Below are 44,009 nucleotides of genomic sequence, written 5' to 3'. Positions count from 1 at the left end.
GCCTGCTGGACCGCGGCTCGCGCGGCATCGGTGGCTGGCTGGGCTCGGCGCTGATGGCGCTGCTGCTCGCCGCCGCGGGCTGGGCGTTGTTCGATTGGGCGCTGCTGCGCGCCGTCTGGAGCGGCGGCCCCGCCACCTGCGCCGCCGCGGCGGGCGCCTGCTGGGCCGCGGTGGGCGAGAACCTGCCGCTGCTGCTGTTCGGCGCCATGGCGCAGGCCGACCGCGCCCAGGCGCTGGCGGCCTGCGCCGCCCTGCTGGCCGGCGTGGCGGTGGCGCTGGGCCTGGGCCGGCTCGCGCCGCGAGCGCGTCTGGCATGGGTCGCGCTGATGCTGGTCGTCACCGTGATCGCGCTGGCCGGTTGGCCCTGGGGCGGCGCGGCCATCGGTCCGCTGCGTTGGGGCGGCCTGCTGGTGACGCTGATCCTGGCGATCGCGGCGCTGCTGGCGGCGTTGCCGCTGGCCTTCGGCCTGGCGCTGCTGCGCCGTTCCGGCAGCCCCGGCGGATCGCTCGCGGCCGCCGCATTGATCGAGGCCGTGCGCGGCGTGCCGCTGGTGACGCAATTGCTGTTCGCATCCTTCGTGCTGCCGTTGCTGCTGGGCGGCGGCGTGTCCAAGTTCGGCATGGCGCTGGCGGCGCTGACGCTGCATACCGCCTGCCTGCTGGCGGAGGTGCTGCGCGGCGCGCTGCAGGCGATTCCGCCCGGCCAGATGATGGCGGCGCGCGCGCTCGGCATGCGCCCGGCCGTGGCCTACTGGACGGTGATCTGGCCGCAGGCGCGCCGCATCGCCGCGCCGGCGGCGCTGGGCGTGTTCGTGGGCGCGGTCAAGGACACCTCGCTGGTCAGCATCATCGGCGTATTCGACGTGCTGGGCGCGGCCAAGGCGGTGGTGGCGGGCACCGACTGGCGGCCGTACCACGTCGAGGTCTACCTGGCGGTGGCGCTGCTGTACTTCACGGCCAGCCTGGCGCTGTCGCGCGTGGCGCGGCGCATGGAAGGACCGGCGGCGGCCTGAGCCGCGCGGCGGGCTGGCGGCCTAGTGGCCGCGCGCGCCCAGCCGCTCCAGCCAGGCCGGACGCGGCGCGGCGTCCAGCCAGTTCTTCACGATCAGGCCCAGCTCGGTATCACCCGAGATGCGCAGCCGGCGCTGGAAGAACAGCGTGTCGGCGTCGGTCTCGGCGCGCATCAGCGCCAGCAGGTCGGCGACCTTGGCGCCCAGTTCCAGCTCGCAGGCCTGGCCGTTCCAGAGCGGCCGGAACGCGCCGCCGCGCACCATGAAACTGCTACGCACGCCCAGGTCCTCGACGGTGATGGCGAAGCTGCGCCCGTCCAGTTCCGCCGGCGGACTGAGCCAGTCCAGGCGCCGGGCCAGCTCGAGCCCGGCCACGAAATGCAGCGACACCAGGGGCGCCGGCAGGCGCCGGCCCACGCGCGCGACCAACCCCGGCACGGTGAATCCGGCGCGGCTCATGGCGCCTCCTGCCAGGCGATGCCCGATTGCCCGTGGAAGTAGCCGTTGCAGCGGCCGATGCCCACCGGCGGATTCACGCTTTCCGGGACGCGGCCGCCGCGCACCGCGTCGAGCGCGGCGATGGCCTCCAGCGTGCCGGACGATTGCGGGCTGACGCGCAACACGTCGGCGCCCATGTCCGCCAGATAGCCCGCCTGGTCGAGCAGGTCGAGACAGGCCGCCGACTGCACCTGGATGCCATTGATCGCGAGGAACTCGCGCGATTCGCGGGTGCGCATGTCCAGACCGTCTGGATGCTCGATGCAGCGAAAGCCGCAATCATCCTTCTTCAGGCGGAAATGGCGCGCCGTGAAGCAGCGCGCCGAGAACGCCAGGGCCATGCGGCCCCACACCATGATCTCGGCCTCCAGCCCCGCCGGCCGCTCGGCCAGCAGCCGCGCCAGCGTGTTGACGTGCATTTCCAGCGGCGCCACGAAGCGCGTCGCGCCGCGCGCGGCCAGCCATTCCAGCGTGCCGCCGTGGTAGGCGTTCATGTGCGGTCCGGCCACGAACGGCCGCCCGCCCAGGTGCCGCAGCGCGCCGGCCTCGCCGGCCTCCACCTGGAAGTCCTGCTGCTCGCACAGGCGCCGCAGGGCCGAGGCCTCGGCGCCGGTCTCGATCAGCGTGCGGCCGGACAGCACCACTTCCTTGCCCGTTGCCGCGAGGTCGCGCGCCAGGTCGAGCCAGTCGTCGGCGCGCAGCTCGTGGCGCCGGCTACAGACGGTTTCGCCGATATAGAGGATGTCGGCCGGACTGTCGGCCAGCGCCGCGTAGAACGCCAGCGTGTGCTGGCGCGGCCAGTAGTACAGCAGCGGTCCGACCGAGATGCGGAAAGCCTTGGGTTTCATTTCCATGGACGTTCAAATGCGCCTTGCGTGACTTGGGAACCCTCGGCATGGCGCGCCAGCGTGGCGTTCCATTCGGGACGGGGGGAATAGCGGTTGGGGTCGACGTGGGCGCTGTCGAGCGCGGCGCGCAGCGTGGACACCACCTGCGTCACGTAGGCCGGGCTGCGCTGGCGCCCTTCGATCTTGATCGCGGACACGCCCATCTCGGCCAGCCTGGGCAACAGGCCGATGGCGTTCAGGCTGGTGGGTTCCTCCAGCGCGTGGTCGGCGACGCCGTCGACTTCGAAGCGGCCCTTGCACAGCGTCGGATAGGCGGCCGCCTCGCCCGGTCCATAGCGGTCGATCAGGATGCCGTTCAGGCGCGCGTCCAGGCGGCCGTCTTCCTCGACCCAGCGCACCGCGCTGGCGGGCGAACAGACGCCCTTGTTGTTGGGCGAATCGCCGGTGGCGTACGACGACAGCAGGCAGCGGCCCTCGGCCATGACGCACAGGCTGCCGAAGCCGAACACCTCGACCTCGACGCTGACGTTGGCGCAGATGCGGGCGATCTCGGCCAGGGTCAGCACGCGCGGCAGCACCACCCGGCGGATGCCGAATTGCTCCTTCATCAGTTCGATGGCGTCGGTGTGGGTGGCCGAGCCCTGCACCGACAGGTGCAGGCGCAGGTCGGGATAGCGGTCGCGGGCATAGCCCAGCAGGCCGGCATCGGCCATGATGACCGCGTCGGCGCCGAGCGCGTGCGCGGCATCGACCGCCTCGCGCCATTCGTGGCCGCGGCCCGCCTGCACGAAGGTGTTGATGGCGAACAGCACCTGGCGGTTCTTGCTGTGCGCCAGCTCGACGCCGGCGCGGATGTCGCTTTCGGTGAAGTTGAGCCCGGCGAAGTTGCGGGCGTTGGTGGCGTTCTTCAGGCCCAGGTAGACGGTGTCGGCGCCAGCCTCGATCGCCGCCTTCAGCGCGGCCAGGCTGCCTGCCGGCGCCACGAGTTCTAGGGGAGAGGTTCGGGTTTGCATGCCGGCCAGTCTAGGGGCCGGCACGGCCGCGGGCCTTGTCGCAGATCAAACCGCGCGGCGGCGGCGCCGCGCACGCGCGATGTCAGACCGGATCGTCGCCGTGCAGGCCGTGCTCGACGGCGTAGACCGCCACCTGCACCCGGCTGGTCAGGTTGAGTTTCTTCAGCACGTTCTGCACGTGGATCTTGACCGTGCTTTCGCTGACGTCGAGCTCGCGCGCGATGACCTTGTTGCTGGCGCCGCGCGCCAGGCATTGCACGATCTGGCGCTCGCGCGCCGTGAGGCGATGGCGCTCGGCCTGCCCCGCCGGCGCCTGCGCGGCCAGGCTGGCCTGGCCGCGGAACTGCTCGACCAGCTTGGCCGTCATGCTCTCGGCGATCACCGGCTCGCCGCCGGCGGCGCGGCGGATGGCGGTGGTCAGCGCCTCGGCGTCGATGTTCTTGAGCAGATAGCCGCGGGCGCCGTCGCGCAGCGCCTGGCCAAGCTCGTCGGCTTCTTCCGACACGGTCAGGATGATGACGGCGCAGGACGGCAGGTCCTGGGTCAGCAGCTGCAGCGTCTCCAGGCCCGACAGGCCGGGCATGTTCAGGTCCAGCAGCACCACGTCGGGCTTGAGTTCCTTGGCGCGCTTGAGGCCCTCGACGCCGTCGCCGGCCTCGGCCACCACCTCGAAATCGGGCTGGCGCTGCAGCAGCAGCCGCATCCCCGAGCGGAACAGGGTGTGGTCGTCGACGAGCAGGATACGGATGGGCATGGTCTTGAAGGGCTCAGGCGGCCTGGCGTTCGGCGCCGGGCAGCGTCAGCGCGATGCGCGTGCCGCCGCCGGGTCGGGATTTCATTGTAATCGTGGCATGCATGCGGGCGGCGCGTTCGCGCATGATGTGCAGGCCCACGTGGGCCTCGCCGCGCTGCGACACCTCGGCCGGGTCGTAGCCCTGGCCGTTGTCGGCGATCAGCAGGTTGAAATCGCGGTCGTTGCGCACCACGATGTCGACCCGGTCGGCCTCGGAATGCTTGCGCACGTTGGACAGCGCTTCCTGCAGGATGAACAGCACCTGCAGCTGCTGCTCGGGCGCCAGCGGCGCGCCCACGCCCTGGCTGAAGGCCAGGTCGGTGCGCATGCCGGTCTGGCGGCGGAAGCGTTCGACGATGTCGCCAATGGAGCCCTTCAGGTCGCCCTGGCCCAGCTTGGCGCGGAAGTTGGTCAGCAGCTCGCGCACGTCCTTGTAGCTTTCGTCGACCCCGGTGCGCAGCAGCGGCAGGATCTCCTCGACTTCAGCCTGGTCGCCGCGCTTGACGGCCGCGTCCAGCAGCTGCAGCTGCAGGTTCAGGAAGTTCAGCCCCTGGGCCAGGCTGTCGTGCAGCCCCTGGGCCACCAGGCCGCGCTCCTGCACCACCGCCAGCTGGCGCGCCTGGGCGCTCAGGCGGCGGTTGTCCAGCGCCACGCCCAGGTGCTGCCCCAGGGTCTCCAGCAACTGCGAGTCGGACGGCGCTAGCCGCCGCTGGCTGCGGAAATGCAGCGAGTACGAGCCCAGCACCTCGTCGCGCGTGACGATGCGGAACACCGCCACGCTGGCGAAGCCGTCCTGCTGGCAGTTCAGGTCCAGCTGCGGCGGCGCCTGGCGGAAATCCTGGATCACGATGACGCCGGCCTGGCGCGTGGCCACGCCGCAATAGCAGTCGTCGACCCGCATGCAGTGCTCGGATTCGACCAGTTCGTCGGACAGCCCCAGCGACACCACCAGGTTGAGCTTTTCGTTGTCCGGGTCCAGCGCGCGGATGCTGCCGCCCTCGGCGTCGAACTGCAGCATGACGCGGCGCAGGAAGCCCTGGCACATGGCCTCGATGTCGTTGGGCTGGTTCAGGAACGCCGCCATGTCGTAGAGGGCGCCGATGTCGCGGTTCTGCGCCGCCAGCTGGGCGGTCTTTTCGCCCACGCGCTGCTCCAGGCCGGTGTACAGGCTCTGCAATTCGTCGGCCATGCGGTTGAAGCCGCGTGACAGCACGCCGAATTCGTCCTCGCTCTCGACCGGCAGGCGGGTGCTGAACTCGCGCGCCGCCATGCGCTGCAGGCCGTCGCGCAGGCGCAGCACGGGCGCGATGATCCACAAGTACAGCAGATAGATCATGGCCAGGGTGCCGGCGCTGGCGATGGCCGCCAGCACGCCCTGCGACAGCCGCAGCGAGGTCGTCTTGCCGGCGTTGTCCTGTTCGATCATGCGCACCAGCTCGTCGGCGCGGGCGACGAAATCGGGCAGCGTCTGCAGGTACTCTGCCGCGTCTTCGCGGGCGATGGCGCGCATTGCCGCCGGCCGCATGATGTCGCGCCAGTACTCGGCCACGCCGTGCCAATGCTGGCGGATGGTCGGGTCGTTGGGAATGAACAGCGGCCGCGCCGGGTTGCCGCGCTCCAGGCGGGCGATGGTGTCGTCCATCAGCCGCACCTGTTCCTCGGTGCGCACCTGGCGCCCGGCCTGCGGCCGCATCAGCTCGACCGCGACGCGGTTGGCGCGCATGCGCAGGCTGCCGGTGTCGTTGATGGCCGCGCCCGCGCCTTCCAGCTGCCACGACAGCCACAGCGTCAGGCCGATCATGCCCAGCACCACGATCAGCGCGATCAGCGAACTGGCGACAATGCGCGTCGACAGCCGGTGCCGCGGCGACGGCAGGCCCTGGGCGTCGGGGGAATGGTCGGGCGTGGTCATGAAATGGGCTGGCGGATGGGCGGGGTCGGGACGGTCGCGAGGCGAGCATGGCGCCGCGCGGTCCACAGCCTCAAGTGTAGTTCAGCCCCGCCCCACCGTGCGCGCGATGAAGTCCGCCACCGCCGCCGGATCGTTCAGCGGCAGGCAGGGCAAGCCGGTATCGAGCGCCGCGTCGGTCACGACGGCCAGGAAGCTGCCGTCCTCGGCGTGCAGCGGCGGCTTGCCCAGCGCCGGGCGGTAGACCTCGATGCGGGGGATGGCGGCCTGCTTGAAGCCCTCGACCAGCACCAGGTCGGCCGGCGCCAGGCGGGCCACCTGCTCGGCCAGCGGCGGCTCGGGCGCGCCGCGCAGCTCGTGCACGATGGCGTAGCGGAACGGCGACGCCACCATCACCTCCTGCGCCCCGGCCTGGCGAAAGCGCGCGCTGTCCTTGCCGGGCGGCTCCATCTCGAAGTCGTGGTGGCTGTGCTTGATGACGCTGACCTTCAGGCCGCGCGCGCCCAGCAGCGGCAGCATGGCCTCGATCAGGGTGGTCTTGCCGCTGCCTGAGCGGCCGGCGATGCCGAAAACGGGGGTCATGCTGGCTCCGTGAACAAGGGACAGACGATGGGCAGGAACGCGTCCGCCCGGGCCGAGTATGCCAGCAAAGCGCCCGCCACCAGGTCGAAGTACCAGCCATGCAGGGTCAGGTCGCCGGCCTGCAGGCGCCGCTGCACGCACGGCAGGGCTTCCAGGTTGCGCAGCGAGATCAGGATGGAGGCCTGCTCGCAGGCCTGCCGGTGTTCCGCCAGGGACGCCGCCGGCATCTGGCTCAGCACCTGCTGGCGGGCCGGCTCGGCGATATCCATCCAGCGGTTCAGGTAGTCGGGCTCGCCGTCGGCGCGCGCCGGCCGCTCCATCAGCGCGCGGATGCCGCCGCACTGGGCATGGCCCAGCACGATGATGCGGCTGACCTTGAGTTGCTCGACCGCGAACTGGATCGCCGCCAGCACGCCGTGGTGGCCCTGGTCGCGGTCGGGCGGCGGCACCAGGTTGGCGACGTTGCGCACGGTGAAGATGTCGCCCGGGTCGCAGCCCAGCAGCATGGCCGGATCGACCCGCGAATCGCAGCAGCCCACCAGCAGCGTGCTGGGGTGCTGGCCGTCGCGCAGGTTGCGGTACAGCGACGGCGCCTCTTCGTAGTATTGGTGCTGGAAGCGCTGGAAGCCGTCCACCAGCCGTTCTAGATCGCGCATGGTTCAACCTCCGGTCTGCGACATGAAGCGCACGATGCGCTCGGGCCGGGTGGTGAACTCGTGGCGCTCCGGCTTGGCGGCGATGCCGGCGCGGATGGCCCGTTCCAGCTCGGCGTCGCTGGCGCCGTCGCGCAGCAGCCGGCCCAGCGGCACCTGGTCTTCCTGGCCCAGGCACAGGTACAGGGTGCCGTCCACGCCCAGCCGCACGCGGTTGCAGGCGGCGCAGAAGTGGCGCGACATGGGGGTGATGACGCCCAGCGCCGGCGCGCCGCTGCCCGTGCCCCAGTAGCGCGCCGGACCCGCGCCCTGCCCCGCCAGCGCCGGCACCAGGCCGGCGTCGGCCGCCAGCCGCGCGCCCAGCGCGCCCAGGTCGGCATGGGCATAGCGGCGGCCGCAATCGCCCACCGGCATCGGCTCGATCAGGCGCAGGATGAAGCCCTGCGCCACGGCGTAGTCCAGCAGCCGGCGCACGTCGGCCTCGGGCGTGGCGGCGTGCACCACGCTGTTGAGCTTGATCGGCGCGAAACCGGCGTCGCGCGCGGCGCGCAGGCCGGCCAGCACCGCATCGAGGCAATCGCGGCCGGTGATGCGGCCGAACTCGGCCGCGTCCAGCGTGTCCAGGCTGATGTTGAGACGGTCCACGCCGGCCGCGCGCAACGCGGCGGCATGGCGCGCCAGCTGGGTGCCGTTGGTCGACAGCGACAGGTCGTCCACCCCTGGCAGCGCGGCAATCGCCGCCGCCAGGTCGGCCACGCCGCGGCGCAGCAGCGGTTCGCCGCCAGTCAGCCGCACGCGGCGCACGCCCAGGCCGGCGAACAGGCCCGCCAGTCGCGCCATCTCGTCGTGGCGCAGCCAGTTGGACGGTTCCTCGAAGCCCTTGAAGCCCTTGGGCATGCAATAGCCGCAGCGCAGGTCGCAGCGGTCGGTGACCGACACCCGCAGATAGTCGATGCGGCGGCCGAAGCCGTCGATCAGCCCCCGCCGCGCGGCGGGCGCCAGGGTGGCGACCGCGGCCGCCGGGGCCATCGCCAGGGCGGGCGCGGGTGTCATGACGGGCTCCCGAACACCCGGTCGTCCTCGGCGCCGCCCAGGTCGATGCCGCGCACGTCGGCGCGATCCACCAGCAGCCTGGCGTACTGGCGCCAGGCGGTGTCGCGGCTGGCGGCGGCCAGGGCCGAGGCGATCGATTCATGCACCTGCTCGAACGGCAGCAGGCGTCCTTCGATGCGCCGCGTCACCCGCACGATGTGCAGCCCGTGACGGGTTTCCAGCACCTGCGGCAGCAGGCCGCCGGCCGGCAGGGCGAACACGGCCTTCTCGAATTCCGGCACGGTGTCGCCGCGCCCCAGCTGCCCCAGGTTGCCGCCCACCGTCGCCGACGGGCAGTTCGACTGCCGCCGCGCGACCTCGGCGAAACCGGACGGATCGGCCAGCAGGTCGGCCAGCACCGCGCCGGCGTGGGCCCGCAGCATGTCCAGGTTCACCCCGGGGGTGACCTGGAACAGGATGTGATCGGCCTCGATCAGCTCGCCCACGATGAAGCGCTGCGGATTGGCCTGGTAATAGCGCCGGCAGGCCGCCTCGTCGGCCTCGGGCGCCGGCGCGTGGCGTTCCAGCAGGATGCCGATGGCGTCGTCTTCCGAGGCGAGGTCCAACCCCTGCCGCGCCGCCTCGTCCCGCAGCACCCGGCGCAGCACCAGCGCGGTGGTGGCGGCGCGCATCGGGTTGGGCGCGTCCGCGTGCAGCGGCAGTTCTTGCTCCATGTCGGCGTCGGTCAGTTCGACGCCATTGATCGTCACAGGCATGTCGGCCTCCTCGGGTCAGCGCGGACGCACCAGTTGCCAGGCGCGGCCCAGGTAGCCGACCGAGGCGAAGCCGCTCCAGACGTGCACCAGGCGCGTGAACGGGAAGATCACGAACAGCGTCAGGCCCATGAACAGGTGCGCCTTGAACAGCGGCGGCACCTCGGCCACGAAGTCAGCGGCGCCACTGCGGAAGGTGACGATGTGCTGCGCCCAGTGCATCAGGCGCACCATCATCTCGCCGTCCATGTGGCCGGCCGACAGCGCGATGGTCGACAGGCCCAGCAGCAGCGTCACCAGAATCCACGCCAGCAACAGCTTGTCGCCGGGCCGGGTGGCCTTGCGGATGCGCGGGTCGCTCAGGCGGCGGTGGATCAGGATCAGGAGGCCGATCAGGCACAGCCCGCCCATGACGCCGCCGGCCACCATGGCCACCGTCTGCTTGAGCGTGTGCGACACGCCCAGCGTGTCCCACACCACCACCGGGGTCAACAGGCCCGCCAGGTGGCCGAAGAACAGCCCCAGGATGCCGACGTGGAACAGGATGTTGCCCAGCCGCAGCTGGCCGCGATGCAGCAATTGCGAGCTGTCGGTCTTCCAGGTGTACTGCTCGCGCTCGAAGCGCGCCAGGCTGCCCAGCAGGAACACCGTCAGGGCGATGTAGGGATAGATGCCGAAGAAGAACTGGTTCAGGGAATTCATGATGCGTGTCCTGGAAATTAGCGGGTGACCGGCGCCCGGGGATAGAAGCGCACGGCCTGCGCGCCGTCGCCCGAGAACGGGCGCAGCAGCGGTTCGACGCCGTCGGCGCCGGTGCCGAAGGTCTCCATGGCTTCGTCCATGTCGCGCACCGGCGGCGCGGTCTGCTCGCGCGGCGTGACCCGCGACAGGCCGCGCAGCACGACGAAGACGCTGGCGTACGGGCTCTCGTTGCGCGCCAGGCGCGCGCCGATGGCGGCCAGCACGTGGATGGCGTCGTCCAGCAGGTCCTGCGCCACGGCCGGGTCGATCACGCCCAGGAACTCCAGGAACAGCGGCACGTGGTCCGGCAGTTCCGACACCACCGGTTCGAAGCCGTGCTGGCGGTAGGTCTCCAGCAGGTCGACCATGGCCTGGCCACGGTCGCGGCTTTCGCCGTGCACGTGCTCGAACAGGTGCAGCGAATGGGCGCGGTTGCGGTCGAAGGTGGCGACGTAGGTCTCCTGCAGCGCGATCAGGTCCTGGCTGGCCAGGTGGCCGATCAGCGGTTGCAGGGTTTCCTCGGCTTCCGGATAGGCGGCCAGCGCGCCCTCGACCTCGGTCAGGGCGTCCAGCAGTTCCTGTTCGGGGTAGCAGAGCAGCGCGGAAAGCAGGCGATAAAGGCTCATGGTGTTCTCCCGTCTCAGGCCGCGGCCTTCTTGCGCGACTTCGGCATGTCGATGAAGATCTCGCTGCCCTGCGGCTTGCGGCCGAACAGCGTGCCTTCCGAGACGCCGCCCGAGCAGCCGTTGCCGAAGGTGAAGCCGCAGCTGCCCTTCTCGTTGAAGCTGTCCTCGACGATCTCCTTGTGGCTGCTGGGCACCACGAAGCGGTCCTCGTAGTCGGCAATCGCCATGATGCGGTACATGTCCTGCACGGTCGCTTCCGACAGGCCGACCTGATCCAGCAAGGCCGTATCGCGCTCGCCGTGCACGGTCTCGGCGCGCTTGTAGGCGCGCATCGCCAGCATCCGTTCGAGCGCCTGCAACACGGGGGCTTCCTTGCCCGCCGTCAGCAGGTTGGCCAGATAGCGCACCGGGATGCGCAGGCTGGCCACGTCCGGGATCATGGCGCTGGTGCCGAGCGTGCGCTGCGGCATCTTGCCAGCCTCGGCCGCGGTCTGGATCGGCGACAGCGGCGGGATGTACCAGACCATCGGCAGCGTGCGGTATTCCGGATGCAGCGGGAAGGCGACGCGCCACTCCACCGCCATCTTGTAGACCGGCGACTGGCGCGCGGCTTCCAGCCACGATTCCGGGATGCCCTGCTCGCGCGCGGCGGCGATCACCTCGGGCGCATGCGGGTCCAGGAACAGGTCCAGCTGCGACTCGTACAGATCCTGTTCGTTGCCGACGGCGGCGGCGCGCTCGATCTGGTCGGCGTCGTACAGCATCACGCCCAGGTAGCGGATGCGGCCGACGCAGGTCTCCGAGCACACGGTCGGCTGGCCGGCCTCGATGCGCGGATAGCAGAAGGTGCACTTCTCGGCCTTGCCGCTGTGCCAGTTGTAGTAGATCTTCTTGTACGGGCAGCCCGAGATGCACATGCGCCAGCCGCGGCACTTGTCCTGATCGACCAGCACAATGCCGTCGTCCTCGCGCTTGTAGATCGAGCCCGACGGGCAGCTGGCGACACAGGCCGGGTTCAGGCAGTGTTCGCACAGGCGCGGCAGGTACATCATGAAGGTATTCTCGAAGGTCGAGTACATCTCCTTCTGCACGCCCTCGAACAAGGCGTCGCGGCTGCGCGCGGCGAATTCGCCGCCCAGGTCGTCCTCCCAGTTCGGGCCCCAGACGATCTTGTCCATCTTCTTGCCGGTCAGCACCGACACCGGGCGCGCGGTGGGCGGCGTCTGCGACAGCGGCGCGTTCTTCAGGTGCTCGTAATCGAAGGTGAACGGCTCGTAGTAGTCGTCGATCTGCGGCAGGTTCGGGTTGGCGAACAGGTTGGCCAGGATGCGCAGCTTGCCGCCCTGGCGCGGTTCCAGCTTGCCCGCCGCCGTGCGGCGCCAGCCGCCCTTCCACTTCTCCTGGTTCTCCCATTCCTTGGGATAGCCGATGCCGGGCTTGGTCTCGACGTTGTTGAACCAGGCGTACTCGACGCCGTCGCGGCTGGTCCAGACGTTCTTGCAGGTGACCGAGCAAGTGTGGCAGCCGATGCACTTGTCCAGATTCAGCACCATGCCGATTTGGGCGCGTATCCTCATGATTGCTTCTCTTCCTGTTGCGTTTGGGCGGCGGGATCCTCGACCAGCGGGCCTTCCAGCCAGTCCACCTTCTTCATCTTGCGCAGCACCACGAATTCGTCGCGGTTGGCGCCCACGGTGCCGTAATAGTTGAAGCCGTAGGCCTGCTGCGCGTAGCCGCCGATCATGTGGGTCGGCTTGAGCACGGTGCGCGTCACCGAGTTGTGGATGCCGCCGCGCTTGCCGCTGGTCTCCGCGCCCGGCACGTTCACGATCTTTTCCTGGGCGTGGTACATCAGGCACATGCCGACCGGCACGCGCTGGCTCACCACCACCCGCGCGGTCAGCGTGCCGTTGACGTTGAACACCTCGACCCAGTCGTTGTCGACCAGCCCGGCCTGCTTGGCCTCGGCCTCGGAGATCCACACGTGGGGACCGCCGCGGCTCAAGGTCAGCATGCGCAGGTTGTCGGAATAGGTGCTGTGGATGCCCCACTTCTGGTGCGGCGTCAGCCAGTTCAGCACCAGCTCCTTTTCGCCATTGGGATAGCGGCCCAGCATCGGCGCCACGGTCTTGGTGTCGATCGCCGGCTTGTAGACGCACGAGCCCTCGCCGAAGTCCAGCATCCAGCGGTGGTCCTGGTAGAACTGCTGGCGGCCGGTCAGGGTGCGCCACGGGATCAGCTCGTGCACGTTGGTGTAGCCGGCGTTGTAGCTGACCTCTTCGCTTTCCAGGCCCGACCAGGTCGGCGCCGAGATGATCTTGCGCGGTTGCGCCTGGATGTCGCGGAAGCGGATCTTGTCGTGCTCGCGGCCCACCGCCAGGTGGGTGTGGTCGCGGCCGGTGATCTTGCCCAGCGCTTCCCAGGCCTTGACCGACACGTGGCCATTGGTCTCGGGCGCGAAGGTCAGGATCATTTCGGCGGCGTCGATGGCGCTGTCCAGCCGCGGCCGGCCCTGGCTCACGCCGGCTTCGGCCACGCGCTCGTTGATGCCGGCCAGCTCGCCCACTTCATGCTCGGTGTTCCAGTTGATGCCCTTGCCGCCGTTGCCCAGCTTGTCCAGCAGCGGACCGACCGAGGTGAACTTGCGGTAGATGTCGTTGTAGTCGCGCTCGACCACGGTCATGTTGGGCGCGGTCTTGCCCGGCACCAGGTCGCATTCGCCCAGCTTCCAGTCCTTGGGTTCGAAGGCCTGCCCCAGTTCCCCCGGGGTGTCATGCATCAGCGGCGTCAGCACCAGGTCGCGGCGCTTGCCCAGGTAGGGGCCGCCGATCTCGCTGAACTTCTTGGCCAGCAGCTTGTAGATCTCCCAGTCGGTCTTGCTTTCCCAGAGCGGCTGCACGGCTTCGCTCAGCGGGTGGATGAAGGGGTGCATGTCGGACGTGTTGAGGTCGTCCTTCTCGTACCAGGTGGCCGTCGGCAGCACGATGTCGCCGTACAGGCAGGTGGTGCTCATGCGGAAGTCCAGCACCGTCAGCAGGTCGAGCTTGCCCTCGGCCGCGTCTTCCTGGTAGGTGACCTCGACCGGCTTGATGGCGTCGGCCTCGTCGCCGAACACGGCGTTCTGCGTGCCCAGCAGGTACTTCAGGAAATACTCGTGGCCCTTGCCGCTGGAGCCCAGGATGTTGGAGCGCCACACGAACATGTTGCGCGGGAAGTTGGCGGGATCGTCGGGGTCTTCGCAGGACATGCGCAGTTCGCCGGACTTGAGTTGTTCGACGGCGTGGGCCACCGGGTCCTTGCCGGCGGCTTCGGCCTGCGCGGTCAGGTCCAGCGGATTGGTGCGCAGCTGCGGCGCCGACGGCAGCCAGCCCATGCGCTCGGCGCGGGCGTTCAGGTCGATCATGCTGAGGTCGCCATAGCGGCCGCGGTCGGCGGTCGGCCCCAGCACTTCCTGCACGTTCAGCTTTTCATGGCGCCACTGGCTGGTATGGGCGTAGAAGAACGAGGTGCCGTTCATCTGGCGCGGCGGGCGCACCCAGTCGGACGCGAACGCCAGCGGCGCCCAGCCGAACTGCGGGCGCAGCTTTTCCTGGCCCACATAGTGGGCCCAGCCGCCGCCGCTCTTGCCGACGCAGCCGCACATCATCAGCATGTTGATGATGCCGCGGTAGATCATGTCCATGTGGTACCAGTGGTTCAGGCCGGCGCCGACGATGACCATCGACTTGCCCTCGGTATCGTGGGCGTTCTGGGCGAACTCGCGCGCCACCTGGATCACCTGCGCGCGCGGCACGCCGGTGTGCTTTTCCTGCCAGGCCGGGGTGTAGGGCACGTCGTCGTCATAGGACGTGGCCACGTTGCCGCCGCCCAGGCCGCGATCCAGGCCGTAGTTGGCCATCTGCAGGTCGTACACCGTGGCCGCCAGGGCCTCGCTGCCATCGGCCAGGCGGATGCGGCGCACCGGCACATTGCGCACCAGCAGTTCGTCGTGCTCGGCGCCGAAGTACGGGAAACCCACGCCGACCACGGCGTCGGCGCCGTCCGCCAGGCTCAGGCGCGGCTCGATGGCGCGGCCGCTGCCGCCGTCGCGCGCTTCCAGGTTCCAGCGGCCGACCTTCTCGCCGCCGTTGACCGCGCCCTCGCCCCAGCGAAAGCCGATGCTGCCGTTGGGCGCCACCAGGTCGCCGCTGGTTTCGTCGAACACCAGCGTCTTCCAGTCGGGGTTGTTCTGCTCGCCCAGCGCGCCGTCCAGCTGCGAGGCGCGCAGGAAGTGATCGGGCGCATGGAAGCCGTCGCGCTCCTTGAGCAGCACCAGCATCGGCATGTCGGTGTAACGGCGCACGTAGTCACGGAAATAGGCCGAGGCGCCCGACAGGTGGAATTCCTTGAGGATGACGTGGCCCATGGCCATCGCCAGCGCGGCGTCGGTGCCCTGCTTGGGCGCCAGCCAGATGTCGCCGAACTTGACCATTTCGCCGAAGTCGCTGGACACCGCCACCGTCTTGGTGCCCTTGTAGCGGACCTCGGTGTAGAAGTGGGCGTCAGGCGTGCGGGTCTGGGGCACGTTCGAGCCCCACACCATCAGGTAGGTCGAGTTGTACCAGTCGGCCGATTCCGGCACGTCGGTCTGCTCGCCCCAGATCTGCGGACTGGCCGGCGGCAGGTCGCAATACCAGTCATAGAAGCTCAGGCAGGCGCCGCCCAGCAGGCTCAGGTAGCGGGCGCCGGCGGCATAGCTGACCATCGACATGGCGGGAATCGGCGAAAAGCCGATGACGCGGTCGGGGCCGAACTTCTTGATCGTCAGGGCGTTGGCCGCGGCGATCATTTCCATCGCCGTGTCCCAGTCCGTGCGCACGAAGCCGCCCAGGCCGCGCACCGACTTGTAGCGCTTGGCGCGGGCCGGGTCCTGGCTGATCCATTCCCAGGCCGCGATCGGGTCCATGGTCTTGCGCGCCTCGCGCCACATTTCCATCAGGCGGCCGCGCATCATCGGGTATTTCACGCGCTGCGCCGAATAGACGTACCAGCTGTAGGACGCGCCACGGGGACAGCCGCGCGGCTCATGGTTGGGCAGGTCCGGCCGCGTGCGCGGGTAGTCGGTCTGCTGGGTCTCCCAGGTGATCAGGCCGTTCTTGACGTAGACCTTCCACGAGCACGAGCCGGTGCAGTTGACCCCATGGGTCGAGCGCACCACCTTGTCGTGCTGCCAGCGGGCGCGATAGGCGTTTTCCCACTTGCGGTCCTCGTTGACCACTTCGCCGTGACCGTCCGCGTAGGTGGATTTCACCCGCGACATGAACTTCAACCGGTCCAGAAAATGACTCATTGCGTTTCTCCAAGAGCGCCGGCCCGGCCGGCGCGTACTGCAATCTGTGCTGTCAGAACCACTTTAGGCGTCGCCCGCCCGGCCGACCATTCGCCGGTGGCACAGGGCGGGCGCGGCAGAGTGACTAGTCACCCCGGCCAACCCCGCCCTCAGCAGGGCACGGGCGCGTTGCGGCGCGCGTAGAACCACCACGTGATCAGCACGCAAGTGGCGTAAAAGCCGATGAAGCAATACAGGGCCGCCTGGGCGCTGCCGGTCAGCTCCAGCGAGGTGCCGAAGCTGCGCGGGATGAAAAAGCCGCCATAGGCGCCGATCGCGCCGGAAAAGCCCAGCACCGCGGCCGATTCGCGCGCCGCGTCGGTCAGCGCCTGCTTCTGCGCGGCCTCGCCCTTGCCTTGCGCGGCCTGGGTGCGCTCGCGCAGGAAGATCACCGGGATCATGCGGAAGGTCGAGCCGTTGCCCACGCCGGTCAGCGCGAACAGCACGATGAACATGGCCAGGAAGCCGTTGAAGTCGCCGCCCTGCCCGTTCAGCGGCAGGAACATCACCACGCCCAGCACCGCGGCAATCATGCCGATGAAGGTGAACAGCGTGACGCGCGCCCCGCCCAGCTTGTCCGAGACCCAGCCGCCCACCGGCCGCGTCAGCGAGCCGACCAGCGGGCCCAGGAAGGCGTAGGTGGTCGGGTCGACCTGCGGGAACAGCGTCTTGGTCAGCATGGCGAAGCCGGCCGAGAAACCGATGAACGAGCCGAAGGTGCCCACGTACAGCCAGCACATCAGCCAGTTGTGCTTGCGCTTGAAGATCACCGCCTGGTCGGCGAACGAGGCGCGCGCGTCGGCAATGTCGTTCATGCCGAACCACGCGGCCAGCGAGGCCAGCGCGATGGGGATGACCCAGATGAAGCCGGCATTCTGCAGCCACAGGCTGCGCTGCACGTCACCCGCCGTGACGGTCTGCGGCTCGCCGCCGAGGGCGCCGAACACGCCCATCGAGATCACCACCGGCACCACGAACTGCACCAGCGACACGCCCAGGTTGCCGATGCCGGCGTTCAGGCCGGTGGCCAGGCCCTTCTTGTCCTTGGGAAAGAAGAAGCTGATGTTGGCCATGCTGGAGCTGAAGTTGCCGCCGCCCAGGCCGCACAGCAGCGCCAGGATCAGCAGCGTCGGGAACGAGGTGGTCGGGTCGCGCAGCGCGAAGCCCATGCCCAGCGCCGGGATCAGCAGCGAGGCGGTCGAGATCGCGGTCCACTTGCGGCCGCCGAACACCGGCACCAGGAACGAATAGAAGATGCGCAGCGTGGCGCCCGACAGCGCCGGCAGCGCGGTCAGCCAGAACAGCTGGTTCTTGGACAGCATGAAGCCGGCGCGGTCGAGATTGACCACCACCACGCTCCACAGCATCCAGATGCTGAACGCCAGCATCAGCGCGGGAATGGAAATCCACAGATTGCGGTTGGCGATGCGGGCGCCGGTCTGTTTCCAGAAGCCGGGGTTTTCCGGCTCCCAGCGCGCCAGGACATGGGAAGACATAGGTTTTCTCCGGTGAGGTCGGGGGTTAGGGCCTGTTCACACTGAAAGGAGCCTCGCACAGGCCGGTAATCGGCCGCCAGGCTAGGCGCGGTCGCCGCCGCGTGGCTGTGCCACGCAAGGTGAGCGCAACGACGCCTGGCGGCCGATTACCGGCCTGCCCGAAGGGTGAGTACCCAAATGAGCGCCTCTCGTCGTTGCGAATGCTCGTCGGGGGCCTGCCACGTCTGCGCTTCGCGCCTTGATAGTCACTCATTTGGGTGCTCATGCGAGGCTCCTTTCAGTGTGAACAGGCCCTGAGCGGCTTGCCGCCGCGCGGTGGCGGCGCTTTCGGGCCGGAAACTGAAGTGCATGAAGATGAGCGAGACGCAGACCGTGCCGTACAGCAGCATGAAGGCGCTGGAACGCACGCCGGTCAGGTCGAGCAGCACGCCGAACAGGATCGGCAGGATGAAGCCGCCCAGGCCGCCGGCCAGGCCGACGATGCCCGAGACCGCGCCGATGTTCTGGCCGAACTCATCCGAGATGAACTTGAAGACCGAGGCCTTGCCGATGGCCATGGCGATGCCGACAATGAACAGCAGGATGGTGAAGCTGGTCGGGCCCAGGGCGATGTCGAACTGGCGCGGGCCGCCGGTGGTCAGGACGGTGAAGTGCGTCTGCGGATAGCTGAGGATGAAGAACGCCACCCAGCACACCCACATCACCCACCAGGTGGTCTTGTAGGCGCCGTAGCGGTCCGAGATCCAGCCGCCCACGGCGCGCAGCACGCCGCCCGGCAGCGAGAAGCACGCGGCCAGCAGCGCCGCCAGCTTCATGTCGAAGCCGTATTCGCCGATGTAGTACTTGGTCATCCAGAGCGCCAGCGCCACGTAGCCGCCGAACACCACCGAGTAGTACTGGCAATAGCGCCACACGCGCGGGTCCTTCAGCATCGCCATCTGCTCGCGCAGCGAGGCGCCGCCGGCCACCCGGTGCGACGGATCCGAGGCCGAGAACAGCCAGAACAGGATCGCCGTCACCAGCAGGGCCACCGCGTAGACCTGCGGCACGATCACCCAGGCGCCGCCGGCGGCGGCGATCAGCGCCGGCGCCACGAACTTGGTGATGGCCGAGCCCGAATTGCCGGCGCCGAACACGCCCATGGCCAGGCCCTGCTTGTTGCGCGGAAACCAGCGCGCCACATAGGGCGTGCCGACCGAGAACGAACCGCCGGTCAGGCCCACGAACAGCGCCAGCACCAGGAACTGCCAATACTCGGTGGCGTAGGACAGCAGCCAGATCGGCACCACCGCCAGCAGCATCAGCACGAAGAACACCGGGCGGCCGCCGTAGCGGTCGGTCCAGATGCCCAGCGGCACCCGCACCAGGGAGCCGGTCAGCACCGGCATGGCGGCCAGCAGGCCGAATTCGGTCTCGGACAGGCCGAGCTGCGTCTTGATGGGAATGCCCAGCACCGCGAAGATCATCCATACCGCGAAACAGATGGTGAAGGCGAAGGTGCTGGATACCAGGACCCGCATGGGCGCGCTGGCCGAGGGGTGGGTTGATGCCATGGTGGTTCTCGCTTTTTTTGCACACGGAATACGACAGCCCCAAGCCTAGGCATCCTCGCCCCCCGCCACCATTCGCCGGCCGACCAAATCCCCCCTGCCGATGTGACTAGTCACCCCGGAAAAGCCGCCGCGTTTGCGCGCGATCAAGCGCGCGCGGTGGGCGACATCCGCCGGACGGCGTTAATATGTATTTCAAATACATATTCAAGGCCGGTACGCTGGCCGCCCCGTGCAAAGGCCCCCATGTCCACCCTGCTCACCCTGGAAGAACCCGCCGCCGACGGCGCCGCGCGGCCGAACTGGCGCGCCTTCACCGAAATGGGCTTCCGCCCGTTGTATCTGGCCGGCTGTTCCTGGGCGCTGGCGTCCGTGCTGCTGTGGGTGTTCGCGCCGGCCCGGCTGGCTGGCGTGCTGACCGCCATGCCCTGGCACGCGCACGAGATGCTGTGGGGCTTCGTGGCCACCATCGCGGTCGGCTTCCTGCTGACGGCGGGCGCCAACTGGACCGGCCGCAATCCGCTGCGCGGCGCGCCGCTGGCGGCGCTGTGCGCGGTCTGGCTGGTGGCGCGCGGCGCCTACCTGGCGCCCGGCATGACGGCGTTCACCCTCGCGGCCGCGGCCGACCTGCTGTTCTTCCTGTGGGCCGCCGCCGCGCTGGCGCGCGCCGTCTGGATCACGCGCAACCGCCGCAACTACGGCGTGCCCCTGCTGCTGCTGGCACTGGCCGCGGCGCATGCGCTGTACCTGCGCGCCGCCCTGGCCGGCGATTACGTGGCGCTGATGCGCTACTTCAACACCGGCCTCCTGGCCATGGCGGTGCTGACGCTGCTGATCGCGCGCCGCGTGCTGCCGTTCTTCGCCAAGCGCGCCGTGCAGGGCCTGGAGATTCCGCCCCACACCCGCAGCGGCCATTGGCAACTGGGCGCCGGCGTGATGGCGATTGCCTGCCTGCTGGCCGGCGCGCCTCGCGCCGCCGCGCTGCTGCTCGCGGTCACCGGCGTCCTGGCGCTGGCGCAGTGGCTGGCCTGGAAGCCCTGGGCCGCGCGCCGCGTGCCGCTGCTGTGGATCCTGTACGTGGGTTATCTGGGCCTGGGCATCGGCCTGCTGGCGGGCGCGGCGCAACTGGCCGGCTACGTGGCGCGGCCAGCCTGGCCGGCGCACGTCATCGGCGTGGCCGGTTTCTCGGTGCTGATCATCGGCATGGCCACGCGCACGGCGATGGGCCACCTGGGCCGGCCGCTGCGCGCCGACCGCAGCATGGTGCTGAGCTACGCCCTGGTGATCCTGGCGGCGCTGCTGCGCCTGGCCGCCCTGATGCCAACCGGCGCCGCGGCGGGGTTGCTGCACGCCTCGGCCTGCGCCTGGGCGCTGGGGTTCGGCCTGTATCTGTGGCGCTTCTTCCCGTGGATGATCCGGCCGCGCGCGGACGCCGCGGCCAAGCCGGCCGCGCCGCTGATGAAGATCGTGCCCGCCGGGCCGCGCCGGGCGCCCTGAGATCCGGGCGGCCCCGGCCTCAGCCGCGCGCTTCGCGCCGGCGGGTCGCTTCCAGCTGCTTCTTCATGGCCTTGAGCCAGGCCTTGAGCTGCTGCATGTCGACGAACTGCGACAGCTCGAACTCCAGCTCGCCGATGTAGTCCTGCACATCGGCGATTTCCGCCTCCAGGTCTTCCATCAGGTCGGCCGGGTCGATCGGCTGCTCCGGATCGAAGCGGTATTCGGCCTTGAAGTCGCGCTCGAACACGGCCAGCTCGCGGTTCAGCGCGGCCAGTTGTTCCCGCAGCACCGGAATGGCCAGCGCGAGCTTGTCCTGGGGCACGCCGTCCAGGCCATCCGGCCCCAGCGCCAGCAAGGCCTCGGCCTGCGCCAGCGCGTCGGGCGCGAACGTCGCCGCGGTGGCGGGCGCGTCTGCCTGGGCCTGCTCGGAGGCGGCCATCTCGGCCATCTCGGCCGCCTCGGCCTCGCGTTCCTCGGCCACTTCGGCGTCGATGTCGGAATCGCTGTGCTTGCGGTAGACCGCCTTCAGGCGCTCGACGTCGCATTCGGCCGGCGTGCCATCCAGCAGGATCGAGAACAGCGTTTCCTGCCCCAATTGCGCGGCGATCTCGGACACCAGCTGGCGTTCCGCCTTGGTCAGCTCCTTCTGCTTGGCGGCATGGTCGAAGCAGAACACCAGCCTGGCCTTGAGCTCGATCTCGGTGACCTCCAGCGGCGCCAGCACCTCGGCATGCTTGCCCTGGTACTCGCGCGCCACGGTTTGCCACAGCTGCAACGCGGCGCGGTCGGTGCGCAGCGCGTCGATCAGCGCGGCGGCGGAGGTATTTTCTTGCATGGATGAAACCCTATGAGCGGCCCGGCGTGCGCCGGGGCGGAAACTGGCTGGAAAACCGTATTATCCCCGTTCACAGCCCTTCGCCCCAGGCGCTGGCCAAACCCCGTAGCGCCGCCGCCGGGTCGGCCGCCCTGGCCTGCTGGTCGCGCAGGCGGCAGATCTCCGGATCGCGCTCGAACAGGCCGCGCGCATGGACGCGGGCCAGCTCGGTCAAGCCGGCGGTCTTGGGCTGGCGGATCGCGGTGAAGGCGCCCAGCGCCGCCTCCAGGTCGCGTGGCCCGGCCGCCAGGCATTGGCCCAGATGCCAGGCATCCTCCAGCGCCTGGCAGGCGCCCTGGCCCGAGGTCGGCAATGGCGCATGCGCGGCATCGCCCACCAGCAGCACATTGTCCCGGTGCCAGACCGCCGGCGTGTCCAGGTCATGCACGGCGATCAGGCGCACGGCGTCGGCGGGCGTCGCCCGGATGATGCGCGCGACCGGCGCGGCCCAATCGGCGAAAAGGCCGGCGACCTCCGCGCGCGGATCCGCCCCCTGCCCGGCGGCGGACAGCGGCCGGACCTGGGCCCCCGCCCAATAGACCAGATCCGGCCGCACCGCGACGCAGCCGAAACGCTCGCCGACGCCCCAATAGTCCTGGATGGCGATGTCATCGGCCAGGCCCGGCGCCGACGCGACACCGATCCAGTTCACGAACCCTTGGTACACCGGCGTGTTGTCACCCGTGACGAACCGACGCGCCACCGAGTCCATCCGGCCATCCGCGCCGATGAGCAGGTCCGGCCGGATGGCGACGCCATTGCCGAACCGTGCGGTGGCGCGGCCATCATCGCCCGGCTCGATCGCCACGGCGCAGTGGTCATACTCGACCGTGATGCCGGCGCGCGCCGTGTGCGCCAGCAGCGCGGCCAGCAGGTCGCGGCGCAGGATCGTATGGGTCGGGTAACCCATCAGGCGATCCAGCGCGGTGATGTCGAGTCCCCCCAGGGCATTGCCCGCGGGGTCGTAACGGCGCATCGCCACCGGCTTTCCCCCCAGCGCCGCGATGTCCGGCAGCAGGCCGAGCCGGTCGAGCACGAACCCCGCATTGGGCCATAGCGTCACGCCGGCCCCCATGGCGGCCGGCGCGGCGCCGCGTTCGTAGACCCGCGGCCGATGCCCCGACCGATGCAGGGCGAGCGCCACGCTCAGGCCGGCAATCCCGCCGCCCAGTATTCCGATGTCCATGCTGAATTCCTGTTCAAATTCCGCGTGCCGGCCCGACGCCGCACACAGGATCCGCATCGTAGATTCCGCCGGATGCGAGAACTAGTATGGAAAAATGGGTTCCTTTCATATCTCAAACGGGATAATCATGGGCCAGGCCCTGGATCTGAACAGCGTTCGCGTCTATGCGGCGGTCGTGGATGAACAGAGTTTCGCGGGCGCGGCGCGGCGTCTGGCCATGCCCTCATCGAACGTCAGCCGCCATGTCGCGGGACTGGAGCGGCGGCTGGGCGTGAGGCTGCTGGAACGCAGCACCCGCCACCTGCGCATGACCGAAGCCGGCCAACTGCTGTACCAGCGGGCCAAGCCGCTGCTGGATAGCCTGGCCGCCACGGAAGAGGAACTGGGCGCCGTCCGCCAGGCGCTGCGCGGGCCGCTGCGCCTGTGCATGCCCGGCGAAGCGCCACGGCTGCTGGCGCCGATCCTGGCGGAATTCTGCGATCGTCATCCCGGCATCGACCTGGCCTGCGACACCCGCCTCGACGGCATCGACGCCCTGCGCGAGGATGTCGATCTGTCGATCGTGTTCCATCGCGGCCGCCAGGACGACAGCAGCCTCATCACCCGTGAACTGGCCATCCTGCCCAGCATCGTCGTCGCCGCGCCGGCGCTGCTGGCCCGCGTCGGCGCCCCGCGCCAGGCGCGCCAGCTCAAGGCGCTGCCCTGCATCACCACCCTGAGCGCGCTCAAGGGCATGCCGTGGCAATTCGTGGACGCGGCCGGTGACATCGTCAAGGTGCCGGTGCGCAGCCGCTACCGCGTCAACAGCGGCGAACTGGCGCTGGTGGGCGCGCGCCAGGGCATCGGCTTCGCGATCCTGGCGGCCGCCTCATGCCAGGAAGACCTGGCCACCGGCCGCCTGCGCGAAGTGCCGCTGGACCTGCAACCCGCGCCGCTGCAATTGCTGGGCGTCTACAGTCACCGCCAGTCGGTCAGCGCGCGGGCCCGGGCGCTGCTGGATCTGATCCAGCAACGCCTGGCCGAGGTCGGCCTGGGCCCGGCCGCCGCGCCTGCGCCGCAAGCATAGGGGTCCCTGACCCGCCCGGGTTCAGCCCATGGCCGGCTCGGCGCCGGGGATCAGCGGGATCTCGCACTTGAGCAGCACCGCCCGGACCTTGTGCAGTTCGGCCGCATGGTCATGCAGGAAGGTCCGCAGCACCGCTTCGCGGTCGATCAGCTCGATGCATTGCGGGTGCTTCATGTGGGTGACCTCCGGGTGATGATGGCTCAGGCGCTCGCCCGCCAGGTAGCCGGACTGGATGGGGTGCAGCACCGCCTGCTGGATGCCGGCGCGGCGCGCGGCGTTGATCAGGTGGTGGGCCAGCGCGGGCGCGCTCAGCCGGTGCCAGAAGCGCGTGGCCCGCGCCCGGGCCGAAATGGGAAAGTACAGGCGCAGCGCGGTCAGGTCGGTCGTCATCGGGTCAGGTCCTCGGGTCATTGCTCAGGGGTGCGCGCCACGGACTGCTGGCGCAGCCGCTTGCGGTACGCGCCCAGTTCCGACAGCCGCAGTTCCCCGGGCAGCGCGCGGTGCTTGGCGTGTCCCACGCGCTGCGCGTGGTAGATGCCGCTGTGTCCCGAGAACAAATAGGCCGCGATGCAGGCGATGGCGGCGAACGGCGCGATGTCCGGCCCGAACAGCTCGATCGCCATGACGATGGTGGCGATGGGCGTGTTGGCGGCGCCGGCGAACACGGCGACAAAGCCCAGCCCGGCCAGCATCGAGAACGGCAATTGCAGCAGCGGCGCCAGCGCGTTGCCGAGCGTGGCGCCGATGTAGAACAGCGGCGTCACCTCGCCGCCCTTGAAGCCGCTGCCCAGCGAGGCCACGGTGAACAGCAGCTTGCCGGCGAAGTCCCACGGCGCCGCCGGCTGCTGGAACGCCTGCACGATCGAGGGGATGCCCAGGCCGATGTAGCGATAGCCGTCGGTGGCCCACACCGCCGCCGCGATCACCGCTCCGCCCGCCAGGGGCCGCAGCGGCGCGTAGGCGATATGCCGCTTCATGAAAGCGCCGATGGCGTGCGCGCTGTTGGCGAAGACCATGCCGATCAGGCCGAACAGGATGCCCGCCACCACCACGCTCAGCACGCTCACCAGGCCCAGCGGCGCGACCTGCGACACCGCATAATGGGTGTGGTGGATGCCCAGGGCCTGGCCCACCTGGTCCGCCGCGATCGCCGCGACCACGCAGGGAAAAAGCGCGTCATAGCGCATGCGGCCGATCGCCAGCACCTCCAGCCCGAAGATGGCGCCGGCCAGGGGCGTGCCGAACACCGAGGAAAAGCCCGCCGCGATGCCCGCCATCAGCACGATCCGCCGATCCTCCGGGCGCAGCCGCAGCAGATGCGTCAGCTGGTCGGCCAGCGCCCCGCCCATCTGCACCGCAGTGCCTTCGCGGCCGACGGACGCGCCGAACAGGTGCGAGATCACCGTGCCCCCCAGCACCATGGGCACCATGCGCAGGGGAATGACTTTCTTGGGATCGTGGATCTCGTCGATGATGAGGTTGTTGCCCGCTTCCACCGGACGCCCCAGGCGCAGATAGCACCAGCCGACGAAAAAGCCCGCGACGGGCAGCAGCCAGATGAGCGCCGGATGCGCCAGGCGGGTGGCGGTCGCCCAATCCAGGGCGTGCAGGAAAAGCGCCGAGGCGGCGCCCGCCAGGCAGGCGACGATGAAGGCGATGACGAGCCATTTGCCGATGTACGGCAGCAGTTCCAACTGTTCCAGGCGGGAGGGGCGAGACATGGTGTTCCGGGTCCGAGGATAAAAACTCCCCTGAATCCACCAGGCTGCGGGATGCGTCGGGCGCGGGCAAGAAAACCGCGGACGCAAAAAATGCCTACAGCCCCGGCGGTGCCAGGGATCTGTAGGCATCATCAGCCGCGCAAGGCGCGCGGCGGTTGGTGGAGGAATGCCATCTCCGACGAACGGACGAATGCTAGCAGCCCGCCAACGGCGAGGCAAGCGCGTCGCGATGCGCCCGCCGCGCGGCAGGCCGGCCGCGCCGCAACCTGACAGAAAACTGATTCCAAAACGCTAATAATTATTATTCAGATAGAATCCGTCCTGTCCCCAACTTTCCGTCCCCGGCAGTACCAAGATGTCCCTGCCCCCTTCCGTGGGCGCCGCCTCCTCGCGCCAGCGCCTGGTGCTGGCCGCTCTCCTGGCCGTGGCCGCGCTGGCCGCGTGGGCGCTGTGGCGCTACGCCCTGCAAGGCCCCGCGCCCGCCGCCATTCCCAATTACGGCCAGCAACCGGTTCCCGTCGGCATCGCCGCCGCGCGCAGCGGCCCGCTGCCGCGCGACCTGCACGCGCTGGGCACGGTCACGCCGCTGGCGCAGGTGGTGCTGCGCAGCCAGGTCGACGGCCAGTTGCAACGCCTGCACTACACCGAAGGCCAGGCGGTGAGCCGCGGCCAACTGCTGGCCGAGATCGACCCGCGCCCCTACCAGACCGCGCTGGCGGCGGCCGAAGGCGAACTGGCGCGCGTCGAGGCGCTGCTCGGCAATGCCGAGATCGACCTGCGCCGCTACCGGCAGCTGGCGCGCCAGGAAGCGGTGGCGGGCCAGCAGCTGGACACCGCCGAGGCCCAGGCGCGCAGCTACGCCGCGCAGCGCCAGCGCCTGGCGGCCGGCGTCGCCGACGCCCGCCGCCTGCTGGCGCAGACCCGCATCCAGGCGCCGCACGACGGCCGCATCGGCTTTCGGCGCGTGGACGCCGGCAACCACGTGCGCGCCGCCGACGCCAATGGCCTGGCCACCCTGGTGCAGACGCGCCCGATCTCGGCGCTGTTCTCGATTTCGGAGACCCATCTGGACTTGCTGCGCCAGGCCCAGGCGCAGGCCGGCGACGCCGCCCTGCAGGTGCAGGCCTGGGACGCCGACGAACGCCGCCTGATCGCGCTCGGCACGCTGCAGGCGCTGGACAACCAGATCCACGCCGCCAGCGGCACGGTCAAGCTGCGCGCCCTGTTCGAGAATGCCGATGAGGCGCTGTTCCCGAACCAGTTCGTCAATATCCGGCTGGCGCTGGCGCGGCAGGAAGACGTGCTGTCGATTCCCACGGCGGCGGTGCAGTACGGCGCCGACGGCGCCTTCGTCTTCGTCATCGATGACGACCAGCGCGCCACCCGGCGCGACCTGACGCTGGGCCGCGCCAACGCCGGCCGGGTCGAAGTCCGCTCGGGTCTGGCCGCGGCCGAGCGCGTGGTGGTCGAAGGCGTGGACCGCCTGCATGACGGCCGCGACGTGCTGATCGTGGAAACCCAATGAGCCTGTCACGTCCCTTCATCCTGCGGCCGGTCGCCACCTCGTTCCTGATGCTGGCGCTGCTGCTGTCGGGCATCCTCGCCTGGCGCATGCTGCCGGTGGCGGCGCTGCCGCAGGTCGACTACCCCATCATCCAGGTCACCACGCCCTATTCGGGCGCCAGCCCCGACGTCACCGCGCGCGCCGTGACCGCGCCGCTGGAGCGCCGCTTCGGCCAGATCCCGGGGCTCAAGCAGATGTCGTCCTCCAGCGGCAGCGGCATCTCGGTGATCACGCTGCAGTTCTCGCTCGACGTCTCGCTGGGCGTGGCCGAACAGGAGGTGCAGGCCGCCATCAGCGCCAGCGGCTCGCTGCTGCCGTCCGACCTGCCGACGCCGCCGGTGTACCGCAAGGTCAACCCGGCCGACGTGCCGATCCTGACGCTGGCCGTGACCTCGGATTCGCTGCCGCTGCCGCAGGTCTACGACCTGGTCGACACCCGAATGACGCAACGCCTGGCGCAACTGTCGGGCGTGGGCATGGTGAGCCTGGCCGGCGGCCAGCGGCCCGCGGTGCGGGTGCAGGCCAACCCGATGGCGCTGGCCGCGCGCGGGCTGCAACTGACCGACCTGCGCGAGGCCATCGCCAAGGCCAACTCCAACCAGCCCAAGGGCAGCTTCGACGGTCCGGTGCGCTCGGTCATCATGGACGCCAACGACCAGCTGCAAAGCGCGCAGGAATACCGCGACCTGATCGTGGCCTGGCGCAATGGCGCGCCGGTGCGCCTGGGCGACGTCGCCACGGTCGAGGACGGCGCCGAGGACCGTTACCTGGCCGCCTGGGTCGACCGCCAGCCGGCGGTGCTGGTGAACATCCAGCGCCAGCCCGGCGCCAACGTCATCGCGGTGGCCGACCAGGTCAAGGCTCTGCTGCCGCAGCTGACCGCCAGCCTGCCGGCGGCGGTGCAGGTGCGGGTGCTGACCGACCGCACCGAAAGCATCCGCGCCTCCGTGCGCGGCGTGCAATGGGAGCTGGCCTTCGCCGTCGGGCTGGTGGTGCTGGTGACCTTCCTGTTCCTGCGCAACCTGCCGGCCACGCTGATCCCCAGCCTGGCGGTGCCGCTGTCCCTGATCGGCACGTTCGGCGTGATGCATCTGGCGGGCTTCTCCACCAACAACCTGACGCTGATGGCGCTGACCATCGGCGCCGGCTTCGTGGTCGACGACGCCATCGTCATGCTGGAGAACATCGCCCGCTACCGCGAACAAGGCCACAGTCCGATGGCGGCCGCGCTCAAGGGCGCCGGGCAGATCGGCTTCACGCTGGTGTCGCTGACGCTGTCGCTGATCGCCGTGCTGATCCCGCTGCTGTTCATGGAAGACGTGGTCGGCCGGCTGTTCCGCGAATTCGCCATCACGCTGGCGGTGGCCATCCTGATCTCGCTGGCGGTATCGCTGACGCTGACGCCCATGATGTGCGCGCGCCTGCTGCCGCCGCACGCCGAGCGCCCGCCCGGCCTGCTCGACCGCCTGCAGGCGCGCTACGCCGGCTGGCTCGACATCACCCTGCGCCACCAGCGCCTGACGCTGCTGGCGATGCTGGCCACCGTCGCGCTGACCGGCCTGCTGTACCTGGCGGTGCCCAAGGGCTTCTTCCCGGTGCAGGACGGCGGCGTGCTGCAAGGCGTGACCCAGTCGGCGCAAAGCACCTCGTTCGAGGCCATGTCGCGGCGCCAGCAGGCGCTGGCGCAACGCCTGCTGGAAGACCCCGACGTCGCCAGCCTGTCGTCCTTCATCGGCATCGACGGCATGAACGCCACCCTCAACACCGGCCGCCTGCTGGTCAACCTCAAGCCCTGGAGCGAGCGCGGCGCGCCGCTGGCCGACATCATGGCGCGGCTGGACGCCCGCGCCCGCCAGGTGCAGGGCATCTCGCTGTACCTGCAACCGGTGCAGGAGCTGAACATCGAGGATCGCGTCAGCCGCGGCCAGTACCAGTTCACCCTGACCTCGCCCGACAGCGCGCTGCTGGCGCGCTGGAGCCACGCCCTGACCCAGCGCCTGGCCGCCGCGCCGCAACTGGCCGACGTCTCGTCGGACCTGCAGGACGGCGGCCGCCAAGCCTACCTGGAGGTCTCGCGCGACGCCGCCGCGCGGCTGGGCCTGACCATGGACGACGTGACCCAGGCGCTCTACAGCGCCTTCGGCCAGCGCCAGGTCGCCACCCTGTTCACCCAGTCGAACCAGTACCGCGTGGTGCTGGAAGTGGACCGGCGCCTGGCCGCCAGCCCCGAGGCGCTGGAGCGCATCCACCTGAAAACCGCGGACGGCCAGCCGATTCCGCTGGCGGCGCTGGCCACGGTCAGCGAGCGCGCCGTGCCGCTGGCGGTCAACCACCTGTCGCAGTTCCCCGCCGTCAATTTCTCGTTCAACCTGCCGCCGGGCGGCTCGCTGGGCGCGGCCATCGCCGCCATCGAGGCGGCGCGCCAGGACATCGCCATGCCGCCGAGCGTCGAGCTGCGCCTGCAGGGCGCGGCGTCCGCCTTCCAGGCCTCGCTGTCCAACACCCTGTGGCTGATGCTGGCGGCCGTGGTCACCATGTACCTGGTGCTGGGCATGCTGTATGAAAGCGCGATCCATCCGGTCACCATCCTCTCGACCCTGCCGTCGGCCACGGTGGGCGCGCTGCTGGCGCTGCTGCTGACCGGCCGGCCGCTGGACCTGATCGCCGTCATCGGCATCATCCTGCTGATCGGGCTGGTCAAGAAGAACGGCATCATGATGGTCGACTTCGCGCTCGAAGCCGAACGCAGCCGCGGCCTGGCGCCGCGCGAGGCGATCCGCGAAGCGGCGCTGCTGCGGCTGCGGCCGATCCTGATGACCACGCTGGCGGCGCTGTTCGGCGCCCTGCCGCTGATGCTGGCCACCGGCTCCGGCGCCGAGCTGCGCCAGCCGCTGGGCTGGGTGATGGTGGGCGGCCTGCTGGTCAGCCAGGTGCTGACGCTGTTCACCACGCCCGCCGTCTACCTGTTCTTCCACCAGCTGGGCGCGGGCCGCCGCAAGACCGCGCCCGCCGCCGCGGACCGGCCGGCGCCATGATCCGCGCGCTGCTGCACCGGCCCGTCGCCTGCATCTTCCTGGCGCTGGCCCTGACGCTGCTGGGCGCGGTGGCCTGGCGCCTGCTGCCGGTGGCGCCCCTGCCGCAGGTGGACTTTCCCACCATCGAAGTGCGGGCCAATCTGCCCGGCGCCAGCCCCGAAAGCATGGCCAGCACCGTGGCCGCGCCGCTGGAACGCGCGCTGGGCGGCATCGCCGGCGTCAGCGCCATGAGCTCCTCCAGCAACCAGGGCGCCACCCGCGTGCTGCTGCAGTTCGCGCTGGACCGCGACATCAACGCGGCCGCGCGCGACGTGCAGGCCGCCATCAACGCCGCCCGCGCCGAGCTGCCGTCCGGCATGCCCGGCAACCCCACCTACCGCAAGGTCAACCCGTCGCAGGCGCCCATCATGGCGCTGGCGCTCAGCTCGCCGACGCGGCCCGCCGGCCGGCTCTACGACCTGGGCGCCACGGTGCTGGCGCAGAAACTCTCGCAGATCGTCGGCGTCGGCGAAGTGACGCTGGGCGGTAGCTCGCTGCCGGCGGTGCGGGTGCAGGTCAACCCCAACGCGCTGGCGCACTATGGCGTGGCGCTCGACGACCTGCGCCAGTCCATCGCCAACGCCGCCCCCATGGGACCGCAGGGCCAGCTCGACTCGGCCGACCAGCGCTGGGAGGTCGGCACGCCCGGCCAGCCGCGCACGGCCGACGACTACAACGGCCTGATCGTGCGCCACCAGGACGGCGCCACCATCCGGCTGGCGCAGATCGCGCGCGTCAGCGACTCGGTCGAGAACCGCTACAGCAGCGGCTTTCACAACCACGACCCGGCGGTGGTGCTGACCATCAGCCGCCAGCCGGGCGCCAACATCATCGAGACCATCGCCGCCATCAACCAGGCCCTGCCCGGCCTGCGCGCGCTGATGCCCGCCGATGTCGACCTGACCGTGGTGCTGGACCGCTCGCCCGGCATCCACGCCACGCTGCGCGAGGCCCACGTGACGCTGGGGCTGGCGGTCGGGCTGGTGATCCTGGTGGTATGGCTGTTCCTGGGCAGCGCCCGCGCCGCCGCCATTCCCAGCGTGGCGATCCCCGTGTGCCTGATCGCCACCTTCGCCGTCATGTACCTGTGGGGCTTCTCGCTCAACAACCTGTCGCTGATGGCGCTGATCGTGGCCGCGGGCCTGGTGGTGGACGACGCCATCGTGGTGCTGGAGAACATCTCGCGCCACCTCGAGCGCGGCCTGGGTCCGCGCCAGGCGGCCCTGCGCGGCGTGCGCGAGGTCGGCTTCACGCTGGTGGCGATGACGCTGGCGCTGTCGGTGGTGTTCGTGTCGATCCTGTTCATGGGCGGGCTGGTGGAACGGCTGTTCCGCGAGTTCTCGATCACGCTGGTGGCCGCCATCCTGATCTCGCTGGTGGTGTCGGTCGCCATCATTCCCAGCCTGTGCGCGCGCTGGCTGCGCCCGCCGGCCGAGGCCAACCCGCGGCCCTCGCGGCTGCGCGCCGCATTCGCCCGCGCCCACCAGTGGTACGGCGCGTCGCTGGCGCGGGTGCTGGGCCACGCCCGCCTGACCCTGCTGCTGCTGGCCGCGGTGGTGGCGCTGAACGCCTACCTGTACGCGCAGGCGCCCAAGGGTTTCCTGCCGCAGCAGGACACCGGCCAGCTGATGGGCTTCGTGCGCGGCGACGACGGCTTCTCGTTCCAGGTGATGCAGCCCAAGATCGACGTCTACCGCCAGCTGGTGCTCAAGCATCCGGCGGTGCAGGACGTGATCGGCTACAACGGCGGCAGCCTGGGCATCAGCAATTCGCTGTTCCTGATCCGCCTGAAGCCCGTGGCCGAGCGGCGCGAATCCTCGGCCCAGGTGATCGACTGGCTGCGCGCCAACGCGCCGCCGGTGCCGGGCGGCATGTTCTTCCTGAACGTCGACCAGGACCTGCGCATGCCGGGCGGCTTCGGCAATTCCGGCGACCACGAGCTGGCCATCATGGCCAGCGACGTGCCGGCGCTGCGGCAATGGTCGCGCAAGATCTCGCGCGCGATGCGCGACATTCCCGAGCTGCGCGACGTCGACGCGGTGGGCGACGCCGCCACCCAGCAGGTGGTCATCAACATCGACCGCGCCGCCGCCCAGCGCCTGGGCGTGGACATGCGCACCATCGCCAGCGTGCTCAGCAATTCCTTCAGCCAGCGCCAGGTGGCGACGCTGTACGACCCCATGAACCAGTACCGCGTGGTGCTGGAGCTGGATCCGCGCTACACCGAGGACCCCGAGGTGCTCGAGCGCGTCCAGGTGGTGGCGGCCGACGGCAGCCGCGTGCCGCTGTCGGCCTTCGCCACCTACGAGCACGGCCTGGTCAACGACCGCGTGTTCCACGACGGCCTGTTCGCCGCCGTCGGCGTCGGCTTCTCGCTGGCCGAGGGCGTCTCGCTGCAGCAGGGCCTGGCCGCCATCGACGCCGCCATGGCGCGGCTGATGGTGCCGGCCCACATCCAGACGCGGCTGGGCGGCGACGCCCGCAGCTTCCAGCAGAGCCTGCAGGACCAGCCCTGGCTGATCCTGGGCGTGCTGGTGGCGATCTACCTGGTGCTGGGCATCCTGTACGAAAGCCCGCTGCATCCGCTGACCATCCTGTCGACCCTGCCCTCGGCCGGCGTCGGCGCGCTGCTGGCGCTGCGGCTGGCCAATATCGAATTCAGCCTGATCGCGCTGCTCGGCCTGTTCCTGCTGGTGGGGGTGGTGATGAAGAACGCCATCCTGATGATCGACTTCGCGCTCGGCCTGGAACGGCGCGAGGGCCTGACGCCGGAACAAGCCATCCACCGCGCCGCCATGCTGCGCCTGCGTCCCATCGTCATGACCAACCTGGCCGGCCTGCTGGGCGCGCTGCCGCTGGTGCTGGGCATGGGCGAAGGCTCGGAACTGCGCCGGCCGCTGGGCGTGACCATCGTCGGCGGGCTGATGATCAGCCAGTTCCTGACGCTGTACACCACGCCGATCGTGTACCTGGCGCTGGAGCGGCTGCGGCTGAAGGTGGCCGGGCGGCGCGCCTGACCCGCCCGTCCGCATCGCGCCTGCGGCGCCTCAATCCGCCGCGCGCGCCAGTTCCGGGGCGCGCGGCGCCTCGCCCAGGCGTTCGGCCAGCAGCGCCAGGAAGGCCCGCGCCAGCGGCGGCAGGTGGGCGCCGCGCAAGGTCACGACCTGGATGCTGCGCTGGCGCATTTCGGGATTGCTGAACGGCACCGCCACCAGGCCGGCGCTGTCGAGCAGGCCGATCACCGTCAGGTAGCCCGTCAACGCCACGATCTGGCTGCCCGGCAGCATCGGCAGAAAGGCCGCCGAATGGTTGGACACATAGGCCGGCTCGATGTGCACGCCGGCATTGGCGCAGGCCGTGTCGAACAGGTCGCGCACCGTCGTGCCCGGATCCCCCAGCGACAGCGGCGCCTGCGCCAGGTCGCGCACGCCGACGCTGCGGCGCGCGGCCAGCGGATGATGCCGGCACATGATGGCGTAGACCGGCGCGCGGCACAGCAGCTCGGTCTTGAGGCGCTCGTCGGGCGCCACCGTGTAGCGCAGCGCCAGCTGCGACAAGCCCTCCAGGATCAGCCGGTTGACCTCCTCCGGCCGCTCCACCAGCAGATGGAAGCGCGCCTCGGGATGCAGGCGCTTGAAATCGGCCATGCACTGCGGCAGGAAGCGGTGCGCGAAGCCCTCGGTACAAGCCAGCCGCACGGTCACGTCGCCCAGCGCGCTGCGCTGGCGGATGCCGGTGGCGATGCGCTCGGCCTCCAGCGCGGCGGCGCTGGCGTAGGCGGCCAACTGGCGCCCGGCCTCGCTCAGCGCCATGCCGCGCGCCTGGCGCTCGAACAGCGCGACGCCCAGCTCGTCCTCCAGCTTGGCGATCTGGCGGCTGACCGCCGACGCCGCCACGTGCTGCGCGGCCGCCGCGCCGGCGACCGAGCCGCAGCGCGCGACCTCCAGGAAATACCTCAAACCGAGCGAAATCACGACACTCTCCCCAGGGTCATGCCGAGCGCCTCGGAACGACCGCGCAAACCATTGCCAAAATAGCAACGATCAAATGCGAATTATCTAATTGTGGCATGTGAACAAGCGTAATAACTTTGTGCCTTCTTCGCCTCCGAGACCGCTGTGATCCGCGAACAAGCCATTCTTCACGCCACCAACGCCTACGACGACGGCACCCTGCAGGCCGAGCTGGCCCGCAGCGTGGCCTACCCGACCGAGAGCGAGGAGCCGGGCCAGGCGCCGAGCCAGCACGCCTATCTGAACGACGAACTGGCGCCGCAACTGCGGGCGCTGGGCTTCACCTGTCACGTGCATCCGAACCCGACGGGCGTGGACCTGCCGATCCTGGTGGCGCGGCGCATCGAGGACGCCTCGCTGCCGACGGTGCTGCTGTACGGCCACGGCGACGTGGTGCGCGGCAACGCGGCCAAATGGGACGCTGGCCGCGATCCCTGGCGCCTGCGGGTCGAGGGCGACCGCTGGTACGGCCGCGGCACCGCCGACAACAAGGGCCAGCACACCATCAACCTGGCGGCGCTGCGCGAAGTCCTGCGGGCGCGCGACGGCAGGCTGGGATTCAACGCCACCTGGCTGATCGAGACCGGCGAGGAAGCCGGCTCGCCGGGCCTGGCGGCGTTCTGCGAGGCGCAGCGCGAGAGCCTGGCCGCCGACGTCTTCATCGCCAGCGACGGCCCGCGCCTGGCGGCCGCCCGCCCCACCCTGTTCATGGGCTCGCGCGGCGCGGTCAATTTCGAACTGTCGCTGCGCGCCCGCGACCGCGGCTATCACTCGGGCAACTGGGGCGGCCTGCTGGCCAACCCCGCCATCATCCTGTCGCACGCCATCGCCACGCTGGTGGACGCGCGCGGCCGCATCCAGGTGCCGGGCCTGCGCCCGCCGCCCATCCCGGCCCCGGTGGCCGCCGCGCTGGCCGACCTGGAGGTCGGCGGCGGTCCCGACGATCCCGCGATCGACAGCGACTGGGGCGAACCGGGGCTGTCGCCCGCGGAACAGGTGTTCGGCTGGAACAGCCTGGACGTGCTGACCTTCGGCGCCGGCGATCCGGCCAAGCCGGTCAACGCCATTCCGCCGGCCGCCTCGGCCTGGTGTCAGCTGCGCTTCGTGGTCGGCACCGACTGGAAGGCGCTGGAACGCCACGTGCGCGCCCACCTCGATGAGGCCGGCTTCGGCGACGTGCAGGTGCGCGTCGGCATGCAGGCCGGCGCCACCCGGCTGTCTCCCGACAACCCGTGGGTGCGCTGGGCCGCCGCCTCGATCGAGCGCAGCACGGGGCTGCGGCCGGCCCTGCTGCCCAACCTGGGCGGCTCGCTGCCCAACGACATCTTCGCCGACCTGCTCGGCCTGCCCACGCTGTGGGTGCCACATTCCTACCCCGCCTGCGCCCAGCACGCGCCCAACGAGCATCTGCTGGGCAGCGTGGCGCGCGAGGGCCTGGCCATCATGGCCGGCCTGTTCTGCGACCTGGGCGACCAGGGCGCCGCGCTGCGCCTGGCCGCCCGCAACACCGTTACCATTGCCCAACCCTGACCGGACCCGACCATGATCGCCAGAATCCGCGCCGCCGCGCTGGCCTGCTTTTCGGCCCTTGCCCTGCAAGCCACCGTGGGCGCGCCCGCCGCCCATGCCGCCTACCCCGAACAGGCCATCAAGCTGGTGGTGCCGTTCACGCCCGGCGGCGCCACCGACGCCGTGGCCCGGCTGCTGGCCAACCGGCTGTCGGGCAAGCTGGGCCAGGCCGTGATCGTCGAGAACCGGCCCGGCGCCTCGACCGTCATCGGCGCCAACGCCGTGGCGCAGGCCCAGCCCGACGGCTACACGCTGATGCTGTCGGGCAGCACCACCTACACCGTGCTGCCGGCGCTCAAGCGCGACCTGCCCTACGATCCGCGCCGCAGCTTCGAGCACATCGCCATCGTGGCGCTGGCGCCGGTGGTGCTGCTGGTGCAGAACAGCCTGCCAGCCGAGACCGCGCAGCAGGCGGCCGACCTGGCCCGCCGCCAGACCGCCAGCGGCGGCCTGATGTACGGCACCTTCGGCCCGGGATCGGCGCCGCACCTGGTGGGCGAAATGTTCGCCGAGGCCGCCGGCGCCAAGATGACGCCGGTGCCCTACAAGGGCAGCGCGCAGTTCATCACCGCCCTGATCGGCGGCGAGATCGCGCTGGGCGTGGACACGGTGTCGTCGGCCGCGCCGCAGGTCAAGGCCGGCAAGGTGCGCGCGCTGGCCGTCACCGGCGAACACCGCGTGCCGCAGTTGCCGGACGTGCCGACCTTCATTGAAAGCGGCCTGCCGGGCGTGTCGATGGTGGGCTGGTACGGCCTGGTGGCGCCGGCCCGCACGCCGCAACCGGTGCTGGCCACGCTGAACCGCGCGGTGGCCGAAATCATGGCCGATCCACAGGTGCAACGCGCCGTCACGGATCTGGCGCTGGAACCGGTCTACCTGGACGGCGCGGCCTTCACGGCGCGCATGCAGCAGGAATTACAGACCTTCGGCGAAGTGGGCCGGCGCGCCGAGATCAAGCTGGATTGAGGCCGGCGGGGGCGGCGGATCGCATGCAGCCACCCCACGCCATCAGGGCGAAGGCTGCAGGCGCCATCCTCGCGCGCGCTGCTGCCTGTGCCACATCGAGGCATAGACGCCGTCCCGCGCCAGCAACTCGGCATGCGTTCCGGATTCGCACAGGCGCCCGCCATCGAGCACCAGGATCTGGTCGGCATGCTGGACCGCATTGAGGCGATGGGCGATGACCACCACGGTGCGTCCGCGCGCCAGGTCGCCGATAGCGCGCTGGATCTCGGCCTGGGCCGACGGATCCACGCTCGCGGTCGCCTCGTCCAGCAGCAGGATCGGCGCGTCCTTGAGCAGCGCCCGGGCGATGGACAGCCGCTGGCGCTCGCCGCCAGACAGCGACTCCGCATTCTCGGACAACCGCGTGTCGTAGCCTTGCGGCAAGGCCATGATGAAGTCATGCGCGTAGGCGCGGCGCGCCGCGGCCTCGATCTCGGCCTGGGTCGCGTCGGGCCTGCCGATCAGCAGGTTGTCGCGCACCGAGCCGGAAAACAGCACGACCTCCTGGAACACGATCGCCACGCGCTCGTGCAGCGCCCGCGTGCCCAGTTGCCGCACATCCACGCCCCCCAGCCGGATGCTGCCTGCCGTCACATCCCACAGCCGCGCCAGCAGGTGCGCCAGCGTGGTCTTGCCGGCCCCGCTGCGGCCGACAATCGCGGTCAGGCCATTGGCCGGAATGCGGCACGACACGCCGGCCAGGACCGGCTCGCCGCCGTCATAGGCAAAGCTCACGTCGCGCAACTCGAAATCCTGGCCTTGCGGCAGGGATGGGCATGCCGGTTCGGGCAGCGGCGGCTGCCGCAGGATATCCTCGATGCGCTGCATGGCGCGTTGCGCGAAGCGCAGCAACAAGGTGGACAGGCCGACCTCGAACAGCTGGCGGTACAGCGGCAGCGCCACTACCAGGAACAGCAACAATTGCTGCGGCCCGTAGGACGCATCGGCCAGGCGTGCCGCGCCCGCCAGCGCCACGGCCACGAACCCCGCTTCCAGCACGAAGCCGAACAACGCCAGCCAGGGCGCCGGCCGCGATTCCACCGCGGTCACCGCGGCCAGCTGCTCGTCCAGGATGCCGCGCAGCCGGCGCCAGGCCTGCCCGTGGCGACCGAAGCCGCGCCATACCGGAACACCGGCCACATACTCGGCCAGCGCAGCCTGTGCCGTCTCGTTGGCGGCGAACATCCGTTCGCCGGGCCGTCGCGCCACGCGCTGCGTCCAGGCCATCGCCAGCGCGGCCAGCGGCATCACCGCCGCCACCCATAGCGCCATCGGTCCGTCCAGCCAGGCCAGGAACAACAGCAGAAAGCACGGCATCGCCAGTCCCGTCACGAAAACGCCCAGGAAGTGCGACCAGATCGACTCGACCATGTCCAGATCCGAGGTCAGCCGGGCGGCCAAATCGCCATCGCGCTGACGCGCGAACCAACCCATCGGCAGGCGCCGCAGATGGTCCGCGAGCCGCAGCCGCGCTTCGCCCATCATGGCGTAGGCGCCGGCGAAGATCAGCGGCATGGCGCGCTGGCCGGCCGCGATGCGCAGCCAGACCAGCGCGGCCAGCCCCGCGGTCGCCGCCAGGATGAAGCCTGGCGAAGCCTGGCCCGCGAATCCGCGCCGCAGCAGAAGGTACAGCGCGCCGTAGAACGCGGCGCTCAACGCCCCTTCCGCCACCGCCCAGGCGACGCCCCGCGCCAGGCGCGCGTCGCGCCGTCCCGCCAACCTGAATCCGGCCTGCGCCAACGCTCGGATCATGCCTGTTCTCCCTGCGCGCCCAGGCGCCAGTCGAGCGCGTCCTCGTGGTCGCGCCATAGTTCACGATAGGCGGCGCAACCCGCCAGCAGGCACTCATGCGTGCCCTGCCCCACCACCCGCCCCCGCGCCATCACGACAATGTGGTCCGCCTGCATGACCGTGTGCAGCCGGTGCGCGATCATCAGCACGGTGCGGCCGCGACACAGCCGGGACAGCGCGTCCTGCACCAGGTCTTCGTTCTCGGCATCGATGCTGGAAGTGGCTTCGTCCAGCAACAGGACCGGCGCGTCCTTGAGCAGCGCCCGGGCGATCGACAGCCGCTGGCGCTCGCCGCCAGACAGCCGCGCGCCGCGTTCGCCGATGACGGTCTGGTAACCGTGCGGCAACGCCATGATGAAATCGTGGGCGCTGGCCGCGCGCGCGGCGCTTTCGAGCTGCCCGGCGCTGGCGTCGGCCCGCGCCAGCCGCAGGTTGTCGGCGATGGTGCCATGGAACAGGAACACGTCCTGGAACACCACGCTGACCTGCGCCAGCAACGCATCCAGCGGCCAGTCCCGCACGTCTCGTCCGCCCACCCGCACCTGGCCCGCGCTGGCGTCATACAGGCGCGGCAACAGCCGCGCGAGCGTGCTCTTGCCCGACCCGCTCGCCCCCACCAGCGCGGTCAGGCGACCGGCGCCGGCCCGAAACGACACGCCGTCCAGCGCCAGCCGGTCGCCATAGCGATGGCTGACGCTGTCGTATTCGATCGACAGCGCGCCCGCCGGCGCGGTGGCGCCCGGCGTCTGTGCCAGCGCCGGCTCGGCCAGCACGGCATTGATGTGGGCCAGCGCCTGCGCTCGCTGCGACTGCTCGCCCAGGGCGAACGTCAGGCGCAACAGCGGTTGCAGCACGGCGGGCGCCAGCAGCAGGAACAGGAAGAGCGTCGGGATGTCCAGCGCGCCCCGCGCGTGCAGCCAGACCCCCAGCGGCGCCACCAGCAGCAGATTCGAGGACAGCAGCCCCACGTACACCAGCCAACCCCGGGCGCTGGCGCGCGCATACTGCGCCACCCAGTCCGCGGAACCGTGGATGGCGGCCGCCAGCCGGCTGAAGGAACGCGCCTCGAGTCCGAACGACTTCACCACCTGCACGCCGCGCACATACTCGCCGACCTGGTCGGCGATCTCGCGCTGCAACGCGCTCCAGCGGCCCGCGCCGCTGGCGGCGCGGCGCATCAGCACCGCCTGGGCCGCCAGCGCCGCCGGCAAAGGCGCCACCGCCGCCAGGGCCAGGCGCCAATCGACCGCGAACAGCACGGCGAGCGCCGCCAGCGGCACCACGGCCGCCGCCACCGCGTCCGGCAGCATGTGCGCCAGGAAGCCCTCCAGTCCGTTGACATCGTCCGTCAGCACGCGCCGCAACCCGCCACGGCCACGCGCGGCAAAGAAAGACAGCGGCACCTGGCCGAGCTTGCGGGCCAGCGCCAGGCGCAGGCGGTGCTGGATGCTGAAGGCGCCGCGATGCGCCAGGACGTGGCTGGCCGCCATGGCGGCCCAGCGCAGCGCCAGCGCCGCGAGTGTCCAGCCGGCCAGCATGCGGACGGACGCCAGGTCGGGCGCCGGACCGCACCATTCCACCGCCATCCGGTAGATGAGCCAGAACGGCGCCACGCTCAGCGCCGCCGACACGATCGCCGTCGCCACCGACAGGCCCAGCAGTCCGGGCGAATGCCGCACCAGGCTGGCGAAACGATGGCCGCCCGCGTCCATCGCGGGATCGGAGGCATCGGCGTCCGGGATGGCGACGCCCTGCGGCGCCTTGGGCGCGCTCATCGGGCGGCTCCCTCGAGCCGGCGCAGGCCCAGCGCGATCAACAGCAGGGCCACCAACGCCGCCGCCCACGCCAGCCCGAACGCGTAGCGGTAGCCCAGCGCCTGGCCGAGCCCGCCGATGACGGCCGCCGCGGCGGCGTTGGACAGGCTTTCACAACATTGCATGACGGTGTAGTCCGTGCCCGGCCGGCGCGGCGAAGCCCAGTTCATGAACAGCGCCCAGACCGTCACGTACATGGCGCCTTCGGCCAGCGATTGCACCGCGAAGGCCGCGAAGATCACGCGGACATCACTGACCTGCGCCGCCTGCAGGCCCCACGCCGTGCCCAGCAGCAGCGTCGCACCCGCCAGCGACGCCAGCACGGCGCCGCGGTCGCCCAGCCAGCGAATCAGCGGAATGCCGATCACCACGCCGCCCACGGCGCTGGCCACCAGGTTACTGACCTGCAGGCCGCCCGCCTGCGCCACCGACATGCCATGATCGATGAGCCAGGGTTGCAGCAAGGTCGCCACGGCCGTGCCGGCGCACTTGAACAGGATGGCGATCAGCAGCGCCCAGCCCAGGTCGCGGTGTTCACGCAGGTCTCGCAGGCGCACTCGCCCTTCAGGGCCGGGCGCCGGGTCGCCTTCGGCGGCCGTCGCCGGCGGTTGGCGCCAGCGCCGGCCGAGCAGCAGCGGCAGGTAGAGCAGCAGCATCAGGCCGGCCAGGCCCTGCATGGCCACGGCCCAGCCCCAATGCTGATACACGACCAGCAGGCCGCCGCCGCCCGCCAGCATGCCGCCGATGAACGCCGACACCTGGATCGCGTTGGCGGCGCCCGCCGTGCGGCCGCGCATGCGGGCCACGGCATAGGCATTGGTCACGATGTCCTGCGTGGCGCAGACCAGATTCAACGCCACCGCGCCCGCCACGCACAGATAGAGCTCGGTGGACGGCGGGAAATTCGCCAGCAGCAGGCACAGCACGATGGCCAGCCATTGCGTCGCGCCGACCACATAGGCATGGCTGCGTCGCGCGCACCAGTTCTCGATCGGCCCGGCCCACAGGAATTTCAGCGCCCAGGGCAGGAACGCCAGGCCCGTCAGGCTCACGTCGGACACGCTGTGGCCGCCGTCGCGGATCAGCACGCCCAGGGCATTGAAGGCCAGGCCGCTCGGCAGGCCCTGCGCGAAATACATCAGGCCCAGGGCCACGAACTGGCTGCGCCGGTCCGAAGAACGTTGCGTCGCCATGCTAGAAATCCAGGCCCACGCGCACGCCCACCACCCGGCCCGTGCCCGCCACCACCAGGTCGTTGAGCGCGCGGGTGTAGTAGACGCGGTCCGTCAAATTCTTGCCGTAGACGCCGACCGTCCAATGGCGGTCGACGCGGTAAGTCAGTTGCGCATCCAGCAAGGTGTAGGCGTCGTTCTTGGCCGTGGCGGTGGGATAGAGATAGGACGAGCCCTGATGCCGCACCGCCAGGCCCGCCTCCCAGCCCGGCGCGAAGCGCCACGCCGCCGTCACGCCATAGCTCTGGCGCGGCGTGTTGGGAAACTGCTGGCCGGCATAGTCCACGCCGCCCTTGTGGTAATCGTCATAGACCGCCTTGACCAGGCCGACGAAGGCGCTCAGGTCCACGCTGCGCACGGGCCGCCAGGTGCCGGTCAGTTCCATGCCCACGTTGTGCGATCGGCCCGCGTTGCTGGTCAGGCTTTGGCCGCCGCTGCCGATGGTCACGACCTGCTGGTCGCGCAGCTTGGTGTAGAAGCCGACGGCGCTTACATTCCAGCTCTCGTCGAGTCCCTGCAGGCGGTAGCCCAGTTCGGCGTAGTTGCCATACTCGGGCTGGTAGGCCTGCGCGGCGGAAGCGCTGTCGGTCGCGTACTGGTTGAAGCCCGAGGCCTTGTAGCCGCGCGCCAGGGTGGCCCAGGCGAACTGCTGGACATCGGGGCGGTATTCGAGCGTCAGGCGCGGCAGCAGCACGGTGTCGTGCGTCTTGCCGCGCAGCGTTTCCACGGCGCTGTAGGGTCCGGCGCTTTGCGTGCTGCGCCAGTCCATGCGGCGCTCGTCGCGTTCGACGCGCAGCGCCCCCGCGATGCGCCAGCGCGGGTCGAAACGCCAGCCCAGTTCGCCGAAGATCGCCGCCGTCGCCCCCTTGATGCGGGCCGACGTCACACTGCTGAAGACATTGGGCATCGCGAAGGTATACGGCGAATCGCGGCGGATCTTCGAACCATACAGGCCGGCCATCCAGTCCAGGCCGGTCCCGCCGCTGGGCAGATGCGACAGGCGGGCCTCGGCGCTGTACTGCTCGACAGAGGAATTGAAGCCGCTGGATGCCCCCAGCACCGACTCGGGCATCCAGTAATCCCAATCCATCCGGCTGCCGCCCAGGTTGACGGCGAGCCGGTTGCCATTGGCCAGCTCACGGTCATACGAGCCCGTGACCAGGGTGTAGGACAGGTCATTCTGGCCCGCTTCGCTATTGCCGGAATGGTGCTTGTCCGCGAGTTGGCGCGTGGTGAAGAAGTCGTTGCCGCCCCGCGTTTTCACGCCGTGCACGCCCAACCGCCATTCACCGCCCGCATCGTCCACGTGCAGGAACTTGACGCGGCCGAAGCGGCTGCGCCAGCCGCCGGTGTCGTCACGGTCCAGGACGTCGTTCTTGACGTAGCCATCGGCGTTTTCGGCGCCGCCCGCGATACGGATGGCGGTGCGGTCGGACAGGGGGATATCCATGGCCGCCGTCTCGCGCCGGCGGTTGCCGGTGGCGTACTCGAGCTGGGCGTTGCCGCCGAACGCGAAGCCCGGATCGCGGGTGCGCACGGCCACCAGCCCGCCCATGCTGTTCTGGCCGTACAGGGTGCTTTGCGGTCCTCGCAGCACCTCGATCTGCTCGACATCGAACAACTGGCCCAACGTCATGACGGTCATGGGCACGCCGTCGATCAGCACGCTGGTGCTGACGCTGTCGGATTCATCGTCCGAGAAGCCCAACCCGCGGATGGTGAGGCTGGGCGTGTTTTGCGTGAAGCTGGTGAAGTAGACGTTGGGCGAACGCAACGCCACGTCGAACAGGCCGTCCAGGCCATCGCGTTCAACGGCAAGTCCGTCAATCACGGTGACGCTGGCGGGCGTGACTTGCTCGGCCGCGCCTTGCTTGGTGGCGGTGACCACCACCGGCGCCAGCCGGACGGCATCCGCGGCCGCTTCGCCATTGGCCGCGTTGGCCGCGGGTGGCGCCGCGCGCAGGGAAAGGGGCGCGGCCAGCGCCAGGGACAGGCCAACGGCCAGGGCAGTTCGGGTAGGCATGGACATGAAAATCGCACAGGGGTGAGAAGGAATCGGCCATACAATATCGATTCTCATTAACAATTACTGCCCGAATCGGCAGTATTCCTGCCCGGATCGGGAGCATTTGCAATGGACCTGCCGTTGATCGACCTTGCCCGGCACCTGCCCGACGACCCCAACCCGCCGCCCGAACTGTGGCCGTCGGCGCCCCAGCCCAATGCGGTGCACCAGACCGGCACCGGACTGACGGCGTTCGCCAGCCACAGCCGCTACGAGCAGCCGGTCGATTGCCTGATCTGCGATTCCGACCAGCGCCTGCTGCTGTCGATCTGGCCCAAGGGCGGCATGGACGTGGCCGTGGATGGCCGCCAGCAGCGGCTGCAGAGCCGTCAACTGCTGTGCGGCACGCTGGGCGGCGGCCCCTGGCACACGCAGATGCATGGCGACATGCCGCATGTCGGGCTGCTGGTATCCCCTGCCCTGCTGCGCCAGATCGCCGGCGAAGACGGCGATGCCCTGGCCGCCGACCTGGAACGCGGCCTTGGCCTGTGGCTGACCCCGAGCGATCCGCGGCTGCTGCAGGCGGCCCAGGAACTGGACAGCGCCTTGATGGGCGGCGCCAGTTCGCCGTTGCTGCGCGAGGCCCGCAGCCTGGAGTTCCTGATCCAGGTGCTGCGCGTGCGCGGCGCCGCCCGCGCCGAGGGCG

The 44,009-nt window shown here is 70.2% G+C and carries 33 protein-coding genes and 1 riboswitch; of the genes, 9 read left to right on the top strand and 24 right to left on the bottom strand.

The window, feature by feature from the left end:
* Nucleotides 1-1,013, top strand: a 1,013-nt coding sequence (locus H0523_RS22770) for an amino acid ABC transporter permease (RefSeq protein WP_180180151.1), incomplete at its 5' end; no start/stop codon positions are given.
* 21 nt (nt 1,014-1,034) lie between these two features.
* On the opposite strand, the gene ubiT is transcribed toward H0523_RS22770, so the two are convergent.
* From ubiT to H0523_RS22695, 15 genes are all read right to left on the bottom strand, one after another.
* Nucleotides 1,035-1,469, bottom strand: coding sequence for a ubiquinone anaerobic biosynthesis accessory factor UbiT (ubiT, locus tag H0523_RS22765; protein ID WP_054430588.1), 435 nt, complete (start codon nt 1,467-1,469; stop codon nt 1,035-1,037).
* A complete protein-coding gene (locus tag H0523_RS22760) occupies nt 1,466-2,356 on the bottom strand; it encodes a U32 family peptidase (protein ID WP_054430689.1) in 891 nt (296 codons plus the stop codon). The genes ubiT and H0523_RS22760 overlap by 4 nt, the downstream gene beginning before the upstream one ends.
* The gene (ubiU, locus tag H0523_RS22755; RefSeq protein WP_054430589.1) at nt 2,353-3,369 is read right to left on the bottom strand and encodes a ubiquinone anaerobic biosynthesis protein UbiU; all 1,017 of its coding nucleotides are present in this window, start codon (nt 3,367-3,369) and stop codon (nt 2,353-2,355) included. The genes H0523_RS22760 and ubiU overlap by 4 nt, the downstream gene beginning before the upstream one ends.
* 82 nt (nt 3,370-3,451) lie before the next feature.
* Nucleotides 3,452-4,123: a response regulator gene (locus H0523_RS22750; RefSeq protein ID WP_049074026.1), complete on the bottom strand. Its 672-nt coding sequence runs from the start codon at nt 4,121-4,123 to the stop codon at nt 3,452-3,454.
* 13 nt (nt 4,124-4,136) lie between these two features.
* The gene (locus tag H0523_RS22745) at nt 4,137-6,074 is read right to left on the bottom strand and encodes a type IV pili methyl-accepting chemotaxis transducer N-terminal domain-containing protein (protein ID WP_054430590.1); all 1,938 of its coding nucleotides are present in this window, start codon (nt 6,072-6,074) and stop codon (nt 4,137-4,139) included.
* Nucleotides 6,075-6,155: 81 nt separating this feature from the next.
* Nucleotides 6,156-6,653 carry a molybdopterin-guanine dinucleotide biosynthesis protein B gene (gene mobB / locus H0523_RS22740; protein ID WP_054430591.1) on the bottom strand — a complete coding sequence of 166 codons (498 nt, stop codon included), beginning with the start codon at nt 6,651-6,653 and terminating at the stop codon, nt 6,156-6,158.
* Complete coding sequence (locus H0523_RS22735) at nt 6,650-7,309, bottom strand: carbonic anhydrase (RefSeq protein WP_054430592.1); 660 nt, start codon at nt 7,307-7,309, stop codon at nt 6,650-6,652. The genes mobB and H0523_RS22735 overlap by 4 nt, the downstream gene beginning before the upstream one ends.
* Nucleotides 7,310-7,312: 3 nt before the next feature.
* Nucleotides 7,313-8,335, bottom strand: a complete 1,023-nt coding sequence (gene moaA, locus H0523_RS22730) for a GTP 3',8-cyclase MoaA (RefSeq protein ID WP_054430593.1) — start codon at nt 8,333-8,335, stop codon at nt 7,313-7,315.
* A gap of 20 nt (nt 8,336-8,355) precedes the next feature.
* The gene (locus H0523_RS22725; RefSeq protein WP_054430594.1) at nt 8,356-9,114 is read right to left on the bottom strand and encodes a peptidylprolyl isomerase; all 759 of its coding nucleotides are present in this window, start codon (nt 9,112-9,114) and stop codon (nt 8,356-8,358) included.
* A 15-nt stretch (nt 9,115-9,129) separates the two neighbouring features.
* Nucleotides 9,130-9,813, bottom strand: a complete 684-nt coding sequence (narI, locus tag H0523_RS22720) for a respiratory nitrate reductase subunit gamma (protein ID WP_054430595.1) — start codon at nt 9,811-9,813, stop codon at nt 9,130-9,132.
* A 17-nt stretch (nt 9,814-9,830) separates the two neighbouring features.
* On the bottom strand, nt 9,831-10,478 hold the full coding sequence (narJ, locus tag H0523_RS22715) for a nitrate reductase molybdenum cofactor assembly chaperone (protein WP_054430596.1): 648 nt from the start codon (nt 10,476-10,478) through the stop codon (nt 9,831-9,833).
* Between the two features lie 14 nt (nt 10,479-10,492).
* Nucleotides 10,493-12,055, bottom strand: coding sequence for a nitrate reductase subunit beta (gene narH, locus H0523_RS22710; RefSeq protein WP_054430597.1), 1,563 nt, complete (start codon nt 12,053-12,055; stop codon nt 10,493-10,495).
* Complete coding sequence (locus H0523_RS22705) at nt 12,052-15,807, bottom strand: nitrate reductase subunit alpha (protein WP_054430598.1); 3,756 nt, start codon at nt 15,805-15,807, stop codon at nt 12,052-12,054. Before H0523_RS22705 ends, narH begins: the two co-directional genes overlap by 4 nt.
* A gap of 149 nt (nt 15,808-15,956) precedes the next feature.
* A complete protein-coding gene (locus H0523_RS22700) occupies nt 15,957-17,342 on the bottom strand; it encodes a NarK family nitrate/nitrite MFS transporter (RefSeq protein WP_054475045.1) in 1,386 nt (461 codons plus the stop codon).
* A 245-nt stretch (nt 17,343-17,587) separates the two neighbouring features.
* The gene (locus H0523_RS22695) at nt 17,588-18,895 is read right to left on the bottom strand and encodes an MFS transporter (RefSeq protein ID WP_054430599.1); all 1,308 of its coding nucleotides are present in this window, start codon (nt 18,893-18,895) and stop codon (nt 17,588-17,590) included.
* 243 nt (nt 18,896-19,138) lie between these two features.
* Between H0523_RS22695 and H0523_RS22690 the strand changes: the two genes are divergently transcribed.
* Nucleotides 19,139-20,389: an NnrS family protein gene (locus tag H0523_RS22690; protein ID WP_054430600.1), complete on the top strand. Its 1,251-nt coding sequence runs from the start codon at nt 19,139-19,141 to the stop codon at nt 20,387-20,389.
* Nucleotides 20,390-20,408: 19 nt separating this feature from the next.
* Here H0523_RS22690 and H0523_RS22685 read toward each other — a convergent pair whose 3' ends face one another.
* A complete protein-coding gene (locus H0523_RS22685) occupies nt 20,409-21,224 on the bottom strand; it encodes a hypothetical protein (RefSeq protein WP_054430601.1) in 816 nt (271 codons plus the stop codon).
* Between the two features lie 70 nt (nt 21,225-21,294).
* Nucleotides 21,295-22,449: an FAD-dependent oxidoreductase gene (locus H0523_RS22680; RefSeq protein ID WP_054460946.1), complete on the bottom strand. Its 1,155-nt coding sequence runs from the start codon at nt 22,447-22,449 to the stop codon at nt 21,295-21,297.
* Between the two features lie 127 nt (nt 22,450-22,576).
* Here H0523_RS22680 and H0523_RS22675 point away from each other — a divergent pair, with 127 nt between their 5' ends.
* Nucleotides 22,577-23,515: a LysR family transcriptional regulator gene (locus H0523_RS22675; RefSeq protein ID WP_054430602.1), complete on the top strand. Its 939-nt coding sequence runs from the start codon at nt 22,577-22,579 to the stop codon at nt 23,513-23,515.
* Nucleotides 23,516-23,536: 21 nt separating this feature from the next.
* Here H0523_RS22675 and H0523_RS22670 read toward each other — a convergent pair whose 3' ends face one another.
* Both H0523_RS22670 and H0523_RS22665 read right to left on the bottom strand, forming a co-directional pair.
* A complete protein-coding gene (locus tag H0523_RS22670; protein WP_054430603.1) occupies nt 23,537-23,905 on the bottom strand; it encodes a putative PII-like signaling protein in 369 nt (122 codons plus the stop codon).
* A gap of 17 nt (nt 23,906-23,922) precedes the next feature.
* Nucleotides 23,923-25,236, bottom strand: coding sequence for a voltage-gated chloride channel family protein (locus H0523_RS22665; protein ID WP_054430604.1), 1,314 nt, complete (start codon nt 25,234-25,236; stop codon nt 23,923-23,925).
* Nucleotides 25,237-25,351: 115 nt separating this feature from the next.
* A riboswitch (Fluoride riboswitch) is annotated at nt 25,352-25,422 on the bottom strand.
* 169 nt (nt 25,423-25,591) lie between these two features.
* Here H0523_RS22665 and H0523_RS22660 point away from each other — a divergent pair.
* The 3 genes from H0523_RS22660 to H0523_RS22650 are packed head-to-tail and all read left to right on the top strand — an operon-like array spanning nt 25,592 to nt 32,891.
* Entirely contained in the window at nt 25,592-26,761 is a 1,170-nt protein-coding gene (locus H0523_RS22660) for an efflux RND transporter periplasmic adaptor subunit (protein ID WP_054430605.1), read from the top strand.
* A complete protein-coding gene (locus H0523_RS22655) occupies nt 26,758-29,835 on the top strand; it encodes a multidrug efflux RND transporter permease subunit (RefSeq protein WP_054430606.1) in 3,078 nt (1,025 codons plus the stop codon). The genes H0523_RS22660 and H0523_RS22655 overlap by 4 nt, the downstream gene beginning before the upstream one ends.
* Nucleotides 29,832-32,891, top strand: a complete 3,060-nt coding sequence (locus H0523_RS22650; RefSeq protein WP_054430607.1) for an efflux RND transporter permease subunit — start codon at nt 29,832-29,834, stop codon at nt 32,889-32,891. The genes H0523_RS22655 and H0523_RS22650 overlap by 4 nt, the downstream gene beginning before the upstream one ends.
* 30 nt (nt 32,892-32,921) lie before the next feature.
* Here the strand turns inward: H0523_RS22650 and H0523_RS22645 are convergent, their stop codons facing one another.
* A complete protein-coding gene (locus tag H0523_RS22645; protein ID WP_054430608.1) occupies nt 32,922-33,848 on the bottom strand; it encodes a LysR family transcriptional regulator in 927 nt (308 codons plus the stop codon).
* A 144-nt stretch (nt 33,849-33,992) separates the two neighbouring features.
* Between H0523_RS22645 and H0523_RS22640 the strand changes: the two genes are divergently transcribed.
* The gene (locus tag H0523_RS22640) at nt 33,993-35,417 is read left to right on the top strand and encodes a M20 family metallopeptidase (RefSeq protein WP_054430609.1); all 1,425 of its coding nucleotides are present in this window, start codon (nt 33,993-33,995) and stop codon (nt 35,415-35,417) included.
* A gap of 12 nt (nt 35,418-35,429) precedes the next feature.
* The gene (locus tag H0523_RS22635) at nt 35,430-36,422 is read left to right on the top strand and encodes a Bug family tripartite tricarboxylate transporter substrate binding protein (RefSeq protein WP_054430610.1); all 993 of its coding nucleotides are present in this window, start codon (nt 35,430-35,432) and stop codon (nt 36,420-36,422) included.
* Between the two features lie 42 nt (nt 36,423-36,464).
* On the opposite strand, the gene H0523_RS22630 is transcribed toward H0523_RS22635, so the two are convergent.
* Genes H0523_RS22630 through H0523_RS22615 form a run of 4 tightly spaced genes read right to left on the bottom strand, consistent with a single transcriptional unit; the run spans nt 36,465 to nt 43,321 of the window.
* Nucleotides 36,465-38,213: an ABC transporter ATP-binding protein gene (locus H0523_RS22630; RefSeq protein WP_054430611.1), complete on the bottom strand. Its 1,749-nt coding sequence runs from the start codon at nt 38,211-38,213 to the stop codon at nt 36,465-36,467.
* Nucleotides 38,210-40,027 (bottom strand): ABC transporter ATP-binding protein, encoded by a 1,818-nt coding sequence (locus H0523_RS22625; RefSeq protein ID WP_231689932.1) that lies wholly within the window; start codon nt 40,025-40,027, stop codon nt 38,210-38,212. Before H0523_RS22625 ends, H0523_RS22630 begins: the two co-directional genes overlap by 4 nt.
* On the bottom strand, nt 40,024-41,259 hold the full coding sequence (locus H0523_RS22620) for an MFS transporter (protein ID WP_054430612.1): 1,236 nt from the start codon (nt 41,257-41,259) through the stop codon (nt 40,024-40,026). Before H0523_RS22620 ends, H0523_RS22625 begins: the two co-directional genes overlap by 4 nt.
* Nucleotide 41,260: 1 nt before the next feature.
* Complete coding sequence (locus H0523_RS22615; RefSeq protein ID WP_180180150.1) at nt 41,261-43,321, bottom strand: TonB-dependent receptor; 2,061 nt, start codon at nt 43,319-43,321, stop codon at nt 41,261-41,263.
* Nucleotides 43,322-43,432: 111 nt separating this feature from the next.
* Here H0523_RS22615 and H0523_RS22610 point away from each other — a divergent pair.
* Nucleotides 43,433-44,009: hypothetical protein (locus H0523_RS22610; RefSeq protein ID WP_180180149.1), on the top strand; the 577-nt coding region annotated here is incomplete at its 3' end.

Origin of the sequence: Achromobacter insuavis, assembly GCF_902859645.1 — a bacterium.
GTDB classification, from domain to species: Bacteria; Pseudomonadota; Gammaproteobacteria; order Burkholderiales; family Burkholderiaceae_B; genus Achromobacter; species Achromobacter insuavis.
The sequence above is the reverse complement of the archived record's forward strand: the minus strand, read 5'-3'. Positions and strand labels throughout refer to the sequence as shown.

Excerpts from the sequence above, each read along its gene's own strand:
- ubiT (WP_054430588.1), bottom strand. The coding sequence starts at position 1,469 with ATGAGCCGCGCCGGATTCACCGTGCCGGGGTTGGTCGCGCGCGTGGGC.
- H0523_RS22760 (WP_054430689.1), bottom strand. The coding sequence starts at position 2,356 with ATGAAACCCAAGGCTTTCCGCATCTCGGTCGGACCGCTGCTGTACTAC.
- ubiU (WP_054430589.1), bottom strand. The coding sequence starts at position 3,369 with ATGCAAACCCGAACCTCTCCCCTAGAACTCGTGGCGCCGGCAGGCAGC.
- H0523_RS22750 (WP_049074026.1), bottom strand. The coding sequence starts at position 4,123 with ATGCCCATCCGTATCCTGCTCGTCGACGACCACACCCTGTTCCGCTCG.
- H0523_RS22745 (WP_054430590.1), bottom strand. The coding sequence starts at position 6,074 with ATGACCACGCCCGACCATTCCCCCGACGCCCAGGGCCTGCCGTCGCCG.
- mobB (WP_054430591.1), bottom strand. The coding sequence starts at position 6,653 with ATGACCCCCGTTTTCGGCATCGCCGGCCGCTCAGGCAGCGGCAAGACC.
- H0523_RS22735 (WP_054430592.1), bottom strand. The coding sequence starts at position 7,309 with ATGCGCGATCTAGAACGGCTGGTGGACGGCTTCCAGCGCTTCCAGCAC.
- moaA (WP_054430593.1), bottom strand. The coding sequence starts at position 8,335 with ATGGCCCCGGCGGCCGCGGTCGCCACCCTGGCGCCCGCCGCGCGGCGG.
- H0523_RS22725 (WP_054430594.1), bottom strand. The coding sequence starts at position 9,114 with ATGCCTGTGACGATCAATGGCGTCGAACTGACCGACGCCGACATGGAG.
- narI (WP_054430595.1), bottom strand. The coding sequence starts at position 9,813 with ATGAATTCCCTGAACCAGTTCTTCTTCGGCATCTATCCCTACATCGCC.
- narJ (WP_054430596.1), bottom strand. The coding sequence starts at position 10,478 with ATGAGCCTTTATCGCCTGCTTTCCGCGCTGCTCTGCTACCCCGAACAG.
- narH (WP_054430597.1), bottom strand. The coding sequence starts at position 12,055 with ATGAGGATACGCGCCCAAATCGGCATGGTGCTGAATCTGGACAAGTGC.
- H0523_RS22705 (WP_054430598.1), bottom strand. The coding sequence starts at position 15,807 with ATGAGTCATTTTCTGGACCGGTTGAAGTTCATGTCGCGGGTGAAATCC.
- H0523_RS22700 (WP_054475045.1), bottom strand. The coding sequence starts at position 17,342 with ATGTCTTCCCATGTCCTGGCGCGCTGGGAGCCGGAAAACCCCGGCTTC.
- H0523_RS22695 (WP_054430599.1), bottom strand. The coding sequence starts at position 18,895 with ATGGCATCAACCCACCCCTCGGCCAGCGCGCCCATGCGGGTCCTGGTA.
- H0523_RS22690 (WP_054430600.1), top strand. The coding sequence starts at position 19,139 with ATGTCCACCCTGCTCACCCTGGAAGAACCCGCCGCCGACGGCGCCGCG.
- H0523_RS22685 (WP_054430601.1), bottom strand. The coding sequence starts at position 21,224 with ATGCAAGAAAATACCTCCGCCGCCGCGCTGATCGACGCGCTGCGCACC.
- H0523_RS22680 (WP_054460946.1), bottom strand. The coding sequence starts at position 22,449 with ATGGACATCGGAATACTGGGCGGCGGGATTGCCGGCCTGAGCGTGGCG.
- H0523_RS22675 (WP_054430602.1), top strand. The coding sequence starts at position 22,577 with ATGGGCCAGGCCCTGGATCTGAACAGCGTTCGCGTCTATGCGGCGGTC.
- H0523_RS22670 (WP_054430603.1), bottom strand. The coding sequence starts at position 23,905 with ATGACGACCGACCTGACCGCGCTGCGCCTGTACTTTCCCATTTCGGCC.
- H0523_RS22665 (WP_054430604.1), bottom strand. The coding sequence starts at position 25,236 with ATGTCTCGCCCCTCCCGCCTGGAACAGTTGGAACTGCTGCCGTACATC.
- H0523_RS22660 (WP_054430605.1), top strand. The coding sequence starts at position 25,592 with ATGTCCCTGCCCCCTTCCGTGGGCGCCGCCTCCTCGCGCCAGCGCCTG.
- H0523_RS22655 (WP_054430606.1), top strand. The coding sequence starts at position 26,758 with ATGAGCCTGTCACGTCCCTTCATCCTGCGGCCGGTCGCCACCTCGTTC.
- H0523_RS22650 (WP_054430607.1), top strand. The coding sequence starts at position 29,832 with ATGATCCGCGCGCTGCTGCACCGGCCCGTCGCCTGCATCTTCCTGGCG.
- H0523_RS22635 (WP_054430610.1), top strand. The coding sequence starts at position 35,430 with ATGATCGCCAGAATCCGCGCCGCCGCGCTGGCCTGCTTTTCGGCCCTT.
- H0523_RS22630 (WP_054430611.1), bottom strand. The coding sequence starts at position 38,213 with ATGATCCGAGCGTTGGCGCAGGCCGGATTCAGGTTGGCGGGACGGCGC.
- H0523_RS22625 (WP_231689932.1), bottom strand. The coding sequence starts at position 40,027 with ATGAGCGCGCCCAAGGCGCCGCAGGGCGTCGCCATCCCGGACGCCGAT.
- H0523_RS22620 (WP_054430612.1), bottom strand. The coding sequence starts at position 41,259 with ATGGCGACGCAACGTTCTTCGGACCGGCGCAGCCAGTTCGTGGCCCTG.
- H0523_RS22615 (WP_180180150.1), bottom strand. The coding sequence starts at position 43,321 with ATGCCTACCCGAACTGCCCTGGCCGTTGGCCTGTCCCTGGCGCTGGCC.